General features: G+C 38.7%; 57 protein-coding genes, 1 pseudogene and 1 other annotated feature (2 of these 59 only partly in view). Of the genes and pseudogenes, 19 read left to right on the top strand and 39 right to left on the bottom strand.

Annotated elements, in window-relative coordinates; translation table 11 throughout:
• The 6 genes from ACFQRG_RS04330 to ACFQRG_RS04305 all read right to left on the bottom strand — a co-directional run.
• Positions 1-698: the 5' portion of an amino acid ABC transporter ATP-binding protein gene (locus ACFQRG_RS04330; protein WP_380964047.1), read on the bottom strand. The gene continues 25 nt to the left of window position 1, outside the view; the window shows 698 of its 723 coding nt (coding positions 1-698); it begins with the start codon at positions 696-698; its stop codon lies off the left edge, out of view.
• Complete coding sequence (locus tag ACFQRG_RS04325) at positions 685-1332, bottom strand: amino acid ABC transporter permease (protein ID WP_380964044.1); 648 nt, start codon at positions 1330-1332, stop codon at positions 685-687. Before ACFQRG_RS04325 ends, ACFQRG_RS04330 begins: the two co-directional genes overlap by 14 nt.
• Before the next feature lie 136 nt (positions 1333-1468).
• The gene (locus ACFQRG_RS04320; RefSeq protein WP_380964041.1) at positions 1469-2317 is read right to left on the bottom strand and encodes a basic amino acid ABC transporter substrate-binding protein; all 849 of its coding nucleotides are present in this window, start codon (positions 2315-2317) and stop codon (positions 1469-1471) included.
• A 363-nt stretch (positions 2318-2680) separates the two neighbouring features.
• The gene (locus ACFQRG_RS04315) at positions 2681-3949 is read right to left on the bottom strand and encodes a glycoside hydrolase family 18 protein (protein ID WP_380964038.1); all 1269 of its coding nucleotides are present in this window, start codon (positions 3947-3949) and stop codon (positions 2681-2683) included.
• A gap of 290 nt (positions 3950-4239) precedes the next feature.
• The gene (gene corA, locus ACFQRG_RS04310) at positions 4240-5193 is read right to left on the bottom strand and encodes a magnesium/cobalt transporter CorA (RefSeq protein ID WP_380964035.1); all 954 of its coding nucleotides are present in this window, start codon (positions 5191-5193) and stop codon (positions 4240-4242) included.
• 750 nt (positions 5194-5943) lie between these two features.
• Entirely contained in the window at positions 5944-7038 is a 1095-nt protein-coding gene (locus ACFQRG_RS04305; protein WP_380964032.1) for a C45 family autoproteolytic acyltransferase/hydolase, read from the bottom strand.
• Between the two features lie 184 nt (positions 7039-7222).
• On the opposite strand from ACFQRG_RS04305, the pseudogene ACFQRG_RS04300 reads away from it, so the two are divergent.
• Positions 7223-7417 (top strand): annotated as a pseudogene (locus ACFQRG_RS04300) (SDR family oxidoreductase); the annotation flags it as partial.
• Positions 7418-7458: 41 nt separating this feature from the next.
• Here ACFQRG_RS04300 and ACFQRG_RS04295 read toward each other — a convergent pair.
• Positions 7459-8016 carry a spore coat protein gene (locus tag ACFQRG_RS04295; protein ID WP_380964030.1) on the bottom strand — a complete coding sequence of 186 codons (558 nt, stop codon included), beginning with the start codon at positions 8014-8016 and terminating at the stop codon, positions 7459-7461.
• 143 nt (positions 8017-8159) lie between these two features.
• Between ACFQRG_RS04295 and ACFQRG_RS04290 the strand changes: the two genes are divergently transcribed.
• The 4 genes from ACFQRG_RS04290 to ACFQRG_RS04275 all read left to right on the top strand — a co-directional run bounded on the left by ACFQRG_RS04290 (position 8160) and on the right by ACFQRG_RS04275 (position 12177).
• Entirely contained in the window at positions 8160-8837 is a 678-nt protein-coding gene (locus ACFQRG_RS04290; RefSeq protein WP_380964027.1) for a response regulator transcription factor, read from the top strand.
• Positions 8834-10213, top strand: coding sequence for a HAMP domain-containing sensor histidine kinase (locus ACFQRG_RS04285; protein WP_380964024.1), 1380 nt, complete (start codon positions 8834-8836; stop codon positions 10211-10213). Before ACFQRG_RS04290 ends, ACFQRG_RS04285 begins: the two co-directional genes overlap by 4 nt.
• Positions 10214-10372: 159 nt before the next feature.
• Positions 10373-11473, top strand: a complete 1101-nt coding sequence (locus tag ACFQRG_RS04280; RefSeq protein WP_380964023.1) for an ABC transporter permease — start codon at positions 10373-10375, stop codon at positions 11471-11473.
• Positions 11473-12177: an ABC transporter ATP-binding protein gene (locus ACFQRG_RS04275; RefSeq protein WP_380964020.1), complete on the top strand. Its 705-nt coding sequence runs from the start codon at positions 11473-11475 to the stop codon at positions 12175-12177. The genes ACFQRG_RS04280 and ACFQRG_RS04275 overlap by 1 nt, the downstream gene beginning before the upstream one ends.
• 67 nt (positions 12178-12244) lie before the next feature.
• Here ACFQRG_RS04275 and ACFQRG_RS04270 read toward each other — a convergent pair whose 3' ends face one another.
• Complete coding sequence (locus tag ACFQRG_RS04270) at positions 12245-12898, bottom strand: ribonuclease H family protein (protein ID WP_380964017.1); 654 nt, start codon at positions 12896-12898, stop codon at positions 12245-12247.
• 366 nt (positions 12899-13264) lie between these two features.
• On the opposite strand from ACFQRG_RS04270, the gene ACFQRG_RS04265 reads away from it, so the two are divergent.
• Positions 13265-13546, top strand: coding sequence for an AbrB/MazE/SpoVT family DNA-binding domain-containing protein (locus ACFQRG_RS04265; RefSeq protein WP_380964014.1), 282 nt, complete (start codon positions 13265-13267; stop codon positions 13544-13546).
• Between the two features lie 61 nt (positions 13547-13607).
• On the opposite strand, the gene ACFQRG_RS04260 is transcribed toward ACFQRG_RS04265, so the two are convergent.
• Positions 13608-14090, bottom strand: a complete 483-nt coding sequence (locus ACFQRG_RS04260) for a spore coat protein (RefSeq protein WP_380964011.1) — start codon at positions 14088-14090, stop codon at positions 13608-13610.
• A 190-nt stretch (positions 14091-14280) separates the two neighbouring features.
• Between ACFQRG_RS04260 and ACFQRG_RS04255 the strand changes: the two genes are divergently transcribed.
• Positions 14281-15078 (top strand): MBL fold metallo-hydrolase, encoded by a 798-nt coding sequence (locus tag ACFQRG_RS04255; RefSeq protein WP_380964958.1) that lies wholly within the window; start codon positions 14281-14283, stop codon positions 15076-15078.
• A 513-nt stretch (positions 15079-15591) separates the two neighbouring features.
• On the opposite strand, the gene bacA is transcribed toward ACFQRG_RS04255, so the two are convergent.
• A complete protein-coding gene (gene bacA / locus ACFQRG_RS04250) occupies positions 15592-16389 on the bottom strand; it encodes an undecaprenyl-diphosphate phosphatase (RefSeq protein WP_380964008.1) in 798 nt (265 codons plus the stop codon).
• A gap of 201 nt (positions 16390-16590) precedes the next feature.
• On the bottom strand, positions 16591-16824 hold the full coding sequence (locus tag ACFQRG_RS04245) for a hypothetical protein (protein ID WP_380964005.1): 234 nt from the start codon (positions 16822-16824) through the stop codon (positions 16591-16593).
• A gap of 284 nt (positions 16825-17108) precedes the next feature.
• Here ACFQRG_RS04245 and ACFQRG_RS04240 point away from each other — a divergent pair, with 284 nt between their 5' ends.
• Entirely contained in the window at positions 17109-18314 is a 1206-nt protein-coding gene (locus ACFQRG_RS04240) for an MFS transporter (RefSeq protein WP_380964002.1), read from the top strand.
• 66 nt (positions 18315-18380) lie between these two features.
• Here ACFQRG_RS04240 and ACFQRG_RS04235 read toward each other — a convergent pair whose 3' ends face one another.
• The 9 genes from ACFQRG_RS04235 to ACFQRG_RS04195 form a co-directional block, all read right to left on the bottom strand.
• Complete coding sequence (locus tag ACFQRG_RS04235; RefSeq protein ID WP_380963999.1) at positions 18381-18572, bottom strand: hypothetical protein; 192 nt, start codon at positions 18570-18572, stop codon at positions 18381-18383.
• A 327-nt stretch (positions 18573-18899) separates the two neighbouring features.
• Positions 18900-20240, bottom strand: a complete 1341-nt coding sequence (locus tag ACFQRG_RS04230; RefSeq protein ID WP_380963996.1) for an MFS transporter — start codon at positions 20238-20240, stop codon at positions 18900-18902.
• Positions 20224-21873 (bottom strand): PEP-utilizing enzyme, encoded by a 1650-nt coding sequence (locus ACFQRG_RS04225; RefSeq protein ID WP_380963994.1) that lies wholly within the window; start codon positions 21871-21873, stop codon positions 20224-20226. The genes ACFQRG_RS04230 and ACFQRG_RS04225 overlap by 17 nt, the downstream gene beginning before the upstream one ends.
• A gap of 58 nt (positions 21874-21931) precedes the next feature.
• Positions 21932-22813, bottom strand: a complete 882-nt coding sequence (locus ACFQRG_RS04220) for a PEP/pyruvate-binding domain-containing protein (RefSeq protein ID WP_380963992.1) — start codon at positions 22811-22813, stop codon at positions 21932-21934.
• Positions 22814-22912: 99 nt separating this feature from the next.
• Entirely contained in the window at positions 22913-23482 is a 570-nt protein-coding gene (locus tag ACFQRG_RS04215; RefSeq protein WP_380963989.1) for a TetR/AcrR family transcriptional regulator, read from the bottom strand.
• Positions 23483-23705: 223 nt separating this feature from the next.
• Positions 23706-24143 (bottom strand): four-helix bundle copper-binding protein, encoded by a 438-nt coding sequence (locus ACFQRG_RS04210; RefSeq protein ID WP_380963986.1) that lies wholly within the window; start codon positions 24141-24143, stop codon positions 23706-23708.
• Positions 24144-24424: 281 nt separating this feature from the next.
• Positions 24425-25672, bottom strand: a complete 1248-nt coding sequence (gene tyrS / locus ACFQRG_RS04205) for a tyrosine--tRNA ligase (RefSeq protein ID WP_380963984.1) — start codon at positions 25670-25672, stop codon at positions 24425-24427.
• Between the two features lie 75 nt (positions 25673-25747).
• Positions 25748-25987: a binding site (T-box leader), on the bottom strand.
• A gap of 167 nt (positions 25988-26154) precedes the next feature.
• On the bottom strand, positions 26155-28314 hold the full coding sequence (locus ACFQRG_RS04200) for an ATP-dependent Clp protease ATP-binding subunit (RefSeq protein ID WP_380963982.1): 2160 nt from the start codon (positions 28312-28314) through the stop codon (positions 26155-26157).
• Between the two features lie 360 nt (positions 28315-28674).
• Complete coding sequence (locus ACFQRG_RS04195) at positions 28675-30825, bottom strand: YhgE/Pip family protein (RefSeq protein WP_380963980.1); 2151 nt, start codon at positions 30823-30825, stop codon at positions 28675-28677.
• 192 nt (positions 30826-31017) lie between these two features.
• On the opposite strand from ACFQRG_RS04195, the gene yfkAB reads away from it, so the two are divergent.
• On the top strand, positions 31018-32139 hold the full coding sequence (gene yfkAB, locus ACFQRG_RS04190; RefSeq protein WP_380963978.1) for a radical SAM/CxCxxxxC motif protein YfkAB: 1122 nt from the start codon (positions 31018-31020) through the stop codon (positions 32137-32139).
• 159 nt (positions 32140-32298) lie between these two features.
• On the opposite strand, the gene ACFQRG_RS04185 is transcribed toward yfkAB, so the two are convergent.
• From ACFQRG_RS04185 to ACFQRG_RS04165, 5 genes are all read right to left on the bottom strand, one after another.
• Complete coding sequence (locus ACFQRG_RS04185) at positions 32299-33483, bottom strand: acetyl-CoA C-acetyltransferase (protein WP_380963976.1); 1185 nt, start codon at positions 33481-33483, stop codon at positions 32299-32301.
• Positions 33484-33679: 196 nt separating this feature from the next.
• On the bottom strand, positions 33680-33934 hold the full coding sequence (locus ACFQRG_RS04180) for a biotin/lipoyl attachment domain-containing protein (RefSeq protein ID WP_380963974.1): 255 nt from the start codon (positions 33932-33934) through the stop codon (positions 33680-33682).
• Positions 33935-33994: 60 nt separating this feature from the next.
• A complete protein-coding gene (gene phaC, locus ACFQRG_RS04175; RefSeq protein WP_380963971.1) occupies positions 33995-35083 on the bottom strand; it encodes a class III poly(R)-hydroxyalkanoic acid synthase subunit PhaC in 1089 nt (362 codons plus the stop codon).
• A 64-nt stretch (positions 35084-35147) separates the two neighbouring features.
• Positions 35148-35891 (bottom strand): 3-oxoacyl-ACP reductase, encoded by a 744-nt coding sequence (locus ACFQRG_RS04170; RefSeq protein ID WP_380963969.1) that lies wholly within the window; start codon positions 35889-35891, stop codon positions 35148-35150.
• Between the two features lie 41 nt (positions 35892-35932).
• Positions 35933-36370, bottom strand: coding sequence for a polyhydroxyalkanoic acid synthase subunit PhaR (locus ACFQRG_RS04165; RefSeq protein ID WP_380963966.1), 438 nt, complete (start codon positions 36368-36370; stop codon positions 35933-35935).
• A gap of 269 nt (positions 36371-36639) precedes the next feature.
• On the opposite strand from ACFQRG_RS04165, the gene phaQ reads away from it, so the two are divergent.
• From phaQ to fabG, 3 genes are all read left to right on the top strand, one after another.
• A complete protein-coding gene (phaQ, locus tag ACFQRG_RS04160; protein ID WP_380963964.1) occupies positions 36640-37068 on the top strand; it encodes a poly-beta-hydroxybutyrate-responsive repressor in 429 nt (142 codons plus the stop codon).
• 55 nt (positions 37069-37123) lie between these two features.
• Positions 37124-37675, top strand: a complete 552-nt coding sequence (locus ACFQRG_RS04155) for a hypothetical protein (RefSeq protein WP_380963961.1) — start codon at positions 37124-37126, stop codon at positions 37673-37675.
• Positions 37676-37819: 144 nt separating this feature from the next.
• Complete coding sequence (fabG, locus tag ACFQRG_RS04150; protein ID WP_380963959.1) at positions 37820-38554, top strand: 3-oxoacyl-[acyl-carrier-protein] reductase; 735 nt, start codon at positions 37820-37822, stop codon at positions 38552-38554.
• A gap of 41 nt (positions 38555-38595) precedes the next feature.
• Here fabG and ACFQRG_RS04145 read toward each other — a convergent pair whose 3' ends face one another.
• The 4 genes from ACFQRG_RS04145 to ACFQRG_RS04130 all read right to left on the bottom strand — a co-directional run bounded on the left by ACFQRG_RS04145 (position 38596) and on the right by ACFQRG_RS04130 (position 42810).
• Positions 38596-39009: a universal stress protein gene (locus tag ACFQRG_RS04145; protein WP_380963956.1), complete on the bottom strand. Its 414-nt coding sequence runs from the start codon at positions 39007-39009 to the stop codon at positions 38596-38598.
• Positions 39010-39177: 168 nt separating this feature from the next.
• Complete coding sequence (locus tag ACFQRG_RS04140) at positions 39178-39654, bottom strand: (2Fe-2S)-binding protein (RefSeq protein WP_380963954.1); 477 nt, start codon at positions 39652-39654, stop codon at positions 39178-39180.
• Positions 39647-40489, bottom strand: a complete 843-nt coding sequence (locus tag ACFQRG_RS04135) for an FAD binding domain-containing protein (RefSeq protein ID WP_380963951.1) — start codon at positions 40487-40489, stop codon at positions 39647-39649. Before ACFQRG_RS04135 ends, ACFQRG_RS04140 begins: the two co-directional genes overlap by 8 nt.
• Positions 40489-42810 carry a xanthine dehydrogenase family protein molybdopterin-binding subunit gene (locus ACFQRG_RS04130; RefSeq protein ID WP_380964956.1) on the bottom strand — a complete coding sequence of 774 codons (2322 nt, stop codon included), beginning with the start codon at positions 42808-42810 and terminating at the stop codon, positions 40489-40491. Before ACFQRG_RS04130 ends, ACFQRG_RS04135 begins: the two co-directional genes overlap by 1 nt.
• 215 nt (positions 42811-43025) lie before the next feature.
• Here ACFQRG_RS04130 and ACFQRG_RS04125 point away from each other — a divergent pair, with 215 nt between their 5' ends.
• Complete coding sequence (locus ACFQRG_RS04125; RefSeq protein ID WP_380963949.1) at positions 43026-44657, top strand: FMN-binding glutamate synthase family protein; 1632 nt, start codon at positions 43026-43028, stop codon at positions 44655-44657.
• Between the two features lie 90 nt (positions 44658-44747).
• Entirely contained in the window at positions 44748-44894 is a 147-nt protein-coding gene (locus ACFQRG_RS04120) for a hypothetical protein (protein ID WP_380963946.1), read from the top strand.
• On the opposite strand, the gene ACFQRG_RS04115 is transcribed toward ACFQRG_RS04120, so the two are convergent.
• On the bottom strand, positions 44877-45671 hold the full coding sequence (locus ACFQRG_RS04115; protein WP_380963944.1) for a GNAT family N-acetyltransferase: 795 nt from the start codon (positions 45669-45671) through the stop codon (positions 44877-44879). The two genes, ACFQRG_RS04120 and ACFQRG_RS04115, sit on opposite strands and share 18 nt — an antisense overlap.
• A 176-nt stretch (positions 45672-45847) precedes the next feature.
• Here ACFQRG_RS04115 and ACFQRG_RS04110 point away from each other — a divergent pair, with 176 nt between their 5' ends.
• Positions 45848-46171: a YnfA family protein gene (locus tag ACFQRG_RS04110; RefSeq protein WP_380963941.1), complete on the top strand. Its 324-nt coding sequence runs from the start codon at positions 45848-45850 to the stop codon at positions 46169-46171.
• A gap of 149 nt (positions 46172-46320) precedes the next feature.
• Here the strand turns inward: ACFQRG_RS04110 and ACFQRG_RS04105 are convergent, their stop codons facing one another.
• Positions 46321-46521 carry a cold-shock protein gene (locus tag ACFQRG_RS04105; protein ID WP_380963938.1) on the bottom strand — a complete coding sequence of 67 codons (201 nt, stop codon included), beginning with the start codon at positions 46519-46521 and terminating at the stop codon, positions 46321-46323.
• A gap of 41 nt (positions 46522-46562) precedes the next feature.
• Positions 46563-46697, bottom strand: coding sequence for a hypothetical protein (locus ACFQRG_RS04100; RefSeq protein ID WP_380963935.1), 135 nt, complete (start codon positions 46695-46697; stop codon positions 46563-46565).
• 492 nt (positions 46698-47189) lie between these two features.
• Here ACFQRG_RS04100 and ACFQRG_RS04095 point away from each other — a divergent pair, with 492 nt between their 5' ends.
• Positions 47190-49088 carry a terpene cyclase/mutase family protein gene (locus ACFQRG_RS04095; protein WP_380963932.1) on the top strand — a complete coding sequence of 633 codons (1899 nt, stop codon included), beginning with the start codon at positions 47190-47192 and terminating at the stop codon, positions 49086-49088.
• A gap of 122 nt (positions 49089-49210) precedes the next feature.
• On the opposite strand, the gene ACFQRG_RS04090 is transcribed toward ACFQRG_RS04095, so the two are convergent.
• A complete protein-coding gene (locus ACFQRG_RS04090) occupies positions 49211-49501 on the bottom strand; it encodes a hypothetical protein (protein ID WP_380963930.1) in 291 nt (96 codons plus the stop codon).
• A gap of 248 nt (positions 49502-49749) precedes the next feature.
• A complete protein-coding gene (locus ACFQRG_RS04085) occupies positions 49750-50151 on the bottom strand; it encodes an RDD family protein (protein WP_380963927.1) in 402 nt (133 codons plus the stop codon).
• Positions 50152-50494: 343 nt separating this feature from the next.
• On the opposite strand from ACFQRG_RS04085, the gene ACFQRG_RS04080 reads away from it, so the two are divergent.
• Entirely contained in the window at positions 50495-51442 is a 948-nt protein-coding gene (locus ACFQRG_RS04080) for a nucleoside hydrolase (protein ID WP_380963924.1), read from the top strand.
• Here the strand turns inward: ACFQRG_RS04080 and ACFQRG_RS04075 are convergent.
• Complete coding sequence (locus tag ACFQRG_RS04075; protein ID WP_380963922.1) at positions 51439-52575, bottom strand: bifunctional cystathionine gamma-lyase/homocysteine desulfhydrase; 1137 nt, start codon at positions 52573-52575, stop codon at positions 51439-51441. The two genes, ACFQRG_RS04080 and ACFQRG_RS04075, sit on opposite strands and share 4 nt — an antisense overlap.
• 3 nt (positions 52576-52578) lie before the next feature.
• Positions 52579-53502 (bottom strand): PLP-dependent cysteine synthase family protein, encoded by a 924-nt coding sequence (locus tag ACFQRG_RS04070; protein ID WP_380963920.1) that lies wholly within the window; start codon positions 53500-53502, stop codon positions 52579-52581.
• Positions 53503-54067: 565 nt separating this feature from the next.
• On the opposite strand from ACFQRG_RS04070, the gene ACFQRG_RS04065 reads away from it, so the two are divergent.
• Positions 54068-54580 (top strand): hypothetical protein, encoded by a 513-nt coding sequence (locus ACFQRG_RS04065; protein ID WP_380963917.1) that lies wholly within the window; start codon positions 54068-54070, stop codon positions 54578-54580.
• A 296-nt stretch (positions 54581-54876) separates the two neighbouring features.
• Here ACFQRG_RS04065 and ACFQRG_RS04060 read toward each other — a convergent pair whose 3' ends face one another.
• The 3 genes from ACFQRG_RS04060 to hutG form a co-directional block, all read right to left on the bottom strand.
• Entirely contained in the window at positions 54877-55524 is a 648-nt protein-coding gene (locus ACFQRG_RS04060; protein WP_380963914.1) for a protein kinase family protein, read from the bottom strand.
• Positions 55525-55686: 162 nt separating this feature from the next.
• Complete coding sequence (locus ACFQRG_RS04055; protein WP_380963911.1) at positions 55687-56112, bottom strand: DUF2935 domain-containing protein; 426 nt, start codon at positions 56110-56112, stop codon at positions 55687-55689.
• A gap of 166 nt (positions 56113-56278) precedes the next feature.
• Complete coding sequence (gene hutG, locus ACFQRG_RS04050; RefSeq protein ID WP_380963908.1) at positions 56279-57235, bottom strand: formimidoylglutamase; 957 nt, start codon at positions 57233-57235, stop codon at positions 56279-56281.
• Between the two features lie 143 nt (positions 57236-57378).
• On the opposite strand from hutG, the gene ACFQRG_RS04045 reads away from it, so the two are divergent.
• Positions 57379-57671: the 5' portion of a LysR family transcriptional regulator gene (locus ACFQRG_RS04045; protein ID WP_380963906.1), read on the top strand. It continues 598 nt past the right edge of the window; the window shows 293 of its 891 coding nt (coding positions 1-293); it begins with the start codon at positions 57379-57381; the stop codon falls past the right edge of the window.

Raw genomic sequence — 57671 nt, 5'->3', positions numbered from 1 at the left:
TTAGTTCGTTCTTCTTTGGCACTTGTAAATATTTCTGAAGGTTTTCCTTCTTCGACAATAACGCCATCGTCCATAAAAATAACCCGGTTGCCGACTTCTCGGGCAAATCCCATTTCATGAGTAACGACAACCATTGTCATGCCTTCTTTCGCCAGATTTTTCATAACCTGCAGCACCTCCCCAACCATCTCCGGATCAAGGGCTGAAGTCGGTTCATCAAAGAGCATGACTTGAGGCTTCATCGCTAAAGCCCTGGCAATTGCAACACGCTGCTGCTGGCCCCCTGATAATTCATCGGGGTAGCTTGCTTCTTTATTATACAAACCAACTTTTTTTAATAAATCTCGTGCGATTTCTTCACTCTCTTCTCTTGACCGTCTGAGAACTTTACGGGGCCCGATTGTAATATTATCCATTATTGTCATATGTTTAAAAAGGTTGAATTGCTGGAACACCATACCAACATTTTGCTGTAACTTATGAAGATTCGTTTTCGGATCAGTGAGCGCCATACCGGCAATTTCAATGGTTCCGCTAGTTGCGGTTTCAAGCCCGTTCAGACAACGTAAGAAGGTGCTCTTACCGCTGCCCGAAGGGCCGATGACAACGACAACTTCCTGCTCATCTATGTGATTGCTGATGCCTTTTAGCACTTCGTTGTCTCCGAATGATTTATGCAAGTTTTCAACGTTTATCAAACTGAAGCCTCCTCTCTAAGTAAGAAGCTGTTTTTGACACGGCAAATATGATAATGAAGAAAATAATACCGATAACAGCCCAAATTTGGAACGATGCAAATGTTGTAGATATGATCATTTCCCCTTTATAAACCATTTCAACAACGCCAACCGGCGCCAAAAGTGTTGTATCTTTAATCGTCTGAGCAGCCTGATTGACAAGCGGAGGAATCATCCGTTTAAAAGCCTGCGGTAAAACAATATATCTCATCGTTTGAAATCCTGTCATTCCAATGCTGGCTGCCGCTTCTTTTTGCCCGCGGTCTACTCCAAGAATACCGGCGCGAATGATTTCAGTAACATAAGCCCCTTCGTTCAATCCTAATGTTAATGCAGCTGCGATAATAGGGTAATTTCTTGGTCCAAACCATTCATTCAAAGGCAATATACCTGGCAAACCAAGGACAATGAAAAAAATTTGCACGAGAAGAGGAGTTGACCGGAATATTTCCATATAAACGGTGGCTATCCCGCGAACAACCTTTATTTTTGATAAACGCATTAACGCAGCAATTAATCCAAAAATGATTTCAAGAATAATAGCCACAATGGCAAAGGCGAGTGTTAATAATAGACCGTCTAAAATAATTGGCATACTATCCCAAATGACTTTCAGAACACATCTCTCCCTTCCGTCTAAAAACGGCGTCGCAAAGCTGCTGCGATATGACCGGCCAGCATCTTTGCGACGAGAAACAGTGATCCTTCATTACCTGCTGTTTTAAAATTCTTTAGTCGCTGACTGCAACGTCTTCAGGCTTTTTAACATCGTTGACGATACCGCTCGTGTCTCCGTCAAGATATTTATCAAATAACTTCTTATACTCCCCGTCCTTTTTCATCTTAGCTAATCCATCATTTACTTTTTTAAGTAAATCGGCTTTTTTCTTATTAACAGCAATACCGTAGTACTCTCCTGTTAATAAACCGCCAACAATTTTGACGTTGTCTCTTTTACTTTTGAAATTAATATTAACCGGATTGTCGAACAGTACTGCATCAGCACCGCCATTTTCCAGCGCTTGATAGGCATCATTAATATCTTTAAATTGTTTAATGTCGCTGCCATTAACCCCGTGGCTTGTTAAATAATCAACCGAAGAAGTTCCCTTTTTCGTAGCAACCAAATGACCTTTTAAATCTTTTACATTTTTAATTTTTGAATCTTTTTTTACTAGAATTGATAATCCGGACTTATAGTACGCATTAGAAAAATTAACATTTTTCATACGGTCGGATTTAATCGTCATGCCGGCTACAGCCATATCAAGTGATCCTGCTTGTAATGCCGGAATCAATCCTTCAAAAGGCATTGTTTTAATCTCTACCTTAAAGCCTTCTTTTTTGGCAATAGCTTTAACCATATCGATATCAAAACCGGTTACCTTGCCATTTACTTCAGACTCAAATGGCGGGAATGTTGTATCTGCGCCAACAATAATCGTATTATTATCATTGCTGCCGCCGCTGCTGTTTCCGCTGCCGGAAGAACTGCTGTCCTTACTTTTGCCGCATCCGGCTAATAACATCCCAAGTGCTAATAGTAAAACGAGAGAAATCAGTACACTTTTCTTTTTCAATAGGTCTTCCCCCTTTTTAATGTGAAAACATTTTTTGCCCAAACGATGTTGTTTGATCGATTGGGTTCTTTCTTTTGTCTAATATTATCTATGACAAGCTTGCTAAATTTATGACAAAAGCATTATTTTACAAGTCTCATTTTTATACCCGGCTGATAACTATGACTCTTTTGAACCATTAAAGAAAACTTGCCGATTGGCAAGCCTTAAAAGGCGAAGACAAAGGCCTAGTTGCGCTTATACTTTTAACTTGAAATTTGCCTCTACGTCGAATTCTCCTCTGTGCTGCAAATTTAAACCTAAAGTATAAAGAAAACTTGGCTGGTACCAAGCTTTACAGCGCCGGCAACAGCCAAGTTTTTTTTACTTTCGAATATGAAAATTGTCCTCAAGCAATACCCAATTTTGCGGAAATGGATAACCGAGTACCCAGTAACTGATCCCCCGCAGGTTATATTCCTTAACCAAGTCAAATTTGGCTTGAGCGCTTCGGGCGTCTTCAAACCAAACTTCATGCGAACGCCCCTGTTCATCAGTATATCGGAAGTACGGCGATTGCGATCTCTGGTCATATTGAATGGCCGCATGATGCTGTACGGCTCTGCGCATGGCTTCTTGCATACTAAATGTCTCTGCCTCCTGGCCTTGAACATGCGGTACAAGCCAATCACGGGCGTACAATTGGAAGCCCATCATTATTTTATTTCTGGGGATGGCAGTCACAGCATAATCAAGAACCGCTCTTATTTGGTTAATAGGCGAAACAGCCTGCGGCGGTCCAAACCGGTATCCCCATTCATAAGTCATGAGGACTACAAAATCTAATATTTCACCGTGTGCTGGATAATCATGCGCTTCATAAAGGACCCCTTGTTGTGTTGCGCTCGTTTTTGGAGCTAATGAGGATGACACAAAATAACCTTCAGGATGCAAGCGATTTACCGCCCGTCTAAGGAATTGGTTGTAACTTTCACGATCATTAGGCAAAACATTCTCAAAGTCAATATTTAACCCGCGATATCTTTTGCTTCGCATGGTATTTACAATATTGGTCAATAACCTGTTTTGTAATGTCACATTACTAAGGATGGTGTGCGCAAGTTGCGATCCTGTTTCTGTTGAGGAAAAATTTGTAATGGCCATCATCGGGATGACGTTATTCGATATAGCTGTTTGAATAATCGCATTATCATTAACAGCTTCTAAACTCCCATCATCTTTTATACGATAAGCAAATGGGCTTACATAGGTTAAGTAGCGACTGACTTCCCTTACTTGTTCAGCGCCCTCTTCACCAAATTGGATTACAAAAGCATTGACATCTATTGTTGGTTTCGCCCGTTCCGGTATTCTTAATACTTTGCCAGGATAGATCATTGAAGGATTCGTAATTTGATTTGCCCGCATAAGTTCTTGTACACTGACACCAAATTTACGCGCAATTAACCATAGATTATCGCCGGGCCTGACAGTATATTGACGATAAGCAGTGGGAATAACAAGTGCTTCACCGATCACTAAAGTATTTCGATTTTGTATTTGGTTGGCAGTAACAATTTGATTAATGCTGACACCGTACCTTTGAGCAATTTGCCACAAACTTTCTCCCCTTTGTACCACATGGATTTGCATTTTTGCTCCTCCCCTTTTTGTTTCATTAATATGTTTTATTAGTAAAAAGTATATTTTAGAATGTTTTATTTAAAGGAAAAGCACCTTGAAGAAGGTTTAGGGGAGCTTATTAAACGTAAAATCTTGAATTAATTGAAACAGGCTGTTTAGTTGATTCAACTTTTACATACTATAAAAAGTTATCATTCATCAAATAGAATCCAACAAATAACCCAAAAAAGCATTTTAAATCACTTTTTTGGGTTACCGCCTCATTATTTATGACATTTAATGTCCATATGTAATCAGCTTTATTTAAAAACGTCAAACCATCCTTTGGCTTTAAACCATAAAACCATACCAACGCCTATTACAGTCATGACTCCAAGTACCATAAAGTAACCATAGTGCCAATGAAGCTCAGGCATATTTTTAAAATTCATGCCGTAGACGCCTGCTATAAAAGTTAAGGGGATAAAAACTGACGAAATAATCGTCAAGGTGATCATAATTTTATTCATGCGAAATGAGTTTAATGATAGATAGTTATCACGCATATCAGATGTGATTTCGCGATTTGATTCAATGATTTCTGCCAGCTTTAATAGATGATCATGAATATCAATATAATATGCCCTCTGTTCTTTGACGATATCTAACCGGTCAGAGTTTAGTATCCGATATAAAAGATCGCGCATTGGTATGATCGTCCGGCGAAGTTTTAATAAATCGCTTCTAATATCAAACACTTCATCCATTAAGGAACCTTTATTTGCCTCCTTATCCTCAATCTCATTAAGCTGGTCTTCTATCTGGTAAATTGTTGGAAAATAGTTGTCAACAAGTTTATCAATGATCATATAGCTAATGTAGCTTGAGCCATGATGCCAAATATTTTTATTAGTTAGTACACGCTCCCAGACAGTATCAACTTCATTCAGCTTAGCAAAATGAAAGGTGACGATAAAATTGTGCCCAACAAAAAGATCGACTTCTTCCGATTCTAAAGTTTTTTGATTAAGGGCATGTACAACAAAAAAGTGATAATCATCATAATAATCAAGTTTCGGCCTTTGCAGGAAATGGTAGCAATCCTCCACCGCTAATGGATGAAAATGAAAATGGTGTTCGAGAAGGACCGCTTCTTCTTCGCTCGGGGAATTAAAATCTGCCCAATACCAAGAAATCCCCAGATTTGACAATTCCTCAAGAGGGACATTTTCCTTTAACTCTAATTCATCTGTTAATACTAAAGTTCTAATCACTGCATCTACCCCTTGATGTTTGAAGATCTTTAAGTTAATTAATATTTTCTATTGTGTTCAACTTTTTTATCTTTCACTCTTTTACCAATTATAAAGTACACTGTAAAAACTATGGGTCAGGCTGGGACACGATCGCAATAAGGACAACAATCGACATGACAACGACACCTACGTTCTTGGCTAAGTCCAAGACATCCATTAAAAATCGCTCCTTATCCGGATTGATTAAAACGCCCGCAAACTGTCATTCTTTTGTTTATGATTTGTCCCGCTGCTGTCAAAGGGCTTGAAATCCTTTTATAAAAATTTCTGCTTTGATAAAGTTAATTGCTATATATGTATATTCAACAATTATGTTAAGAAGCCTGCTTTAAGGATGTATTTTTCAGATAGTATGTATGGTGCGTCTTCGCCGATGCTTCCACTCCTCTTCGCAAGGCAGCAAAGCAGCAAATTGTTTATATCATTGGCTGGTTATGGCTGTATGGAGACATGAAATATATTATGTCAACTTCGATCACTCTAAAACACGCATTAATTTAGCGCCGCCTCTGGCCCGAAAAAGAGGACTGATCATACTGCCTTTAGGTCCTGTTATTACAATAATGCCTATTTTATCTATGAAGGAGCATGACTTAACGCGGGCAGCATATATTGTTTATCAGTCGATACTTGCAGTATCTAAAAACATTTGAATCAAATAGTCAGCTGATATTTCCCAAAAGGCACCCAAGAAAGGTGCTTTTTGGCTTATTTCTTTAACTCACCCTTTTTATTCGCCGAAAAGCAATAAGTCTTATACGGGTTTGAACATGGCTGTCCTGCAGATAATTCCATCAATCCTTCAGACAAGTTCATGATAATCGAAAACACTGTACTCCCTACAGTCGGCCGGCCCAAATCCGGCGGAAACAGTTCGCCATGCCGGCAAATGCTGTCGGGATGGCCTATATGATCTGTAAGAATTGTTTTAAAAGTCTCTGAATCGATTTGTCCATTAGCATGCGATAAAAGCTTCGATGCCCGCCCTTGGCGCAAATGTGTATCCGGGAAATTAATACGTGCGGTATCTTTAATATTAATGTGGCGTGGACCTATAAAATGATTCGTATGTATCAACCATCCATTCATACTATATAGAACATCATAATCATCAGGTGTTGCCTCAATATTTAGTGCTTCTCCCTCTCTATGAGCAATTAGATAGTTGGCTGAGGTACCGCGCGTTAACCTGCCAATTTGCCCTGTCGCTTGGGAAAGGGTTCTGCTGTTCAAGATACCCCTAAGTATAATATGGACAGGCACGCCCATGGTCGTTTGATCGTCAGTGCCAAGAAAATTTAAACAAACGCCTAAACCTTCACTGTTCATTCCGATCTTCCCGACTATTCCCGCTTCCGTTGCCATTAAAATAGCCGGCCTTGGCGATTGGTCTATTTCCAATACAATCACACCAGGTTTCACTCCATCATTCCAATCCCAATTTTGACCAAGTAAAGTCTCGTTGTTTCGTGCCGCTTGTGGAACTGCAGCCAGACTTGTACAACCATCAGTATTAATAATTTCACTGCGGACATTTAATGCCACAATATCTATCAGATTCTGTTCTGACCCTTCGCTGATTCCTTTTATTTCATCCATTATCTCTTGATCATACTTTTCAATCCAAGGGATATACTCTTTAGCCCGGGCAGTTGCACTTTCCCAAGATATACCGTATGAATTCATAAAATACCGCTGGTAAAAATCAATATTATGAATGATCTGATTGCGCGCAAGCTCACCTATTTCTCGGCCCCGGTTAATCGCCGTGCCGCTGACGCAAAAAAAGGGAAACGCCTCCATTTAAAAACACCCCTTCTCCCATATTTAATTCATACTGTCTTTTATCATCATAAACTAATTTTTCAATTAATCAAAACAATATGAATTGTATGGTTACCAAGACTAATTATTGTCTATTTCCTCCGCAATGCTTTTGAAATTCCCTTTTCCATCATCGACAGTTAATAAAAAATCTTTGTCCCTTACACCAATGATTGAAAAAGAGCTGGATAAAGAAACCGGCGCTCAAACTAAAGCATGGTTTGAAGCGCAAACACCTTGTCCCCGTTTAGGCAAACCGGAAGATGTCGCATACGGCGTTCTATTCTTGGCATCTGATGAAGCATCTTTTGTTACTGGTGAAGAACTCATTATTGACGGCGGTTGGACTGCTATTTAAAACAATTTAAGGCAACCGGTGTTTCCGGTTGCCTCTTTTCCCTATTGATTTTGCGGTACGACTTGATACATGGATGCTACAGTTTGAATAGAAACATCCGGTGCCGCTTCAAGCGGATAAAATCCTTTTTTCACCATATATTGATACACATCGTAAGCATGGCTTGCCCCCATTAGGAAGGCTTGTTCTAAGAATGAACGCAATTCCGGGTGAGTGACTTCGAAAACGGCATTCCCATATTCACGGCCAGCGCGTTTTAATGTTAATAAATAAGCTGTCGCAATTTCCCGGTCATTTAGCGTCTGGGCATTTGTTCGAGGTGCTGTTGCCGGCGCAGGCGCAGCCGGCGCTTGTGTATAAGACTGCAAAACAGGGTTTAAAGGCGGCGCTTGAAGTTTAGATGTTGGCCCTTCAGCCTTGTTAAGATACTCTACCTTCATATTATAATCTTGAATATGAAGCGGAAAATGAGTTTGTATCAGTGATTTCAATTCCTGGCATTGCACCTGTCCTAAAAATAACCCCATATTAGTAATCGTATTAAAACAACTCATCGTCAGTTCACTTAATTCATTTAATTCATGTGAAGTTAGCTTCATGGCCTTTCCTCCTTTTATTTCGAGCATTCATACTTTATATTGTCCAGCGGTAAATGCGGCTATTCAAACAGCGGCTTTGCAATATCGATGATTTTTAGTATAAATGAGTTAGAGTATAATGTTCTTTAGATTGGAGCTTTCAAATGATTAATATACTTATTGCAGATGATGATTACCATATCCTTGAATTGCTCAGACATTATCTTCAAGCCGAGGGCTTTGGTGTCTTTGAAGCTTCTGACGGCAAAGAAGCTTCTGCTATTCTTTCAAAACAGCAAATTCATTTAGCCGTTGTCGATGTGATGATGCCTAATAAAGACGGTTTTCAGCTGTGTGAAGAAATAAGAAAATATTATGATTTCCCTGTTATCCTTTTAACAGCGAAAGATCAGCTTTTGGATAAGGAAAAAGGGTTCTCCGTCGGAACGGATGATTATATGACCAAACCCTTCGAGCCGAAAGAATTATTATTTCGAATTAAAGCATTGCTCAGGCGTTACCAAATCGTAAACGCCGGGAAAATTCACCTGAATGATACTGTGATTGATCGAAAAAGCTATGAAGTACACTGCAATGGAAAATTGCTGATGCTTCCGATGAAAGAGTTTGAGTTGTTATCACAGCTGGCAAGCTATCCCGACCGGATTTTTACCCGGGAAGAGTTAATTCAGCTTATTTGGGGAGCGGATTTTGACGGAGATGACCGGACTGTTGATGTACATATCAAGCGTTTGCGCGGGCGTTTTTCTGATCGCACCGATGATTTTAGTATTAAAACGGTTCGCGGTGTCGGTTATAAATTGGAGGTCAATAATAAGTGAGGACGCTCTATTTAAGAATTGTTATAACCACTGTCGTTGTTATGATTTTAAGCAGTGTTATTGCTTTTTTAATTTCAAATGCCTATTACCAATACAGTCTTAAGCCTTACAATGATAAAAAACTGACCCGTATGGCCGAACATGTTAAGACATTTTATGAAAATAACCAGAATGTTAACCTTGATCATTATTTGAAGAATATTGGCGATTTAGGTTACCAAATCTATTTAGTTGATAAACAAGGTCATGGCTCATTCTTTGGCGGACCATTTAGAAAAAGAGATTTAGATCCTGACATTATTCAATCCGTTTTAGCAGGCCATGTTTACCACGGTATTTCTAAGTTTCCTTCAAAAGCCTTTATTACAGGATTTTTTGATAATGTACTTATTAATACCATCGGCGTTCCGGTAACAGCCCGCGGTCACCATTATGCACTTTTCTTTCGTCCCAACACAGAGCTTCAATTTGGAGAATTACGGATCTTTTTTGCATTAATTCTTTTTCTTGCTATTCTGTTAAGCATTCTTTTCGTACTGGTCAGCACCCGTTACATTGTTAAACCTATTACTAAACTAACTGAAGCCACAAAAAGAATCGCCAAAGGAAAATATAATATCCAGTTAAATGTCAAACGGCGTGATGAAATCGGTAAATTGGCCAATCATTTTTCGCAAATGGCAAAGAGCCTGGAACAGCTTGAAGCGATGCGCCAGGAATTTGTTTCAAACGTTTCCCATGAAATTCAATCGCCGCTTGCGTCTATACATGGCTTTTCGCAAACATTGCAATCAAAAAGTTTATCTGAAGACCAGCGGCAGCATTATTTATCCATTATTGAAGACGAGAGCCGGCGCATGTCCCAATTAAGTAAGCAATTGCTGACACTTGCTTCCTTAGATAAGGAAGAGGAAATATTAGAAAAAAGCACCTTTGATGTTGCCGCTCAAATAAAACAAGTCCTAATTATGACAGAATGGAACTGGCGTGAAAAGGATATAGCCGTTGATATGGAGCTCCCTTCCGCTTTTATTTATGCAGATCAGCAATTGCTCCATCAGGTTTGGACGAATCTTATTACGAATAGTATTAAATTTACAGATAACGGCGGTTCAATCTCTTTAAAGCTCAGCAAAGAAGATAATGAATATCACATCGAAATCATGGATACTGGCATAGGGATTTCAAAAAACGACCTTCCTTATATATTTAATCGCTTTTATAAAGCTGACAAGGCAAGAGTCCGTAAAGAATCCAGCAGCGGCTTAGGACTTGCCATTACAAAAAAAATTATCGAACTGCATAACGGACAAATTCAAGTTGAAAGCCAATTAGGCAAAGGGACAACTTTTCATATTCGTCTTCCCAAAATGTAATGTAATTTTCTGTTCATATTCCGTTCATATTCCCGTTCTATATTTTAGTCAAGGCAGAAAAAGAATGATTTTACTCGTTCATTATTGGACGTTGTATCATTCTTTTCATATCTTATAAAGCTGTCAAAGGCTAATCTATAGATTGGAGATGAATGAACGATGTTTCTCGCTTTGCGTGAACTTAAACATGCTAAATTACGTTATTTCCTAGTTGCATTAATTATGGTTCTAATAGCTTGGCTCGTTCTCTTTGTTTCGGGCCTTGCCAAAGGATTATCATCTGATAATGCTTCCTCAATTCAAAAGATGAACGCCGACTATCTTGTCATTCAAAAGGAGGCAGATAATCGTCTGAACCGTTCAATATTATCTGAGAATAAGCTGCAGGACATCCAAACGTATTCTAAAAATCAATCGTCAGCACCTTTGGGTATACAAATGACGACATTTACTAAAAAAGGATCGTCTAAGCAGATTGATGCAACGTTTTTTGCTTTAAATGTCAATGGATTCTTGGCTCCTGATGTTGTTGAAGGTCATATGATTAATAACACGACAACAAATGAAGTCGTTGCAGATAACTCGTTAAAAGAGGATGGAGTGAAATTAGGCGATACAATCAAAGATCAAACTTCTGGAAAAACATTTAAAATCATTGGCTTTACAAAACGGCAATCCTTTAGCCATGCACCCGTTATTCACATGAATTTTAAAGAATGGGCAGCTATTCATAAATTGCCCGGCAATAAGCCATTACTTTTCAATGTTGCCGCTTTAAAAACCAGTAAGGATACAGCTCAACAAATTGACAAAAATGTACCAGGCATTGATGTCATCGACAAAAGCCAAGCCTTAAAAGGCATTCCAGGTTACCAAGAAGAACAAGGCTCGCTCATCATGATGATTGCGTTCCTATTTGTGATTGCTGCCTTTGTGCTGGCCGTATTCTTCTACGTTATTACTATACAAAAAATAAATCAATTTGGCGTTTTAAAAGCCATCGGTGCAAAGTCGGGCTATTTAGCGCGTAATATCATTTCACAAGTACTGCTGCTGACTGTAGTAAGCCTTGTGATCAGCATTGCGCTGACATATGGCGTGGCATTCGTTTTGCCAAGCAGCATGCCATTTGACCTTACACCGCAATTAGTTGTTGCCTGTTCATGTCTATTTTTAATCGTTTCGGTGATTGGCTCGCTGCTGTCCTTATATCGTGTCGCAAAAATCGATGCAATTGAAGCTATTGGGAGGGCTTCTTAATGGATAATAAACTTGTTCTTGATAACATAAGTAAAGTATTCGGAGATGGCGATACGTCGGTAAAGGTCCTTGAAGAAGTGTCCTTACAAGTCAAAGCCGGTGAATTTGTAGCTGTTGTCGGTCCGTCCGGTTCAGGAAAAAGCACGTTTCTTTCGATTGCCGGAGCATTGCTTTCGCCGACCAGCGGACGTATTATCCTTGACGATTTGGAAATCAATGGGCTTCCAGAGAAAAAAATGAATCAAATCAGATTAGAAAAAATCGGTTTTGTGTTTCAATCATCCAATCTGATACCCTATTTAACCGTTCGTGATCAACTGCTTCTTATTCCTGAACTCTCCGGTAACCGTAATAAAAAGACTGTAAAAAGAGCAGATGATCTGCTTGAACGCCTTGGGCTGGCACATCGGGAGAACAACTACCCTGAAAGTTTATCAGGCGGTGAGCGTCAGCGCGTTGCAATCGCCAGAGCCTGGATGAATGACCCTGAGATTATTCTGGCGGATGAACCAACAGCAAGCCTTGATTCGGAACGCGGCCGATCTGTTGTTCAAATGCTGGCCGATGAAGTAAAGTTAAGAGAAAAAGCCGCTGTCATGGTTACCCATGATAAACGAATGTTAGATTTATGTGACCGGGTTGTCTATATTGAAGATGGCAGGCTTTCGGAACTGTCAAAAAATGAACCAAAACTTTCATTATAATTTATTAAGCGTCAAATAATCCCGCTGTATTTTAGGCGGGGTTTATTTGACGCTTAAAAACTTTAATCTATATCTCAATCGTGCTCATGATTTCAATGTCTTTTAATGCTTGGGAGGCCAATTGGTCAGCTTCCCGATTGGCCTTTCTTGACACCGATTCATAATCCGGCTTAATACCTAACCTTTCCATTTCACTTTCAATGCGATCCGCCCATCTGCTTAAATTCTCCTCATAGCACGGCCACTCTCCGCTCAGCTGATTAATGACAACCTGAGAATCACCAATAAATTTAACAGGCAAGTGATGGACACCTATACGTTCTAATTCCTTTAATGCAAGATCAAGGGCGGCGTACTCCGCTTCATTGTTCGATTCGAGTTCATCAACCCGAGCATTTTTTCGCACCCGATAGGTTTTGCCGCTTTGTTCATAATAAATAGCACAGCCTAATCCTGATTGCATTGTTTCCCGATTAAAGCCGCCGTCAAAATACACAGATACATGATGCGGCTCGGTTTGAATATCTTTCATATACTTCTTTAATTCCTTCATCGTCCATGAACTTTCGCTGTTATCTGCAAACATTAAACGTTTTGCCCGCCCAGTTTTTTCTATGTCCTCAGCAATGATAAGGGCGTCCTTTGCACTCATTTCATTTGAGCTGAATGTTGTTTCAGCACCTTTTGGCGTTTTATAGGTTAATTCAATTCTAACAATCACTTTAAGACCACCTTAATTAAACTGCCCTGACTGTCAACAAGTCCAAGTCCCTGGTTACGACAGGCAACTCATTCATTTTTATTATAACTTTATTTGTCCCTTTATATGTTGATAGATGATTAATAGATGTCGTAACAATGATGTATATAAAAAGGAAGGAATAAAAATTATTTAAATAAAAACCAAAATTTAAATCCCAAGCTTTTTGAATCATTTTTTTCTTTTTCAGGCAGGGACACACCATTCCATAATAAGATGATAACAACCTGATTACCAACTTTAACCATCCATATATCACTAGACTATTTTTAAAAATGTGATTATGATTAAAATGTAGAATGATCAATTAATAAGGGAGCGGTTATAATGAAATCAACAGGTATTGTCCGTAAAGTTGATGAATTAGGCAGAATTGTGGTACCTATTGAATTAAGACGTAATTTGAATATTGCCGAAAAAGACCCTATAGAAATATTTGTAGATGACGATAAAATTATTTTGAAAAAATATGCACCATATAAAGCATGTCAAATCACAGGCGAAGTATCAGACGAGAATATGGTTCTTGCCGGCGGAAAGCTTGTACTTAGTCCTGAAGGGGCCGAAATTTTGATGGAAGAAATAAAAAAACATATACAAACAGTTTAAAGACTTGCCTCTTATGGCAAGTCTTTTTTTACACTTTCTTCAAAACGGCTATTTATTTTTTCTAAGACCTTAAAGCCTTCTCTGCCATCTCCTGATCATGCCTAAGTAATTTATTTAAGTTGTAAGCCGGATACATCCCTCTTTCATACATATAGTTAAAAACTTTCGTATGACATTCAATCGCTTTATTTAAATGGTTTATTAAAACATTTTTCAGCTGCGGCGTCGCTGTTTCTGTTATGGCTCCTGCATAATTTTTTACCGAGGATTTGGCAAATCCTAATAAGCTTCCGGCGTAATAGCCCTCATCCAGCTCGCGATTATCGCTGCTTCTCGTTCCTTCTTCCTGCCCTTTAGGATAATACTGAAGAAGATCGACAATATTTTGCTCAAGATCTTTGATTGTTTGAAAATACAGTGCCTGCAACATTCGATCTTTTACTTCAGGTGCCGCATGCTTAAACCGCATTAAACTGACTGATTGAAAAGCAACAAGTTCATGGATTTCTAACGTTTCATGAAACGCTAAGCGTGCTTCCCTCATTCTTTATTCCCACCCTTCACGGTCAGGTCAATACATGTTATTCAATTAAGCAAAATGCGGAAGTTGTCTATTGAAATAACTTGCCTTATCGTTTGGAATACAAAATCAAACATTTGAAAATGCTAATTAAGACAAACCAATGCTAAGTAAAAGAGGGATTGTTGTGAGAGAAAATGATGTTCAAAAGATAATGTATCATCCAGGAATGGCTGTTAATCAAGATTCTATAGATGTTATTTGTTTAAGAACATATATCGTTAATGTGTATTTCGTCATCGTTGAACCCCATAAGTGGGTTTTAATTGATACAGGGCTGCTATTTTCGGCCAAAACAATTCTCCAAGCCGCAAATGACCTTTTCGGTGAAAATAATCCCCCTCAAGCGATTATTTTAACTCATGGACATTTTGATCATGTCGGATCGGTTAAACAATTAGCAGAACATTGGAATGTGCCCGTTTATGCACATGAATTAGAAACGCCTTACTTAACAGGCGGTGACTATCCGCCTCCTGATCCGACTGTCGGCGGCGGATTAATGGCGCGTTTAGCTGGTCTTTATCCATATAAGGGAATTAATATCGAAAATCGCCTTGTTAAATTGCCGGACAATGGCCGCATCCCTTCGATGCCGGGTTGGCGATGGATTTATACACCTGGTCATACAATAGGCCACATTTCCCTTTTTCGGGACAGCGATCGTTTCCTTATTGCCGGTGATGCCATTACTACGGTAAAGCAAGAGTCTGCATTAGCTGTTCTGACCCAATACAAAAAATTACATGGGCCGCCATCATATTTTACGATTAATTGGGAGACATCCAGGGATTCAGTCAGATATCTGGCCTCTCTTAAACCGAATGTTGCCGCAACCGGGCATGGTATACCTATGGCCGGTGATATGTTAACACAGCAGTTAGACGATCTGGTTAAGAATTTTAAAAGTATTGCCGTTCCGGAACAGGGTCGTTTTGTGCAGAATCCTTAAAGTAAAACACTTGTCTGCAGATTTAAAACGAGGTAAATCGTGAAAAAAATAATAAATTCGACCAAAAACTCGCAATTGGCGAGTTTTTTTAACATAACTATTTATAATATTATAAAAATTGGTATAATTGACGTATATCCTATAAAAACGAGGTGCTGCTAATATGAAACACAATCCAAAATTCTCCATATTAATTTCCTTAATTGTTTTATTGGGTATACCGCTATGTCTATTATTATTATTAATTATAACTAACGAATGGCGATACTTCTATTGGAGCCTTGAACCATGCTTGACTGTTGCTGTAATTGGCTTATTTGTTTCATTTAATGAATATAGAAAGCTTAGAATTTAAATATTGATTACCTTATACAATAAAGAAAACTTGCCTCTGTCTGAGCCTTTAAAGGCGTTGACAGAGGCTTAGTACTTTCCTAATGTATTATATACATCATAGCAATTATCCACAGTTCACGGGGTCAGACCCCAAAAAGTGATGTTATCCACAGATTTTTAACGTAAGATGAACAGGTAAAACAGGACAGCTATAATGAATCTGTATATTGCAAATGGGGTAAACCTTAATTTGGATATAAGTTTTAAAAAGAAAACAATAGCAAGCATAGCCACAATGAACGCAGTGAGAAAACCGGCTAGAAAAATAGGCAGATCACCGCTTGACAGTATCGAATAGCTCTTTATCATATCCAGTCCGCTTGCTCCGATCATCATCGGGACTGCAATGATAAATGAAAATTCCGCTGCGGTTTTGTAACTAGTTCCCATTAATACACCGCCGGAAATTGTCGCTCCGGAACGCGAAAAACCCGGCCACAGCGCAAGGCATTGAAATAGTCCTATGCCGAAGGCTTGTGCATATGACAAACGATCCAAGCTTGCATGAGTTGTTTGCTGCTTGGTTTTCTTATCAGCAAAAATTAATAAAATTCCCCCTATAACTAAGCCGACAACAACAGTATAAGGAGAAAACAGATACGCTTTAATTATTCCGTGCAATAACGCGCCTAAAATAATCGCGGGTATACAAGCAACGATGACATGAATTAAATTAAGCCCCTTTTGTTCTCCCCTTTCACGATATAAACCAAATAAACTCAAAAATCGTTTCCAAAATAAAACAACAACCGCTAAGATGGAGCCAAGCTGTATAACTACTTCAAAAGTTTTAGCTTTTTCCCCCGTAAATCCAATCAAATGACCTGTTAAGATAAGATGTCCGGTTGAAGAAACTGGCAAAAATTCTGTCAACCCTTCAATAAGTCCCATGATGACAGCTTGTATCGTATCCATGTCAATTCCCCTTTATCACATCCAATATTGGACAATCCTTGTTAAAAGATATGAAATAGAATAAGGTTTATTCAATGAAAATGAAATTTTCCTATATTTTCATAATCTTGACATGTTAATCATTGATTTTAACTGGTATATGGAGGCATTGGAATTGAAATAAAAAGGGGACTCTTCAAGGTCAATTTTTTTTGAAAAAAATTATACAGCACTTCCTTTTGTTGAACCGTTATCAATAAGGTCAGAATCCTGTACATTATTAATCGGTATATTAAGAAAATGCATATCTCCGTTTTCTTCACCAAAGCCTTGATTCCGTTTGTTCGCTTGAAAAATATCGGCCTGCTGAACCGGACCGTAACTAAAGGTTGCTGATCTATCCATAGAATTAATCTTAAATGCCAAAACATTAACAGCCATCGGCGCAAAATTCATATTGGCCTTGCTCCCTTCAAGTGAAGTGGTTAATATTATCACCTTTCCTAACAACATATGCGGCTATTCTTCAACTTATTACGGGATAAGACCCTGTGACAAAATTGTCACAAGGTCCAAGTCTTTTTTATTTTACAAATTGCAAACAATGTTCTATATTAGTTAATGCATAACGCAATAATTTTTATGACAAAATGAATATTCGTATTATTTCCCTTGAATTTTTTAAACGCTGCTCTAAGGCTGATATTGAATCAAATTTTTAAAAAAGAGGCGTATGTTGAATGAATTGGAAGCGAACATTATGGATCTTATGGTCGGCGAACTTTATTGCTGTCGTTGGAACAAGTATGATCATTCCATTTTTGCCCCTGTATATTGAAAACCTTGGGGTACACGACATGGCTAAAGTTGAGCGATGGTCTGGCGCGATTTTTGCTTCACAAATGCTGATGGCTGTCATTTTCCAGCCGTTGTGGGGATCACTTGCAGACAAATACGGACGAAAACCAATGCTCTTAAGAGCCGGAATAGGGATGGGCATTATGACTATTCTGATGGGATTCGTAACTGCCCCTTGGCAGCTGCTTATGCTGCGGTTGATCAACGGGGTCTTTTCCGGTTTTATTTCAATGTCTATTTCTTTACAGGCATCTGTTACACCTGATGAACATTCCGGAAAAGCACTCGGTACCCTGCAAACCGGTCAGATGGCCGGGACATTAATTGGGCCGTTAATCGGCGGATTATTAGGAGAACTATTAGGTTTTCGTGCGGTTTTCATTACAACAGGTGTCTTACTGCTTGCCGCAAGTATTGTGGTCATGATTTTTGTAAAAGAAAATGTCATTGTGAAAAAAGCCGTTAAGGAAAAGAATACAGAATCTGCGGGCTGGCGTGTCTTTGTACCGCTTATTCCAGTTTTTATTGCAACAACTGTCACGCAAATTGCTATGATGTCAATCCAGCCGATTCTTACAATTTATACAAAGACAGTGTACCACGGTGCACATATCGCATTCATTGCCGGATTAGTCATTGCTGCTTCCGGAATTGCAAATTTAATAGGGTCGCCTTTTCTCGGACGTTTCGGAGACAAATTTGGCCAACGCAAAATTCTCATCCTATCATTAATCATGGCGGGACTTTCCTTCTTGCCGCAAGCTTTAACGCATAATATAGTGTTATTAATTATTGGACGTTTCTTGCTCGGATTGTTTGTTGGCGGTATGTTGCCTTCATTAAATGTATTGGTCAAAAAACTTGCCCCTAAAGCCGTTCAGGCAAAGGCATTTGGTTTTAATTCAAGTGCTCAATTTTTAGGCAATTTTGTCGGTCCATTACTAGGAAGTTCCATTGCCGCAACATTTGATATTCGTTATGTTTTCTATATAACGATGTCTATCCTATTTGCCAATGCAATCGTCATTTTTTTAAATCGCAAACTCGATGTTCCAAAAAAACGCAAAATCGTAAATCAGTCAGCTTAAACCGGAATGATAAAAAGCCTGTTCCTTTGAACAGGCTTTTAAATTTGAGCAGATATATGTTTTGTGTCACAAGAATATGGCCAATAATATGGCGATTATTCCGAGAACTATTGAAACCCATGCAGCAGCTTTTCTTACGGCAAATAATCCTATAATTCCCAGTACAACGCCAGCAATCCCTAACCATAATCCCCAAACAAAGAGGCCTACGATAGATGCAACGATACCGATCCAGCTGATCCATTCCAATGCTCGCATGAACAAAACCTCCCTTTCATAAGGACTCTGAGAAGTTTTACAATGATTATTATTATAAATAAAACAAGGAATCTTTGTACTATAAGAAAGCACAAGAGACTTTCTTCAAAGATAATGGCAACCATATCTCCGGCTCTGCTTTAAAGACACACCGTTTGGATGGTTTTCTATATTAATACTTTATGACTAGTGTGAAGAAAGTGTGAAAAATAAAGTAAGACTTCATTGATTGAGAATTAAATCATTCAATTGAAATTCATTAACAGCGATTTTATCAACTGAATAACAACCATTTTTCAAAAAAAGAAGAAGGGGATTCCTTCTTCTCTATTGGCTGCTGGCCATTTTATTTTTTGTGTTATCCTTCTTTTGATCTATACCTCTTGCAAGCACGATACCGCAAGCTGCAACAATTAAGAGCAATATAAAAAGAGCGATTGATCCAGTGAGTATACTAAGAAGCGTTGACGAAATAATGCTCCCAAAATAGCGGAAGGTGGAAAAAATCCCTGAAGCAGTACCGGACATGTCTTTACTTACTGATTCCAATACCGCTGTTTGTAATGGTGAGTTGCCTAATCCTATGCCAATACCTGTGACTATTAAAGCAAAAACTAGATAAAATACTGAATGGATAGGATTTATTCCTAATAACAGCACTGTTCCAATCGTTATAATTGAAAACGTCCAAGTGACCATCTTGCGATTACCATATTTTGATGCAAACTGGCCGCCGAAAAAACCAAATATTGAAGAAGCTAATGAGAATACAGACATAACAGCACCAACTGATTTAGTCGTAAAATGAAACTGAGCTTCTAACAATAGCGGCATTGCCAATAGGATCGTGTACATTATAAAATTACTTGCCAGCATTGAAATATTTGAGCTTGAAAATGAGCGATTTTTAAACAGCGAAAAATCTATTAATGGGGATTTGATGCGTTTTTCACGTAAAATAAATAAAATCGCAAAGATGATAAAAATGAAGCCGCTCATAATACTCATCCATATACTATGCGATTTTGTCAACAAGATTAATAATGTTAAGCTGACTGCTAAATATATAGATCCTAAAACATCAAGTGAAGATTTCTTGCTCCCTTGGACACGGGGAATAACAAAAAGTCCGATAAAAAATCCAAATAATAAGAATGGGACATTCACCCAAAAAATAGATTTCCATCCCCATAAGGTGATCAGGGCAGAGCCAAGCAACGGACCAACAGCAGCTCCCAGCCCCATTCCCATCCCTAGTATACCAAGCACCTTAGGTAACTTTTCCCGGGAAACAGTATATCGCGCAATAGCCATACCGTTTGGTGTGATGAGTGCGCCGCCGACAGCCTGAAGAGACCGGAAAATAATCAGCCATAATAAATTAAATGAAAAAGCGCAGGCAATTGAGGCAATAAAAAAGAAGGCTAACCCCCACATATAAACTGTCCGATAACCATAAATATCACCCAGTTTTCCCGATATTGGCTGTGTTACTGCCATGACAATTAAATATATCGTTACGACCCACGCAATACTTGAAATACTATCATGAAAAAACGAAGAAATTGATGACAGTCCTACTGAAATCATCGTTGAGTTAATGGGGACAAGTGTTGTCCCCATTAAAATCGAAATGATAAGTATCGATTCTTTATTTTTGTTTTTCAATTGTGACCACTCCTTGATTACCATCAACGGTCACAATGTCTCCATCTTTTAATGACGTTGTAGCAACTTTTGTCCCTACCACCGCTGGAATCTTGTATTCTCTTGCGATAATTCCCGAGTGTGAAAGGATGCCGCCTGCATCAGTGACAACAGCACTGGCGACGGAGAATAAGACTGTCCAAGACGGTGTCGTTGTTTTACAAACAAGGACGTCTCCCTTCTCGAGCCTATCAAATTCATCTTGTGAATGGATGACTTTTACCTGACCTGTATATTGGCCTTTGGAAGCTGCAAAACCTTTGAATACATTTTCCTTATCTGATTTTTGTTCTTCAGTTGAACCAAACATTTGCTGAAAGTGTTGCGTTGCTTTTAATTTTTCCGGCGGCGTCCCAAATGTTTTTGGCACTTTTATACTTTGATATTCTTTATATTCTTCTTTACGTATTCTAATTAATGGGGCGGCATTTTCCGGGTTGCGGCATAGCTCTTTTACCTCATCAAGATAGAAAAATAGAATATCCTCCGGGTCATCAATAACTTGATGTTTTACCATCGCAGCACCAACATTTAAAAGGAAGAGGCGTGATTTGGCTGTCAGCATTGCATCAATGTAAAAATGGTGGTCATCACGGATGCTTGCTGCTGGAAGCGCCCATTGATAAATCTTAATAAATTCTTCTTTAAGACTGCTGTCCGGTACACTTTCAAGGAAAGCTTTGTATTGCTGTTCTCTTTTTTGAACCTTTTGACTAAAATCTTTTTCAAAATCATAGTCATCCCTAATATAGGTTTGAATCGTTGATAAAGGATCACGAAGATCTTCAAGCCATGTATGTCCAATAAATTCATGGGTATTTGCTTTCCGATAGCCATATTCTTTCATCAAATCTTTTAACGATGCCAGAAAGACCTTTCCATCATCTATTCGAGATAGATTCTCTTCAAGCTTATCCATTCGGGAGTGATTAAAAATATCTAATAAAGCCGGTCTTTTCTTTGCCCGTTCGGCAAATTTCCATAATTCCCGCTCCGTTTCCAATGACTTATTCATCACCCCAACCAACAACTCATATACCTGAACAGTTTGTTTCGTGTTTTTAAGCTTTCCGTAGAGCTGCTCAAGAATACTATTGAGAGTTGCCGTTGGATAAATGACATCGAAATGAACTTCCCACGCCTTTTTATAAAAATTGTATAATTCACTAACCTTCTCAAGACATTCCTGAAGTGATAAGTTTTTCTTGCTATCTGCCTCTAATTTATTGTAATAAGGCATTAAAGATTCGTTTATAATCTGATGCATTCTTTTATTTAAGTATGGAAAAAGCGGCCGGGCGGCATCTTCCTGTTCTTTTAATCTGTCATTTATGTCTCCTTCAAAAGGCTCCATTGACTGATAGACATACCCGTTCAAACTCTTTAGAACTATTTCCCCTATCGGATACTTGCCCTTTTCTATCATCGCTTTGTTAAAGCCATAATTAAACGCAGGCAGCATATAAGATAAGAACAAAGGCGTTTTATTATCAGGAAAGTTATTGTCATTTTGATACCAGAAGTTATTTTCTTTGTCTTCTTCCCTTAAAAACAATCTTTCTTGGAATTCAGTGACACTTTTTGTATCTAACATATTATTCTGCCTCCTTTTGGGGTCTGACCCTGTGAACTGTGGATAACTTTTTAAAGAATTAGATCGCTGTGATTGGCCTGGCTTGCAAAATATAAATTTGATCACCTTGAATACCGAACTCAATATCAACGGAATGACCATATAACTTTTCAACTTTTATCGCCATTTCTGCTAATTCCTGTACCTGGCTGTCAGTGACAGAAAACCGATTCTGTTCTTCATGTGTTGTTTCCAAAGTCTCAATTCCTTCATCCAGCGGTAAAATTTTTATTTCTTTTAATCCTTTTTCTTTTTGTATTTCCTTTGTATCTTTATTGACAATAAACTGGTCGGGTGTCACGATACCTGATACAATCGCCTCACCCAGGCCGTAACTTGCATTAATCATGACTTCTTTTTGATTTTGAGTGACCGGATTGGCGCTGAACATCACGCCTGATATATCCGAATGAATCAGACCTTGTACAACAACGCCCATTGCCAATTGATCTGGATTTGCTGACATTTTTTCTAAATATTTCATGACTTGTTCAGTAAACATTGAAGCCCAGCAAGCCTTCAATTTTTTAAACAGCTCTGTTACAGTCGTAATGTTTAAGAAAGTCTCATATTGTCCGGCAAACGATGCATCCTCTAAATCTTCGGCTTCAGATGAAGAACGAACCGCTGCCGCATTATAAATTTTTAGCAGCTCCTCAAAATCGTTTTTCACAACATAAGCTACATCATCAGGAATCTTAATGTCATGAAGCTTCTCTTCAAGCCGCTTGTCGTGAATATCTAAATGATTTTCTTCTAAACATCTATTAAAAGCTTTCATTGTAATGACAAAACCACCCGGTACAGAGAGACCATGATTTAACATATATGATAAATTTTTTGCCTTCGATCCGACCAAACCATCATATTGGTGTGCTGATTTAAACGGTATTGTATACAATTCGAGATCCCCTTCCTTTAATGCATGTTATTTTGACATTCGAAAAATGTTAGTAAACACTAACATGACGGTTAAGCCAAGCCTATCGCCAAGAAATACTTATGGCGTTAAGGCCTTAATGAGTAATTGAACAGTCTGATCGATATAATATTCTTCATTCATTGTTGAAATTAATTCATCAATGCCGATAATGCCTTTCAGAAGTATTGATATAAAATTAATTGCCGGAACTTCCGGATCAATGGCCGCCATTTTTTTCATTTCTTGCATTTTAGTAAAATATCTCATTAACATTTTTTTCAACTTCAGCGGATTATTATAAATAATTTTCTCCTTTAATTCCGGAATATTTTTACTTTCCCGAAAGAATAACAAATAGACTTTCCTGTTTTGCTTTAAAACATCTTTATATACCTTGCACAGCATTGATAAATCCTTTTCCAGATCCCAAATAATATTTTCTTCAAATACTTTTTTGATAGGCATAGAAAAAGAAAATTTATCAACTGCACAGTCTAAAATGTTTTTTTTTGATCCAAAACACCGGAAAAGTGTCATTTCGCTAACGCCTGCTGCCTTGGCTATTTCCTTAGTTGTAACAGCTTTATACCCCTTCTCTGACATTAATTCAATTGCCGCAAAAAGGATTTTGTCTTTTGTTGTCACCATCGGCTTTTTTTACAACTCCAATGACTGAGATTTTGTTAGTGATCACTAACGTTACCACTATAATGAACTTTTTTTCCCGTAAATTCAATCAAACCGAAGAACCATTCTTTCTTTATTTTCCCATTTGAATAATAAAAATAATTCACTTGACCTAGATAATTTTGTTGATTTTAGGCAAATAAGGCTGCCGGTAAAATTCGGCAGCCTTAACCATTGAGATGATTTAATTTGCAAATTCGCGGCATTCTTGGGCACAACGCAAGCACATGCGCCCGCACATTTGTGATTCTTGATCCGGAAACTTGCAACATTCATTACCGCAGCATTCACAAATATAAGCACATAAAAGACATAGATGCTTTGTAAACGGACTGCAGCGAGCCATAAATTTAGCAGTAACAGTACATATTTCCGCACAATCATGTAATAATTCAATCTGGCAAACTCTTTGCTCAATGTCACAACTGCACATGAGATGGTGGCACAAAAATTCACATGATGCCGCACAATCGTTTAATGTTTTTATCTGATACGGCAGCACCATTTGCCCCATGTGGTGCCCGGGATGCATCACATTAACATTTGCCGCATTAATATTTGGAGCGTTAATGTTTCCTGCAAAAGTCATCGTTTTATTATTAGTCATAGCATTATTCTCCATCTAACATGGCCTCCTATCCAGACTCTGTGCCATTGTATGCAAGGTACAAGGGTCCTGACACACAGAATAAAACACGAGAATAACCCGGCGGTCATTCTCGTGTTTTTCATTTATACATAAGGAAAGTATAAATTGGTGCTAATGCAGCCAATTCGGCCAATTTTAAGTTCCTAGTAAAAGGGCAAGAAAGTGAGACTGCGTACTCATGAGTCAGCGAGACTCGTGCTCTGGAGACTAAGCAGTTGCCTGCGCTTTAAGGCTTGGTATCGGTAAAGTTTACTTTAATATTTTATTAACATATACTTCTTCTTACCGCGTCTAATAATGACAAACTGATCCTCTATCCGGTCATTGGCTGTTACAATATAATTTAGCTCTGTTTGCCGCTCGCCGTTAATATAAACTGCGCCATTTGTGATATCCTCACGCGCTTGACGCTTAGAAGGCGTTAATCCTGATGCGACAAGCAGGTCTATTAAACCTATATCATCTTTATTTTCAATTGTATAAGACGGAACATCTTTAAAACCTTGTTGAATTTCTTCCGCTGTAAGGTCTTTTAAATTTCCGCTAAATAGAGCTTCAGAAATTTTTATCGCCTGATGAAGTGCTTTTTCACCATGGACCATCTTAACAACTTCTTCAGCCAGCTTTTTTTGTGCAGCACGTTTTTCCGGCGCTGTCTCAACTTCTTTTTCTAATGCTTCAACTTCCTCTTTTGACAAGAACGTAAAGTATTTTAAAAAGCGAATCACATCACGGTCGTCTGTATTAATCCAGAATTGATAAAATTCATATGGCGTTGTTTTCTCAGGGTCTAACCAGATTGCACCGCCTGCTGTTTTACCGAATTTCGTGCCATCGCTTTTCGTAATTAGCGGGAAGGTTAAACCAAATGCAGGCTCCTCATGGCCTTTTCTGCGAATCAGTTCAAGCCCGGCCGTAATATTGCCCCACTGATCACTGCCGCCGATCTGCAAACGGCAATTTTCTTTTTCATACAGATTCAGGTAATCAAAGGATTGCAGCATCATATAAGAGAATTCAGTAAAGGAAAGTCCCGCTTCCAAACGAGTTGAAACAGACTCTTTTGAAAGCATATAGTTAACTGAAAAATGCTTCCCAATATCTCTTAAAAACTCAATCAGAGACAGACCGCCAAGCCAATCAAAGTTATTAGCGAGCGTTGATTGATTTTCAAAATCAAGGAATCTTGACAGTTGATCCTTAATATTTTGCGCATACCCTTCAACAACGTTGTGCTCGTTAAGCGATCGTTCTGTTGAGCGGCCGCTTGGGTCACCGATTAATCCGGTTCCCCCGCCGACAAGCGCAATTGGCAGATGACCAGCTTTTTCAAATCTCATCATTGTCGTAATAATGAGTAAATGACCAACGTGCAAGCTGTCACCTGTTGGGTCAAATCCGCAATAAAATTTAAGCGGCTTTTTTAAAGCTTCTCTTAACCCTTCTTCATCTGTTACTTGATTGATCAAACCACGGTACTCCAAATCCTGTAAAATGTCCATGTCCTTCACTCCTCATTCTATTAAAATACAATTGAAAACCTTTAAAAATAGATAACAAAAAACAGCCCTCCTATAAAAAGGAGCGCTGTTAACGCGCGGTACCATCCTTGTTGAACTTAAAAAAGTTCCACTTGATTAATATAACGGCATAGACCGTCCCCTGCTACTGCAAAAAGTTTTTTGAATCACACTTATAATTTCCCAGGGAATGCTCAAGGATGTAATTCACGCATTATCTATGTACTGATTCGCACCGGCCACCAGCTCTCTTGATCAGGGAGATAACGGTTACTTTTTTCCCTTCATTGCTTTTCAACTTTTATGAAGTTTAATATTATTTTTTTACCATACTTTGTTGAGTTTTGTCAATAGCTGCACTAATTTTGCTAACTGATAATAAAGAGTAACTCCATAATGATATAGTATTATATATGAAAAAAGCACCGGGACATCCCGGTGCTTATATTTTCTTACTGTTATTGTTAAGATTGTTTAACCACAACATCTTCACCGTCAACATCGACAACAACTTTTTTAACATCCTCTTTTTCAAGAAGCAAGTCGGCGATGCCGTCTTCAACTTTTTCTTCCAGTACCCGGCGTAATGGGCGGGCACCGAAAGCAGGATTATAGCCCAGTTCTGCAAGTTTTTGTTTTGCTTGATCAGTTACTGTTAATTGAATGCCTTGCTCTGTTGCTGCTTCTTCAATATCTGTTAACATGAGGTCAACAATTTCAACAAGATGGTCTTTCGTTAAGGCATTGAATTGAACGATGCCGTCAAAACGGTTTAGAAATTCCGGACGGAAGTAACCTGACAGTTGATCAAGAACATTTGATTCTTTTGTTTTTTCGTCCTCTCCGGTAAAACCTACTGTTACCTTTTTATCGCTGGTTCCCGCGTTGCTAGTCATGATAATAACAGTGTCCTTAAAGCTGACTGTTCTGCCTTGGCTGTCCGTTAGACGTCCGTCGTCAAGAATTTGCAAGAACATGTTTTGCACATCTGGGTGTGCTTTTTCAATTTCATCAAGCAAAATAATGCTGTAAGGTTTTCTGCGGACACGTTCGGTTAGTTGTCCGGCTTCGTCATGTCCTACATATCCTGGAGGTGAACCGATAAGTTTAGAGACTGAGTGTTTTTCCATATATTCACTCATGTCAAGCCGGATCATAGCCTCGCGGTCGCCGAACATTTCTTCCGCCAATGATTTGGCCAGTTCTGTTTTACCGACACCTGTTGGTCCAACGAATAGGAATGAACCGATTGGACGAGTCGTCCTTCTTAGTCCCATCCGGTTGCGGCGAATGGCTTTAGCCACTTTTTCAACGGCATCCGTTTGGCCAATGACTTTCGTATTTAGTCTGTCTGCAAGTTGTTTCATTTTGTTTTGTTCATCATCTTGCAGCTTGCTGACAGGGATGCCTGTTTTACCTTCAATAATTTTTTGAATCAAATCAACATCGACAACCGCTTCCGGTTTCGTATCGTTTGCTTTTTCAAGCTGCTTTTCAATTTCGGCTTCTTCATCACGAAGTTTAGCGGCACGTTCATATTGTTCATTTTTAGTAGCTTTAGCTTTTTCTGCCGCAATTTCATTAAGTCTTGCTTGCAGATTATCTTTTTCAGAGTTTGTGTGCAATAAGTTCACTTTAGAACCTGATTCGTCCATTAAGTCGATCGCTTTGTCCGGCAAGAAGCGGTCTTGAATGTAACGATCGCTCAATGTGACGCAAGCTTTTAACGCTTCATCCGTATATTGTACTTCATGGTATTTTTCATAGTTTTTACGCAAGCCTTTTAAGATTTCAATCGCTTCATCAATTGTTGGTTCATTGACCATAATTGGTTGGAAACGCCGTTCAAGTGCGGCATCCTTTTCAATTTGACGGTATTCTTTTAATGTTGTTGCGCCAATGATTTGGATTTCACCGCGGGCGAGCGCCGGTTTTAAAATGTTTCCGGCATCCATTGAACCTTCTGCAGAACCCGCACCAACCAGCAAATGAACTTCGTCAATAAAGACGATGGCATTTTTACGTTTTTCAAGCTCAGCCATAAGCTGTTTCATTCGTTCTTCAAATTGACCGCGAATACCGGTATTGGCAACGAGTGATGATACATCAAGCAAATAAATTTCTTTATTAGCAAGTTTTGATGGTACTTTGCCTTCAACAATACGCAGCGCAAGTCCTTCAGCAATCGCCGTTTTACCAACACCTGGTTCACCGATAAGAACCGGATTGTTTTTATTTCTTCGGTTCAATGTTTCAATGACTCGTTCAACTTCTTTGTCACGGCCGATGACAGGATCAATGACACCCATTTTAGCAGCATTGGTTAAATTACGGCCAAATTGATCGAGCATACCCCCGCGGCTGCCTTGGCCTGTTTGCGTTTGAACGCCTTGGCCTTGTTGCCCGGCAATGCCGTTTTCAGACATGCCGCCAAATGACGGTTGCATAAATCCTTTAAAAATATCATCAAATGGAGATTGTCCTCCAAAGAATGATGGAGTTTTCATTTCTTGTTTAACTTTTTTATAACATGATTCACATAAATGAAGATGTTGTTTGTTTCCGTTCACCTGAATATTCATTTCAATCACAGCAGGATTAACATTACAATTGTCACAACGCATATCAAATGCCTCCTTTTGTATTCGATCATTTTAACATTTTAGTTTTCATTTCAATTTATTTTTTGACTTTGACTATCTTTGACCTTACATCTAAAATTATAAAAGGATTGTTTTTTACTTTCAAATCCTTTGCTCAAGACTTTTATCAGGAAACTTAATCCCTGCTTTATTGATATTTAACTTTGACTATCTTTGACCTTATGTCTATATTATAGTCTGACCTTCTTTGACTTTCAACCCCTTTGATCAATTTTTTTTAATTTTTTTTGCCATTGTTAAAAACCCTGCCAGAATGTCAGGGCTTCCAGTTACTGAGCTTATGTGTCCTTCCTTCTTTAAACACTTATTCGTCTCTATTTTTTAATGTATAAGTCCTCCTTCCTTTACCTTTTTAACAAACTTAACACTCAATTTATTAATTATTTTCTTCAATGCTAAACCAATGATCAATGCTATCGCTGCAAATACGATTAACATCCAAATATCCCTCCGAACAACATGCCAGAGAATGCCTCCCACCGCTTCACGCATCAAACTAATCCCGTAAGTAAATGGCAAATAAGGACTGATCGCTTGAAAAAACGGCGGGGTCGTTTGAATAGGGAACGTACCCCCTGATCCGGAAATTTGCAGCACAAGCAGGACTATAGCCAGGGCTTTCCCAATGTTTCCAAAGACAGAGACAAGTGTATAGACAATTAACATGAATACCGCGCTGATCAGCAGGCTAAATATCACAAACCATAATTTATTAACGACATAAGTATGCAATAAATATAAATCCCCCAGCGTTGCAGCAACAGATTGCAACAACCCGATTGTCATAAAAGTAAAGAGTCGTCCAAAATAAATTTGATAACTTTTATATGGATGTTCCTCCCCGTCTATCTCCACTGTTAATAATGAAACTAACAATAAAGCGCCTACCCAAAGAGACAGCGTTGTAAAAAAAGGCGACATCGCTGAACCGTAATTAGGTATCGGAAATATTTTATTTTCTTTAAGAGCAACCGGATGGGCAAAAAATTCGCTTTCTTTTTTGTAATCCAGTCTTAACAGCTTAATCAGGTCGTCAATATTTGCGCTCGCCTCAAACGAACGAATATTGTCAGCTAAATGATTAATTTTTGCTTGAACAATAGGCAGCTGGCTTTGAATAGCTAATATTTCACTTTTTCCGGTAACCAAACCTTTAGAAGCATCATTTAAAATCCGCCGTACATCAGGAATACTGTTATTAACATTTATCAGTACAGTTTGAGCATTATTGACGGAGGTTTTTGCTTCTTGATAACTTTGTTGTATTTTTGGCGCAATGTCTGTGTCAAAGCGATTTAAAAGTCCATTTAGCAAATTTGCTGTATCTTTGGCTTGCGTATTTAAACGGTTTAAAATGTTTTGGGAAGGACTCCCGCCATTATTTTCAATCCCTTTTATCTCATTTACTATTATTTGCTGCTCCCCGATTCTGTTTTTTATTTGCTGAATGCCGGCTATTTCTGGTGCAAATCGATGATTTCCATTTAGACCATTTAAGCGGTCAAAAAGTTGAAGGGTACCATCCGCTAACGAAAGACCTGTATTTAGCCGTTGTAACGTCTCATCCAGAGCCGTTTGTATGGTTTGAGTGTCTAAGCTGCTGTCTTTTATCATCGATGACATTTGTTCAACGTAGGAAGCGGTTTGCTGTAATGAACCAAGATCTTGCTTCATATATGGAGAAATATTATTTATGACTGTTTCACTTTTATCAAGGAGACCATTTAAGCTTGCAGACAATGCCTGACCGTTTTCAGCAATCTGAGCAACTAATGGCAGGTTATTTTGTGCTTGTTTAACGAGTTTTTGAGATATATCGGCATCTTTGACCGCTGTATTTACCGCATCCTTTAATTGGGGAAAGTCTTTTTGCAATTTAAAAACCAAGTTTCTTACATTTTCTATCGTGGGGCGTTCTTTTTCTAATTCTATTCCCAGCTTGTTAAACATTTGAAAAATTGCCCCATTAGCTGTCTGAACAAAGCTGGAACTAAATTTTTCAACAATGCCCGTAGCTCCCGTCGATGTAATTTTTGGCGCAACTGCATTGATTTTTTCATTAACATTATAAATTATTTCAGGTTTGACTGGATTATCTGTTAATACAGTTGCAATTTTCTTGGAGAAATCTTCAGGAATGATGATGCTGGCATAGTAGGTACCGTATTCCACTCCTTTTGCTGCTTGTTTTTCGCTTACGAAAGTCCAGCCAATTTCCTTATTATTTTTCAACGATCGAACAATCTCATTACCTATATTAATGTTTCTACCGCGTAAGGATGTTCCTTCGTCATTATTTACGACTGCTACAGAAATCCCTCTGGTGTTTCCGTACGGATTCCACGAGGCCTTTATATTAAACCACGCATAAAGAGAAGGTAAAATGATGAGCCCTATAATGATCATTGCTGCTGCCCAATTTGTTATATTTCTCTTAATATCACTTTTATATATAGTAAAAATACTTTTCATAAACAGACCCCACACGCAATTATTGTCTACTTTAATATTTGATGATTATGGTCAAATATACGAAAGATATATTTTTCATCATATAAGTGATTTTCACTTCATATATAAAGGCTATAAATCGTGTACGTTTAAAAGCTAATTCTGTTATACTCGGGTATAGTGAAACTTTAAATGATGCGAGGAGACTGCTTCATGGTGCTTTTAAGTGATAGAAAAATCAGCCCGGACTACGATCCTTGGGAGGCCTATTTGGATGTTGAAGAGTTTGGGGAAATGCGTCTAACAAATATTGAATTTACAACAACGACACTATGCAACATGAGATGTGAGCATTGCGCTGTCGGTTACACATTGCAAAAGAAAGATCCTGACGCCTTGCCTATTGAACTATTAATAAAACGGTTAGATGAAATTCCCGACTTACGCTCTTTCAGTATCACCGGCGGGGAGCCGATGCTGTCCATTAAGTCAGTAAAAGACTATGTGGTGCCATTGTTAAAATACGCTCACGAACGCGGGGTGCGTACACAAATAAACTCTAACTTAACGCTAAACTTAGAACGTTATGAATTGATTATCCCCTACCTTGATGTCTTGCATATATCTCATAATTACGGCAGTGTCGAAGATTTTGCCGAAATCGGGTTCGCCGTTATGGATAAAAAGCCTGCATACGAACAGCGCGTTAAATTTTTTGAAAGAATGGTTGAGAATGCAAAGGCTCTGACTAAACGCGGTGTCCTTGTTTCCGCGGAAACGATGATTAACAAACGTACACTGCCTCATCTTGAGAGCATTCATCAGCAAATCGTTGATATGGGGTGTCAAAGACATGAGGTGCACCCTATGTATCCGAGCGACTTTGCCAGTACGCTTGAAGTGGCTTCGCTTGAAGAGATTCGCGAAGGGATTCATCGATTGTTGGATACGCGTGATCAAAATATATGGATGCTGTTTGGCACCTTACCATTTTACCCTTGCAGCAACAATCCGGAAGATCTAGAGTTATTATCCCGTTTATATAAAGAAAGAAATGTAACACTGCGGAATGATCCTGACGGCCGTTCCCGATTGAATGTTAATATTTTTGATGGCAATATTATTGTGACCGATTTTGGTGATACACCGCCGCTCGGCAATATTAAAAACACAAAATTAACAGATGCCTATCAGCTTTGGAGAGCGACGAAAACATCCAAATCTTTAAATTGTCATTGCCCAAGCGTTTCTTGCTTAGGACCAAATATTTTAGTAAAAGATACATACTACAAGGATATTGATTTCACGAATTTGAAAGCTAATATAAGCCGTTAATATTTTTGTTCGTATATAAAAAGGGGGCTGTCATAGCCCCCTTTTTCACATATTACCAATTATACTTTCACTAGAAAGTTTAACTTCACTAAAGACTCTGGAGTACTAAGCAGTTACCTGCACCTTAAGGCTAGGTACCAGCCAAGTTTCACTTTATTGTTAACGTTCGATAATTGTTGCAACACCTTGTCCGCCGCCGATACATAATGTTGCCAAACCGTATCTTTCATTTCTGCGTTTTAATTCGTGAACCAGCGTTACCAGAATCCGGGTACCGCTTGCCCCAATCGGGTGGCCTAATGCAATCGCTCCGCCATTAACGTTTAAAATTTCTTCATCGAAATTCAATTCTTTTCCGACTGCAACCGATTGTGCTGCAAAGGCTTCATTGGCTTCAATTAGATTAATGTTATCCATTGACAGCCCTGCTTTTTCCAATACTTTTTTCGTTGCCGGAACTGGACCAATGCCCATAATACTCGGGTCAACACCGGCATTTGCATTGGCACGAATGGTTGCAAGCGGCTCAAGCCCTAATTCTTCAGCCTTTTGCTTGCTCATAACAACGACAGCAGCAGCGCCGTCATTAATACCTGAAGCATTACCGGCTGTTACCATACCGTCCTTTTTAAATGCCGGACGCAATTTTGCCAGTTTTTCTGCATTTGTTCCCGCCCTTGGAAACTCATCTTGCTTAAATAAAATTGGATCGCCTTTTCGCTGCGGGATTTCAACAGGAATAATTTCATCTTCAAATCGTCCGGCTTCGATAGCAGCTACGGCTCGTTGCTGGCTGCGTGCCGCAAACTGATCAAGTTCTTCTCTTGTCAATTCATATTTTTCACAAATATTTTCAGCTGTGACGCCCATGTGATAGTCATTAAATGCACACCACAAACCGTCGTGAATCATACTGTCGATGACTTTTTGATCGCCCATTCTGAACCCGGAACGTGCCCCTTCTAATAAATAAGGCGCTTGACTCATATTCTCCATACCGCCTGCCACAATAACATCAGCATCTCCGACTAAAATGGCCTGAGCCGCTAAATGAACGGATTTCAAACCGGAACCGCAAACTTTATTAATGGTCATTGAAGATACCTCTTGAGGTATTCCTGCCTCTATTGCTGCTTGTCTTGCCGGATTTTGGCCTAATCCTGCTTGAAGAACATTCCCCATAATAACTTCATCTACTTGTTCCGGTTTAACACCGGCTTTCTCGATAGCTGACTTAATGACAAGAGCGCCTAATTTTACAGCTGAGATATCTTTTAAACTGCCATTAAAATTTCCTATTGGTGTACGAACTGCACTTACAATAACTGCATCTTGTTGCGACATGTTTTGACTCTCCTTTTTGAATATACACTTTTATGTCATATTTGAAAGCCACCTTTTCATAAATAAGCTGCTGAAAAGATGGCTTTTTCCATTTCTCTTACTTTAAAGCTTTTTATTGCTAGAGAACTAAAGTATAAGAATACGTGGTTTCGCCAACCAATTCAAAGAAATCTATTTTGTCTGAAGAGCAGCAGACTCAGTCAGACCCGGAAACGAATAAGTCTTCCTTTACCTTGGCCATGACAGTGTTTGGAGTTACGTTTTGATTAGGTTTAACCTCCAGGGATGTAATCAAACCGCTCATTCCAACTGCGATTTCCTCAAGCACCCCTTTTTCATTTCTGATTAAAAACAATTTCTCCCATTCATAGACCCGGGATGATTCGTTTACAAAAATATTTTCAACCTTACCATGGCAAGGGCTGTAAATTGGCTGTGCTATCGCGCGCATTTTATCCTCCTTAAAAATTTTCCTTTTTAGTTTTCAGACTGTCTGAAATCAAAAAACAATTTAATTCGATCGTTTCTCCAGCCAGTTACCAACAGTCGGATAGGTAACCTTAACAGCTTTTGGTCCAAAAGTTACTGAGACATGCCCAGTAGGAAGAGAAACATACTCTTTATCTTTACTGGATACAGCATTCATTAATGCTTCCACTTGATGCGGTTGGGCTATATGGTCTCTTTCTGCAGATAAATTAAGAATATTTGCAGTAATATTCTTCAAATCAACTTTACGGCCGCGTATAACAAGTTCACCTTTAATCAGTTTGTTATGTTGATAGAAATCCCTGATCCATTGGCGGTAAGCTTCACCTGGAAATGGAATACCGTCAGCCACCCATTTTTGCAGTAATTTCCAGCTTGTAACAAACTTTTCGTTATCTGCTCGATTAATCAGATTAACATATGGGCCATAAAAATTTGTAATTGGCTTTAACATTTTGTTTCCGAAATCAATCATTTCGGGAGGAATAACACCAAGTGTTTCGACGACATTGTCGATATCGAAATATCTTTCATCAAGAAATGAACCATATAATCCGGTATCTTCAAAGTCAAATGGACTGGTCATAAAAATAAAGTTGCGAATTGGCAATTCAGGATGAAGCGCGGCAAAAATAGATGTCATTGTACCGCCCATGCAATAACCTAAAACCGAGCACTCATCAGCTTTGGATGTTCTCAATACTTTTCGGACAGCGCGCGGAATATAATCTAAAATATAGTCATCAAGCTTCATGTTTTTATCTTCATAACCGGGGGTTCCCCAGTCAAGAAGATACACATCAAAGCCGCGGTTGACTAAATATTCTACTAAACTGTTTCCTTTAGTTAAGTCTAATATATATGGTTTATTGATTAAAGCGTAAACCATTAATAACGGCAATTTATGTTTTTTGGGCTGATCGGAAACATATCGGTAAAGCTTCGCTTTATTTTTTGTCCAGATCACTTCTTTCGGCGTAAGGCCGACTTCCGGTTCCGGGTCAGTTGTCATCACTTCCGTTGCCCTTTTAATACGTGAATAAGTATCTTTGAACTCACTTGGGATTGTTTCATAGAGTTGTTTCCATTCTGTCGGACTGGAGACGCTCATAAGTTCCCACCTTCCGTATTTGCTTATGTGTTAAAGAAATTCCATGCGAACCGGCATGATTCCGTTACATGTACAATCCGCCGTTAATATTCAATTGCTGACCTGTGATATATTCACCATCTTTACAAAGGAAAGCAACACCGCGGGCAATTTCTTCCGCCTGGCCAAATCGGCGCACTGGAATTTTAGAAACGATCTGCTCGCGAACTTTTTCAGGTATTTCCTGAACCATAGCGGTGTCAATAAATCCCGGACAAATCGCATTTACTGTAACACCGCTTTTAGCAAGTTCAAGTGCAAGAGATTTTGTATATCCAATCATACCTGCTTTTGCAGCTGAATAGTTTGTTTGTCCAAAGCCTCCCGCTTGACCAATGATAGAGGAAATATTAATAATCCGTCCTGTATCTGATTCAAGGAGATAAGGCAGGGCTGCCGAAGTTGTATTATAGACGCTGTTCAGATTTACTTCGATAACGTTTTTCCAATCTTCTTCATTAAGTTTTTTGAAGGTGCGATCCCTCGTAATCCCGGCATTATTTACAACAATATCTAATCTGCCAAAACGGTCAATTGTTTCATTTACCAGTTTTTTAGACTCTTCTGCACTTGATACATCTGCCTGCACCGCATAGGCGTCGCCGCCAGCTTCCGCAATATCCATAATCAGCTTTTCCGAAGGACCTTTGCTGCTGTTATAGTTTACGACAACTCTTACACCGTGACTTGCCAATTCCTTTGAAATTGCTGCTCCTATTCCTCTGGCACCGCCTGTTACAATTGCAACTTTGTTTTTTAAATCTGCCATCTATGTGCACTCCTCTTATTTTTCTTATTTTTATTGGTATATTATTTGCTTTGTTTGACTACTTCTTTTTCTTTGCCCGCTGATGCTTTACTTTTTTCATTTAACAGGCTAAGGACCTGGTCCAGCTTATTGTTTAAATCTTTGATTTCATTTTTCAATGCTTTCTCGTTTAATTGATTGGCCTTCATTTCCTCAATAAGATCTTCCATGTTGTCAATTTTTGCATCGACATCAACAACCAGAGAGGCCACGTTTGAAATATCTTTACGTGTCGGTATATTAACCTGCTCCAAATAACCTTCTGTCGTTTGATTCATCATTTTTTTGAAGAGAAGATTTGATTCTAAGACTTTCCCCATCCACTTGGAGAAGTATTTTTCCTTCATATTCTCATCCAACACATTGCTCCAATACGATTCAGACTGGTTATAAGCTTCTTTCCATAATTCAAATGGATCAAAGTTTTTTTGTTGACTCATTGGCTCTCTCCCTTTTCATATTTTACTGTTTAATTATATAAATACTGTTTTTTCAAAACAACCTATACTATTCGGAAAAATTCGACACAACGGAGTTTTTGCTTGAAAAAATCGCAAGAAAAACATCATATAACATTATAGAAAGCGATTACAAGGGTCTTTTTATGTCGATAAATATTTTAGCTGAATTCGTTGAAATCATTTGACAAATCAAGTCCATAGGTGTAAATTACACATAAGGTTTATAAACACATTAGTGGGTGATGTACATGTCAAATAATGAAAATAAGGAGACTAAAATTTCACCGCCGAAAGATGATAAAGTGATGAACAGTACTCAAAAGAATTTAATGGTACCAGTCCTTTTGCTGACTCTGCGCGGGTGGAATTTACACGGTTACAAACTGATTCAGCAATTAGCTCAATTTGGATTCTCAACGGTTGACCAAGGCAATATATACCGGACACTGAGACAATTAGAAAAGGATAATATGGTAAAGTCTGAATGGGATACATCAACCGGAGGTCCGGCTAAGCGGATTTATTCCTTAACCGATGCAGGTGAAGCTTACTTAAAATCATGGGCGGATTCACTTGAACAATACCAGTCCATGCTAAACCGTTTCTTTAAAATGTATACTGACATGTTTATAACTAATCCTTGGTCGTCTGAAAAAGAAAAAGACAAAGAAAAGTGACACTGCAGTCTAACTGCAACCACATAGATTTTTAATTTTTTAGGAGGTTTTATTTATGGCAGCAAATAAAAAGGACTCAAACAGCACACAAAACACTTTTAATTTTGTTGACCCTTTCTGGGATAGTTTAGCAAATGGTTTAAATGCTTTCTTTGCCTCTCAAGAGCGGGTTGAAAATTTAACAATTCAAGCATTGGAATATCAAAAATCAGCCTGGGAAAAAGTAACTGGAAATTTAAACAAAATTGAGGAAGAGCAAAATAAGTTAGTTAAAGAAGTTCGAGAAAATATTAAGCAAAATATTCAAAATGTCAGCAGTGAAGAATCAAGCAAAACCTATGATCAATGGAATGACCGTCTTGATGAAATCGTCTCTCGTATTCAAAAGCTTACAGTAACACCTTATAAAGCAAATTTAAATATATTAAGCCAGTCACAAAAACAATTTGAAGGATTAATAAAGGGTGCCATCAATACGCAAGAAAAAAATCGCGAACAGCTTAAACCGCTGTTTGAAGATTCTATCAATCAGTTAAAAACAACACAAAAAGGGTTATTTGATGTTTTTGAATCAAACGCAAATGCGGCACTAAGTTTAATAAAATAACAAAATATTGTTCTACGGTCACAACGGCAGCACATAGACTAATAAAAGCAGGGAAAATGCCAATTCCAGACTTTTATGTGATTTTTTGGTCATTTTGTTGTTTGTCCCCATTGTTTATTAAATAAAAATAAAGAGGTGGGCTCATTGAAATTTACCAAAAAAGTCGTTTTAATCACCGGTGGCGCGAGAGGAATTGGCAGAAAAACTGCTGAGATGTTTATGCAAGAAGGTGCCTATGTTGTCATTTGTGATCGTGATCAGCCCTCCGATCTGCATTCATTGAAAGAAGCAGGTCAACATTCTCCAAAATTTTTAAAAGTTGATGTGACAAATACTGATCAAGTTAATGAAATGGTCAAATCAACGATAGATACTTATGGGAAAATCGATGTCTTAATTAATAATGCAGGAATTACAATTGACGGGTTTCTTACAAAAATGAATGAGGTTGATTGGGAAAAGGTCATTGCTGTCAATTTAACAGGAGTTTTCAAGTGTACGAAGGCAGTTGTACCATTTATGATGGAACAGGGTTCAGGAGTTATTCTTAATGCATCCTCTGTTGTCGGGTTGTACGGCAATATAGGTCAAACAAATTATGCGGCAACAAAAGCAGGCATACTTGGTCTGACAAAAAGTTGGGCTAAAGAGTTTGGACCAAAGGGAATTCGTGTTAATGCAGTTGCTCCCGGTTTTATCGAAACTGATATGACTTTAAAAGTTCCTGAAAAGGTACTTGACCTGATGAAAGAAAAGACACCTCTCAGAAAAATTGGCAAACCCGAAGATATCGCATCAGCTTATCTGTTCCTTGCCTCAGATGACGCAAATTATATCAACGGAACGATATTGAGCGTCGATGGCGGATTAGTTATATAAATTAAGACCATGACCTGTAATCAAGGTCATGGTCTCTTTAATTACTTAACGATTAAAACAGGGCATTCTGCTCTATGAAGCACAGTATGGCTAACGCTGCCAAGGAAAATTTCACCGATAGAACCGCGGCCTCTGCTTCCCATCACGATCATATCAGTATGATGATCTTTAGCATATTGACAAATTTCATGAGCAGGAACCCCTACTCTAATTATTTCTTCGACTTTTAATCCGCTATTTTTCAGTATTTCTTCACAGGAATCGAATATTTCTTTTCCTTCTTTCTTTCCTTCAAAACTGTTATCAGTATCAATAACCATTTCAGGGTAACTAAAAACCGTATGGATAAGCGTGACGTTGCAGTCAGACTCCCGCCCCTCACAAATACGGAGTGTTTCCTTTACCGCCTTATATGAATGCTCTGAACCATCTACGGGTACGAGTATATTATACATCCTCATCCACATCCTTATGTAATCATGTTCTTACATATATTCTATACCCTTATTAAGTCTTTGCCAAACTGCATTTTTCATATATTGTTCCTGCATTTGCCTATTTGACGGTAAATCCTGTTTCATCCAGTAGTTGGAAATCAATCACTCTTTTTCAAATTAGCTGCTTTACTGTTTATTCTTACCCATGACATCATAAACTGCTGCTTTAATTTCCTGATAAGATGTACAACGGCATATATTAGATTGCAGCCATTCTTCGATGACCGGATCCTCTGCATCAGGATGCTTTTTGATCAATCCCTCAATATTCATAATAAAACCAGGTGTACAATAACCGCACTGAAAGGCATTATTCTCAATAAACGCTCTTTGAACCGGCGATCCCATTAATCCTTCAATTGTCACAACTTCCTTACCTGCCGCCTCCAATCCCAGCATAATACATGATTTCATTGGACAACCATCAATAAGTACTGTGCAAGATCCGCAATCACCATTCAGACATCCCGGTTTCGTTCCTGTTAATCCATATTTGCCGCGTAAAACGTCAAGAAGTGTATCAGCAGCTCGAATATCCGCTTTTTTTATTTGTCCATTTACGTTTAATTTAACGGTAAAGCTTTCATAAGAAACCTTACTCAAGATCATCACCTTCTAACGCTGACAACATTTCCATCAGTGTATTTTTTAAAACAAATATCCGATATTCAGCTGAAGCTATCCAATCATTAAGAACAGGACCGGGTAAACGTTCAACAGCTTGCAAAATTCTCGTGTTTTTTGTCATGGACCGGTCATTTAAAACCGCTTCAATCTCTTTCGAACGAAACGGAAAGTCGCAAAGTCCGCTCACAGCAACACGAATTTCATCATCTTTTCTTAAAGCAGCTAACGTTAACAGCGGATAATCGATGACATCCAGCTTACGCTTTTTTACAGTATAAAAAGGCAAGGACAGCATATTGCGATCAGTGAAAAATTGAACCATCCAATCACCGTTTGCCAGATGCAGTCCCTTGTTAAATAAATCGGTAACAGGCACCATACGGCTGCCGTTCCTTCCTGCAACTAAAACGCGGCTGTCAGTTAATAAAAAAGGCAAAACAGCTTCTTTATATATAATCCTGCCGCAAATATTTCCTCCGATAGTAATTTTATTACGGGCGGTATGATCGGCAACACGACCGGCTGTTTGCCCAAGCAGCGGAAAATCCCGCATATCTGCCAAGTAAGTTAACGAAATTGATGAACCAATGACAAGCTCTTGTTCAGAGTAACCATAGACACAGCAGTCCGGTATACCCTTAATATCAATCACCGACCCGAAAGAAACTTGATTTAACCTTCCCAATGTAATAAGCTCCGTGCCGCCCGCATAATAAACCGGCTGTTTACCCTGTTCCTCAAGAATTTGAAAAAGCTTTACCGCATCCGCAACAGTTTTTGGTTTGAAATATTCAAAATCAAAACCGATCATTATTTACCACCCGTTTTCATTCGCCATATCAGTTCAGGCAATAGAGGCAGTTGATTAAGCGGAACTTCCGCCGCCCGGGAAAGACTATTGGCAAGAGCCGCAGGCATACCAATAACAGCATGCTCGCCAATGCCCCGTAATCCATAAGCCGTCTCCCGGGAAGGTGTTTCAATAAAATCTACAGTGTATTCAGGATTTTCCCCATAGCGGAGAACTTTGTACGTTCGAAATTGTGTGTTAAGAACAATATCATTTTCACTAAAAACAAATCCCTCTCTGCTCGCAAAGCTTAGCCCCATGTGCATACCGCCTCTAACTTGGCCTTTTGCAAGTTCCGGATTAATTATCGTCCCGGCATCAATAACTGTCACCGCTCTTAAAATTTTATATGTGTAATCATAAGCATTCCATTCCACTTCTACCGCTTGTGCCCCGACAGTCCAATCGGGACCGGGAACACCCTTTCCAGTCTCAGGATCTAAAAAAGTCATACCTGTTAAAGTATAATGGCCCCTTCCAATTACCTGACCTCCGACTGCGTTGCCGTTCGGATAAACATAACCATAGGCAAGCTGGCTAAATGCCAGCCTTCGCTTTGGTTCGTTTTTAACAAATACATAGCCTCCCTCGATATCTAAGTCATCCCGGGGGACTCTTAATGCTTGGGAAGCTGTATCTATTAACTGACAAATGGCATCGTCACAGGCTGACAATACCGCCCTTCCCGCCATCCACAATCCCCTGGAAGCGACAGTTTTCCAATGCTCCGGTGTTACAGAAGTGTCAATGTCCATTTTGACAAAAACTTGCTGGACATCTATTTTTAGTCTTTCTGCTGCGATTTGCGCTAAAACAGTCCGGCTGCCAGTGCCAATTTCAACAACGCCGCAACTTAGATTGACTGTCCCGTCCGCATTGAAAGTCAGAATTGCCCCTGAACCAGCATTTGTATCAATATTCGAGTTCTTCCAAAAACAACTGATCCCTTTGGCTCTTATCAGATTTGAAGCAACCTCTATTCTATCCCCTTCTTCCCAATCTATTAATTCAGCTGCTCTTTCAATACATTTGCCTGTATTGCCGATCTTACTTTCATTTAAAACGACTTGAGTCGGCGTTGTTTGCCCGGGGCGAATAGCGTTTTTAAAGCGCAGCTCTACCGGATCCATGGCCAGTTTTTCGGCCAGTGTTTCAAGCGTCCGCTCAATGGCTAAAGTTAATTCCGGATGACTAAAACCTCTGAAGGAAGTCGCGTATGGGTGATTAGTGTACATACAAAGTGAATTGCACCAAACGTTTTTAATATGATAAGGACCTGTACAATTCGTTGCAGCTGCCCGGCTCATATCAACAGCCTTATCGGAATAAGCACCGCCGTCAAACAAAAAGAGAATTTCTGCCGCTTGGAGGAAGCCATTTTGATCAGAGCCAAGTTTAACCCAGGCATCCAAACCAATATGAACCGGAGATGTAATAAAATCTTCTTCTCTGGAATTGGTCAATTGTACTTTTTGCCCGCCTGCTGCCTGAGACGCTAAATAAACAATAAATTCCAGCTGGACAGCAGACTTTCCTCCGTAAGCTCCTCCGACAAGCGGTGTATGCACAGTAATCCGGCCTTGGTCAATTCCAAAAACGTTATTAAATAATTTTTTTATTGTAAACGGCGCCTGTGAAGACGAGTAGATAATGATGTGGCCGTCCGGCATAATTTCCGCGCTGACACTACGTGTTTCCATAGCGCAGTGATCCGAAGGGGGCAGGGACACTTTTGTTTCCGCTGTAACAGAACTTGCTTGCCATCCTTGTTCCATATTACCCTTTCGTATCTTGGTAAGGTTACATATATTAGTGCCAGGTCTGGGAAATACGTCTGGAATTTTTTCATAATTGGCGAGGTTTTCATGAACAAGCGGCGCATTCTGCTGATAAGCCTGCGAGGGAGAGTGAACAACCGGCAGCGGAGAATATGATACTTTTATAAGATGGGCCGCACGTTTTGCGATGGCGAGTGTATCTGCAATAACCACTGCAACAGGTTCACCATTATATCTTACTCTATCAACAGCAATGATCGGACGGTCTTTGATTTGTTCACCTGTTAAAATATTTGCGTCTTTACCCGTCAAAATCGCATGAACGCCTGTTACACGCTCTGCTTCTGAAATGTCTACCTTATTAATCCTCGCATGTGCATAAGGACTGGTGACCATTTTGGCAAATAGGGTATTTACGGTTATCTGATCAGCCGTATACTTTGCTGTTCCAGTTACCTTTTCTACCGCATCCTTTCTAACCACACTGCGACCAATATTATGCATCATGCCATCCCCCTGAATTCAAAGATCAAATTAATCTTATACTCATTTTATTTGTTGCCATTAAATTTATGTTAGAAATAACCATCAAGGGGCGGTTACTTATGATAGGACGAAGCCCTTTCTTCCTTACTGTGTCATCAGCTTTCTATTTTTGTATATATTTACTTTTCGTTGTAAAAGATATCTCTATAAGAAAACAACGGGAGGAAGAAACATTGAACTTTGCAAATTGGTTAACAGTTATAGGATTTGTGATTATAATCCTTTTAATTATTATTGCAGGCATTACTTTCTTGGCAATGTTTTTTAAAGACCGGAAACAAGATGAGCATCCGGTTTTGCGCAATTACCCTGTATTGGGAAGAATGCGTTATTTCCTCGAAAAAGCAGGCCCTGAATTAAGACAATATCTTTACAGCGGTGACACCCAAGGCAAGCCTTTTTCCCGCTATGATTATGAACATATTGTAAAAGGGGCGAAATATAAGCGCGACGTTATCGGTTTTGGTTCACTGCGTGACTTTGACGAAAAAGGACTTTATATCCAAAATGCCTTATTTCCAAAGCAAATGGACGAACTGAAAGTTGATAATGAAACAACTTTTAAAGGTAAAAAATATGTTTTAACAAAAGATACGCTTTTCACCCAACGGAAGGAACATCTCGTACCCGAAGAAGATAAAGCCTGGCTCCTTCACGATGACGATGCAATTGTCATAGGTCCTAATACAAGACAGCCTTTTGTTGTTAAAAGTCCTGTCGGCATGTCAGCCATGAGCTTTGGCGCATTGGGCGATCACGCTATCACCGCCCTGTCACACGGACTAAACATTGCAAAAGGCACATGGATGAACACGGGTGAAGGCGGACTTTCTCCGTATCATTTAAAAGGCGGCGTTGATATTATCATGCAAATCGGTCCTGGTTTATTTGGTGTTAGGGATCGAGAAGGAAAATTTAATTGGGATGCCTTAAAAGAAAAAAATGAAATCCCGCAAATTAAAGCTTTTGAACTAAAACTGGCTCAAGGTGCAAAGGCCCGCGGCGGACACGTCGACGGCGAAAAAATCACACCGGAAATCGCAAAAATTCGATTAGTGGAACCATATAAATCAGTTGACAGCCCAAATCGCTTCCACGAATTTGACAACGTACCTGATATGTTTGATTTTATCGAGAAAATCCGTGATTTTACAGGTAAACCTGTTGGTATGAAAGTGGTTATGGGCAGCAATGCTACTGCGATTGAAATTGCAAAACATATGGCTGAAACTGGAAAAGGACCGGATTTTATTACTGTTGATGGCGGTGAAGGCGGAACAGGCGCAACATTTACAGAACTCGCTGATACAGTTGGTCTGCCAATAAAATCTGCCCTTCCAATACTAGATCTAACGCTTAGAAAGTATGGTGTGCGCGATCGTGTTAAAATCTTTGCTTCAGGCAAACTGTTTTCACCAGACCGGATTGCGATTGCGCTAGCTATGGGGGCCGATCTTGTTAACGTTGCCCGAGGGTTTATGATAACTGTAGGTTGCATTCAGGCGCTTAAATGTCACTCAAATGCTTGTCCAGTTGGTGTAGCTACAACAAACCCTGATTTACAAAAGGCACTTGTCATTGATGAGAAACAATACCGTGTTGCTAACTACCTTGTTACTCTTCGAAAAGGTTTATTCCGCCTAGCCGCTGCGGTTGGCGAGGAGTCGCCGATTCATTTCCATCCAAAACACGTCATGTTCAAGGATATTAAAGGCGAGATTACACCTTTAGAAGAAGTATACGAGCAGGTGGAAGAGAATATCCAACATGCTATCGACCGTCACGAAAAACTAAAAGCGCAATAAAAACCGAGCATAACGCCCGGTTTTTAGACTTGCCGTACATAAAATGAGATTTTAAGGAAATGCTACTCATAAGAAAGGAAGATGATTAATTTGGTTAGGAAAAAAGAAAAAATTGAAATCGATGAATTAAGACTTTATGAGCCGACAAATTATTATGAAATCATGTTAAATGACACTCAAGAAACAGAGACTGATATAACTAACAGTAACCTCGATGATTTAAATAACGAGGGTTAATACACTGATAGTAAAAAGAGACAGGCTTCCCTGTCTCTTTTTTATTAGCCCTTTTTTTTTAGAAAATATCATCACCGGAGCTACTTTTTTAAATCCTAATTTTAAATAAAGCGGATACCCCATCTGACTGGAAGCCAATAATACCATCCGTGCGCCTCTTTGCTTTGCTTCCAGCAGCATTTCCGTACACAGAGCGGTTGCCGCACCTTTTCCTCTATGTTTTGGTGAAGTATATATGTTATCCAAACAAGCTGTTTCATTAATTAATGAAAAACGGCCATGAGCAACCGGACGGCCGAGCATCCTAATATAATAATGGTAAAGGTTATCATCATCAATTTGCGATTCGTTAATAGCCCATCGGCTCAGCCTTTGATTAATATGAACGGCCTGCTTATGATTTTTTACTTTACGTACGTGATATTTTGCACTGGGATTGAATTCAATTGGTTCCAAGTCCAGATACATTAAATGTTCCCAGTGACTAAATGTATAGCCTCTTTCTTCAAAATATCCTAAAATTGAAAAGTTATCAGAAAATATTGTCACAAAATGGTCTAAATGCTGATATTTTTGATCGTTAAAATCAATATCATACAGATTATTATTCATTATAAAAAATTCATCTGTTCTTCCGCCGACATCCTCTCCAAAATCAACGTGTGTATAAGATGGATAATGATAGACTTCCGTCCTCGGCATTTTACGGCAATATATAAGACCATTAATAAAACTCATTAGCAGCTCATTGGTAAATTCAATATTTATTTTCTCCATTGTACACCGTCCCCAGCAGTAAAAAATATAAATGCATCTGAAAACTGACGTTAGTATATATTTACCTATTCACTAATCATGCAGAAAAACCTTCTGAAATGACTTAAAATATCTTTATCTAATGATCACTTATGTTAGTATACAAAATATAAGTTTTTTAAAATTGAGGGTGAAACATGAAAGCAATTATATTATTTATTTTAGCAGGGTTGGCTGAAATCGGAGGAGGATACCTTGTCTGGCTTTGGTTAAGGGAAAATGCCTCTTTTTGGTACGGTATTTTTGGAAGCCTGATATTAATTTTATACGGAATCATCCCAACATTACAGAGTTTTCCTTCATTTGGAAAGGTTTATGCTGCATATGGCGGCATCTTTATTTTATTAAGCATCTTATGGGGATGGGCGATAGATAAAAAAGCCCCGGATTTATTTGATATCATTGGCGCAGGGGTTTGTTTAATTGGTGTAGCTATCATATTATGGGCACCCAGATCTTAAATAACCTCTCCTCAACACTTCCATCTTCTATCGGCTATCTAGATAAAATCCCTGGTTATTAACATATGCCATACAGCGCTTTTTTGATCGGATCTTTTTCAATTTATATAAAAAAGGCTGCCCAATAAGGACAGCCTCTAAAGGAAAAATTATAATTTTACAACGTTAGCAGCTTGAGGACCGCGGTTGCCTTCAGCTACATCAAACTGTACCTTTTGGCCTTCTTCTAAAGTTTTGAAGCCGTCGCCTTCAATAGCGCTGAAGTGTACGAATACATCGTTGCCTTCTTCGATTTCGATAAAACCAAAACCTTTTTCTGCATTAAACCATTTTACTGTACCTGTTTTCAAAATGAAAACCTCCTAATATTATTAAATATGCTAATCGTTTATCATTTAAGAGGTTGTTTAAAAAGTCCGGGAAAAATTGCCGGCGAATTTCTTCGTTGCGTCGCCGCTCCGGTTCTCACGTAGATAATGACTACGATCCGATCCTCGCAGCTTCCGCGCCTCGAACTTCTTGGCACTTTTTGTCCTCCCTTTTAAACACGTATGATAAAAAAAATTCACATATTATAAAAAGTACCAAACTGAAGTGATAACTCTTTATAATACGTGAATTATAACCTTCATTTTGAACTATTCATGATAAGACCTAACACAAACATAGAACATAAGATTAAATATTTATTAAAACTAAAACAACGAAAGCCCTTCCTCTCTTCCATCCTTACGGCTCCGATGACCGCGCCAGTGAGAACTAGTTCTTCAATAAAATATTCTTCATACCATCCCTCTGTTCCTAAATTATTCATAAGACAGTATTTCCCAAAAACACATTTATATTAGGTCAACGATAATAGTGTACTTCATTCACCAATAAATGTCAACAATACTTCAAAAAATATTTTTTAAAATGTAACATGCACCGTATGTTCAAATAAAAATTCTCATGTTATATGTTTATTAATCATACAATGAAACCGGAACTAGTTCATTCTGAAAAGGATGATAAATTTATGGCAGCAGATATTAATCTAATAAAAAAAGCAATTGAGGAGCGTTCTAAAGCAATATTTAATCAGCAGTCATCTGACGGAGCCTGGCGTTATTGCTTTGAAGGTCCGGCTATGACCGATGCCTACATGATTATTTTACTTAAATCCCTTGATCTCCCTTATGAAACATTGATAGAAAAACTTTCGGAACGGTTAGTAAAAAAACAGCATGCCTACGGTTTTTGGAAAACATATCCAAATGAAGATGAGGGTAACCTTTCAGCAACGATTGAAGCTTATACTGCGCTTATTTATTCAGGATATAAAAAAGCCGATGACCCAATGATGAGAAAAGCTGCGGCCTATATTAGAGCCCGCGGCGGGTTAAAACACGCAGGACTTTTAACAAAGATTTTCCTTACCATGAATGGTCAATATAAGTGGCCGCGGCTGCCCTTTGAACCAAGTGCATTTGTGCTGTTACCATCATTTTCTCCTATTAATTTTTATGACTTTTCAAGCTATGCCAGGGCGCACCTTGCTCCCGTCTTATTAGCGTATAAACATCGATTTTACTTAAAAAGCGAGCATACACCGAAGCTTTATGATCTCACTGTCAGAGATTCCATATTGGATGATGGATGGCCGGAATTACAAGTTCTTTTTACAGACGTTCGTTCCATTTTTTCTTCCTTAAAAGACGAATTATTTAAACTTAAACAGCTCCCTCCTTATCTTTTTTCAAAATCTGAAAGGTTCCTTGAACAATATGTATTAAACCATCTTGAAGCAGACGGCACTTTGCTGAGTTATGCCAGTACAACCTTTTTTATGATATACGGATTACTGGCTATTGGTTACCGTAAAGAATCTGCAATTATCCAGCAGGCAGTGCAAGGCCTAATCTCCTTAATTTACTTTAACGATGAGATGATACACGTTCAAAATTCTCCTTCGACCATTTGGGACACTGCATTAATTAGCTATGCCCTAATTGAAGCCGGAAACTCTGTGGAAAATAAGCAAATAAAAAAAGCGGCCCAATTTATTAAAGAGCACCAGCAATCTTCATATGGCGATTGGTCCATACATGCACCTAATATAAAACCAGGCGGCTGGGGCTTTTCAGAATCAGATACGATACATCCGGATATCGATGATACACAAGCGGCTTTAAGATCTATTCAATGTTATGCAATGGAACATCCGCTATACAATGCTTCATTTCACAGAGGCATTAATTGGTTAATGGCGATGCAAAATATTGACGGCGGTTGGGCAGCCTTTGAAAAAGGGACAGATAACTATTTCTTGACGATGATTCCCGTAAAACATATGAAGAGTGCTGCCATTGATCCATCTACATCAGATTTAACCGGAAGAGCTCTGGAGCTCTTGGGATATTCTCTGCATCTCAATGCAAATCATAAAAAAGTAAAATCAGCCATCAAGTGGCTGAAAAGACATCAAGAAACAAATGGTTCATGGTACGGGCGCTGGGGTATTTGTTATATTTACGGCACATGGGCCGCAGTGACAGGCTTATCATCTGTCGGCATAACAAAACAGGAATTAATCATTCAAAAAGCCGTCCGATGGTTAGAAAAAATCCAACATGAAGATGGCGGATGGGGAGAGTCTTGCGAAAGTGACAGAGTAAAAAAATTTGTCGATTTGCCTTTTAGCACTGTCACACAAACAGCTTGGGCAACCGACAGCCTTATTTCTGTTTCCCCTAAACCGACACGATCAATTGAAAAAGGCATCAATTACTTGCTAAATGTTGAAAACCTGCCGGAGATGTCGTTGAATTATCCAGTCGGAGGCGGATTACCGGGCAGTTTTTATATCTTGTATCATAGTTATAAAGAGATATGGCCATTGGTGACACTCTCACATTATTATCGAAAATACAGGTAAAGAAAACTTGCTGATTAAAGAATTATTCCTAAACCATAACATAAAAAAGACCGCAAAGTGTTAAATAACACAGCTTAGCGGTCTTTCTTTCAAATAGATGATTAATAGATTGTACAGTAATTTTACCAGAAGCCGCCGCCGTTAATAAGTCCCCACATTGCTCGTCGATGCGCCGGATTTTGCGGGTCTACACCGCATTCCATTAGCCACTGTGCGGCATTGGCCCTTTGCGCCGGGGTAATAGGACATCCTAAACATCTGGATAATCCATCAACGATACCGTATGCACATGCGGGATTTCTTAAATCAGCACCACGGTAGCCGCGAAGTATCCCGTACGCTTGCCTCATATGATAGGGATTCATCATTTTTGATCGGAAAACGCCCATTAATTGCGGGTCAAGATAAGCCATCTGGACACCTCCTTTTCGTCCGTTAATAACGGAAAAATCCAACTTATAAGGTAAAGGATCAAGTTAATGTTGTTGTCCTATATAATATTTTATGTATAAAAATTTCAGTCGAATCGGCGCTTTCCTCATTGATTAAAATATGGGGTCAGACCCTGTGAACTGTGGATAACTTTTTCCCCAAAAAAAATCGGTCAAAATTGTCCCTTAAGACAACCCTTGTCCGATTTCTTACTATACATCATAAATTATTAAATTCGACTGACATGCGTGCCGGCAATGATATCATGAAGAGAACGCTTATCATACCGAAATATAATCATAATGATGCTTATGATTAAAGCGATGCCAAACGTAGCAACATAAATGGCAAAGCCAATATAGCGTAAAATCATTGTGATGATACTCGGCCGCTTACCAGCCAATCTTTCCATCCGAATACCGAGCAGACGCTTACCAATAGTATAACCATTCCATAATATAGGAAGAAATATAAGATAAATGACTGCCATAATATCAGAATATAAATTACCATGTTTCTTAAAAATACTGTTAATAATCACCGCTAAAACAAATATAATCACCATATCTAAAATAAAAGCAATGACACGGCGCCAAAAACCGGCCGGGTTTCTTGTACTGGAAAAAAACACACCAACACTCCTCGACAAATTATTACAAATAAAATATTCTTAATGACATTATATTATATTGGGGTTTATACCCCAAGAATTTTAAAATCTCATATAGTAAAACTTCCATCAGTGGGGGTTATGTTCATCCCCCATTGATGGTTAGTTAAACTTATCGGGGTGTTACTGTCCGTTATCTCCCGCCTAAACTTCAATGATTTTCAAACGTTTAAGGCGGGAGTTTTACGGAAAGTTGCACCGGGATAAACTTATTGTCCCGCTTATAGATTAATATCAGCTTAATAAAATTACCACGTTCGAATAACTTGCAAATGCTAAAAAACGATTATTGAGGTGTGTTGGTTTGGCTAAAAAACTTTTGTTATTTACAGACCCCGGGATTGATGATTCATTTGCCATTATATATGCTTTACTTCATCCAGATATTGATCTTGCCGGACTAGTCATTGATTACGGCAACGTCAGTCAAAAAGAAGCGTTAGCCAATGCTGCTTACCTTCTTAAATTAGCAAATAAGGAGGATATTCCGCTAATTGAAGGTGCTAAATGTCCAATGACAGGCAACCTGCCGCAATATGCCCATGATATCCATGGAACCGAGGGTATTGGCCCAATTAAAACAAACCATATCCAACCAAAGCGTGTCTACCCTTTTCAAAAAATCTATGAATTAATCTCGGAATACGGCAAGGAACTCTCAATCATTAACACCAGCCCTCTGACTTCACTCGCCTTTACATACCTTTATTCAGCCAGTAACATAAAACAAATAAACGAAACTTTAATTATGGGCGGCGCGTTTCTTTTTCCTGGAAATGTTTCGCTTGTCGCAGAAGCTAATATTTACAGTGACCCGCAAGCAGCTAAGATCGTATCAACATATGGAGACTCACTGACATTTTTACCGCTTAACATTACCTATCATGCGATTATACCAAGGAAAATGATCCATCAGATTGCTAATCAAAATAAAAATCCATTCGCTTCAATAATGAAGCCTGCTATGGATTTTTACAGTGATAAATACAAGCATATAATTCCAGGTATTACCGGGGCCCCTTTACATGATGTTTCCATTCTAAGTTATTTTACTAACCCGGAACTTTTTAAAGGTACGAAACGTCAGGTGTTTATTGTTTCAGATGGCATAGCAAAAGGACAGAGCATCGCCGACTTTCGCCCGGAGCCGAAGGTCAAAAGCGGACACCCTGTCCATCGTATTCTTCTTAAATTTAATTATCAAGGATTTCTCAATAATTTTTACAAAGTTATGTTAAATTCTATGCATTAGCCTTGCAGCGCTTGATTTAGATCATTAACAAGATCATCGCTATCTTCAATGCCGACGGATATACGAATCAGTCCATCGGTAATCCCTAAGGCTTCCCTGCGGTCTTTAGGGATGGAAGCATGCGTCATTTTTGCCGGGAGTGATATAAGGCTTTCTACAGCGCCAAGGCTCTCAGCCAAAGTAAAGTACTTCACACGGCTTAAGACTTGTTCCGCAAGTTCTAAACTTCCAACATCAAAAGAAATCATACCGCCGAACCCGCTTGCCTGGTTTTTAGCGATATCGTGGCCCGGATGTCCGGCAAGTCCCGGATAGTAGACTTTCTTCACCTTTGGATGCTCAGTTAAAAAATTAACTACTTTATCAGCATTTTGTTCATGTGCTTCCATTCTTAAAGCGAGTGTCTTAATACCTCTCATTAATAACCAGGAATCTTGCGGGCCCAATATACCTCCGGTTGAATTTTGGATAAAATGTAATTTTTCTTTGAGTTCATTTGAATTAACAACCACCAAACCGGCAACAACATCACTATGACCGCCGATATACTTTGTTGCACTGTGTACGACAATGTCGGCGCCTAAATCAAGCGGCTGCTGCCAATATGGTGTATTAAATGTATTGTCAACAATAAGTAACAGGTTATGCTCTCTTGCAATTTTTGATATTTTTCTTAAGTCGGTAATTTTTAATAACGGATTAGTTGGTGTTTCAATATATATTGCGCGTGTCTTTTCATTTATCGCTTTTGTAACTTGTTCGGGGTCGCTTGAATCTACATAAGTTGATTCGATGTTAAAACGGTCTAATACATTGGACATCACCCGGTAAGTACCGCCGTATACATCATCTGTCATGATGACATGATCCCCTGAATGAAGCAGCATCATAACGGCGCTAATAGCTGCCATACCTGAACCGAATGCAAAGCCGGCGGCGCCATTCTCCAATTCTTTAATAAGCTCCTCCAGCGCAAATCTTGTAGGATTCCCCGTCCTTGAGTATTCGTATCCGCGATGTTTGCCGACCGCATCTTGTTTATATGTGCTGACTTGATAGATTGGCACACTGACTGCGCCAGTATGTTTATCGGTATTTATTCCTGAATGGATCATCTTTGTTTTTGGTTTCATTGTTTATATGCCTCCTTGGTATATCTTTTTACTTAAATAACGGTCACTGCCATCAGGAAAGATTGTAACAATATGCGTGCCCCTTGATGCTTTCTGTGCTTCAATAAGCGCCGCATAAAAAGCAGCCCCTGAAGAACTGCCGACTAACAGACCTTCTTTTTGTGCTAAATCTTTTACACATTGAAAGGCATGCCGATCACTGACCGTGTATATGTCATCAATCAATTCCTTATTTAAGAAGTCCGGAATAAATTCCATGCCAATCCCCTCAGTCTTATGAGGACCGGGTTTACCCCCATTCAAAATTGATCCTTCCGGTTCCACAATAACTCCTTTGACATGGGGATTTCGATTTTTTAAATAACGGGCAGTCCCCATAAATGTTCCTCCTGATCCCGCACCTGCCACTAAAATGTCAATTTGTCCATCCAGCTGTCCCCAAATTTCCGGTCCAAGTGTTTTATAGTACGTTTCGGGATTAGCATGGTTACTGAATTGTCCGGGACAATACGAATGAGGTATCTTATTAAGCAAGTCCTCTGCTTTCTTAACAGCCCCTGACATCCCTTCTTCAGAAGGTGTATTAATCACCTCTGCTCCTAAAGCGCGCATTAATTCTTGCTTTTCTTCACTAAACTGTTCAGGGACACAAAAAATCACCCGGATATTCCTGCCGATAGCTGCTAACGCTAATCCAATGCCTGTATTCCCTGCCGTCGGCTCAATTAAAGTACCGCCCTCAGACAATTTCCCAGATTGAAAGGCATCATCTAAAAGCGCTTGGCCTAAACGATCCTTAACACTTCCACCAGGGTTCAGATACTCGAGTTTGGCGAAAAGCCGAACACCCTTCGGCATGGAAAATGCTGTTATTTCAACCAATGGCGTTTGTCCGACAAGCTCATGTACATTCTTATAAACTTCCATTTTGAAACTCCTTCAAGGGGTCAGACCCTGTGAAATTGTGGATAATACGGACAATAAAGCGTCCTGAAAAAAGCTATGTCAATAGACGGTTTACTTAATTTCACTTTATTCAAGCTGTTACTTAATTGCCACCATCAGCCAAACAAAATCATTCAGTTACTTAGGTGTTAGCCCAATCGTCCAAGCGGTTAATAAATTTAAATCCCAAAGTTGCTTAAATCGTTTCTTAAATAATATAACATTTCCAAAGCATAATACACAGTATTATACTATGAATAGTCGGTTTAATGTTTACTAAAGGTTAATTACCAAAATTTTATAAAAGGAAGTCTTGAATAGCCTTCCAATTAATTAATTTTATATTGGTTCATCAGAAAAAAATTTTATTTAAACACACCCTCCCCTATACATAGATCCATTGACTTATTTCTTTACTATCTATAATTTTCCATACAAACGACCTATTGATTTTATATAAGATTCAGGTTTAATCTAAAAAAAAATCCACCCTAGTCATTCGACGGCAACCGCAAGTAAATCATCTAAATGATTGGATGTGTTTAACATGAACGAATTCCAAGCCGGTGATTTAATTTTTGTCCGCGGTCATGGTCCGATTTCACGTTTGATTGAATACTTTGACGGTAAGTTTTCACATGTTGCAATCGCCTTATCAAGCCATGTGATCCTGGAATCACAGATGTTTGTTAATGTCCGGGTTGCCCAAATGGATTTTGATGACTATGAAGTTATTAACTTGGGATTAACTGACAGGCAACGTGATATCATTGTTCATAAAGGGATTGATATGGTTGGTAAACATTATGATTACGCCCAAGTGATCTGGCAAGGGGTAATGGATATTTTCCATCTTAGAGGCAGGAATCTTCTAAATAGCCCAAATAAGCTAATTTGTTCCGAAATCCTTATCAACTTATTGTTAGCAATCCACTGGTTTCGGGATCCAAAAGACATCAAAAACATTAAAGATAAGACGCCTAATGAGCTTTACCGTCTTATTAAAAAACAGCTCAAGGAGAGAAAAAAAGATGTTCATTCACACCCCGATATCGTTTAAACTGGGGAGTTTATCAACTGCTAAATAAGCAAAGGATACACTCGTCATAAATGAGACTTGTATATCCTTTGCTTTTATTATTAATTGTTTTTTGCAAAATCCAGTTCCTAAGTAACCCCGTACTTATTGGTTACCTTCGCATGTTTTGAACCGCAAAAGCCATTAATTTATTTTAGAAACAAACAGGCTGCCAAATATTGCTCACCATATGACATTGAATTGTTTCAAAACTGTTAAAGGAACTTTTGAGGATGATATTTTTAATTAAAACGGCTTTCCCTCCTCACTGAGGAGGGTTATTTTTGCAGCAGGTTTATATTTTGATTCTTTCCCAACAAAAATGCTAACCAGCCTTTTTTATAAACGGCACCGATCAAATCAAGTAAAACGGGAGCCCATCTTTTTGGGAAATGCGGTTTTTGATAATAAAAATAAAACGCCTTTTTTAGATCTCTCCACCTCATACAATCCTTTGACTGCCGAAAGCGGGCAACATCGATCAACTTAATCCCGTCTCCCGGTGTAACAATAATATTACGCAAATGAATATCTGAAGGGTTAAGTCCCTTTGACCGGGCTGATTGAATCGCTGTATCAACATCCTGGACCATTCTTTCTGTAATGTTAACTCCCTCGACAAGGCATTGAAACATCGTTTTACCTTCTATAAAATCTTCAACAATATAATTTTTTCCTGATTCATAGCATTTGGGGAAATAAGGAATATCTGCCAAGGCATCATAAATCTCTGCTTCCTGCTTTGCCAGATGGCTGAACTGTGGAAAAAACAGTTTAATAACCTTATTTTCTCCGCTGATTTTAAAGACAAACGCGCTTCTTCCTTTTCCAATAAGCGTCAGGTTGTCCGGGTAATCAACAAGAATCGCTTTATTATTTTTTGTTTTTATTTTAATTTCTGAGGCCATTTTTTTCTTCGAAGTCATGTATACATCCCCTATCATGACCTTCAGTGTTATTATAATGTATGATGTTTTTTTACCCTTTTTTCAGGATTAACAAACATTTCACAGTTATAAATTCAAAGATGCTTTGTCATAGTAAATAGCGCTCTCCCCTTTTAAACAGAGACAGCGCTTATCTTCCCTTTATTTTTGATACAAAATCGTTTGGGCGATACCGATAAAATACTCAGATTCATCAATAATATGGTTCATCACGACTTTTGCTGTCGGGTTGGTTTTAATCGGTTCACTTTCTTCCATCAGCATGCCGCAGAAGGCAATGAAACTTTTACTTTGGTCAAGACAATGGCTGACAAGTGACATTAAGTCTTGGTAAAGATGATAGTTAAAGGGACCCTTTGAACGGTTAACTGTTTCAACAAAACGGACAACTCGGTGGTGTGTTTCAGACAGCGCCCTCTCCCATTTCTCCAGTGCCTCCATATATTTAGATTCTAACCCCTTCACAAGCTCACGAATAACGACGGTGTGCTCTTCCTCTTGCTGCTTCCAAAATTCACATTCATCCAAGACCCGAAGCGGCATTTGGCTCCCATAATAATATTGCACTGTTTTCAGTCCCCCCAGTATTATTTTCTATTAATAACTTATTGATAAGCTTATCTAATCAGAACCTTGTTTAGTATTTTGGGAAACTGTCATTTTTATCTTTTTACATAGCGGGACCTTCTGCCGTTTATGAGCGACAAAAAAACCCGCCCTTTGGCGGATTTTTTTAGTATGCAATGTTATACATGACCTCATAAATTATATACGCTGCCAGTTTAACAGTTTCCCCTGTCTTATCCAGCAACGGATTAATTTCCGCAATATCAAAACTGAACACTTTTTTACTTGATAAAATTTCCTTAATAAGATACCTGACCGTCTTCGGGCTTAAACCGAACGGTGAGGGAGCGCTTACACCCGGAGCATAGCTATTGCCAAATACATCACTGCATAATGTCAGCATAATATGATCATTGGCATCGATAAATTGATGAATTTTGTTAACTTCTTCTTTAATTTCTCCATTTGAAATTTCTTCTTCTAAAATGTAATCACAGCCGTACGACTTTGCGATATCAAACAAATACTGAGTGTTTCCGGCTTTTTGAATGCCTGCACAGAAGTAACCGCAGTTTTCGTTTTGATCGAGAATTTGTCTGAACATCGTACCGGAAGATGTCATTTCATCATAAGGACGCATATCAAAATGGGCGTCAATATTCACAATCCCAATTTTATCCTTGCTTTGTACATGACTTTGAACACCGAGGAAATGCCCGTAAGCAACTTCATGGCCGCCGCCAATAATTAATGGGAAAATATTCAACTTTAAAAGCTTGCTTACGGCTTCCCCGAGTTCTTCTTGAGCCTTTTCCAGTTTCATATCTTCACAACTTACATTACCAAAGTCAAATATATTCATGTGATCAGGGAAACGATACGGCAATGATGCCAGGCTTTTTCTAATTTCATCCGGGGCTTCGTAAGCGCCCGCTCGCCCCTGATTTCTGCGGACACCTTCATCACTTTTAAATCCGATAATGCCAATAGCTAAATCAGATTGTTTTTCATGAAAAGACGTTAAGTTTTTAACCTGAACCACTTGATGCAGCCGGAACATTTCTTTAACAGTTTCACTGTCAATTCGTCCGGACCATATATTTTGATCTGTTAAATGATACATCATAGTCCCCCATTATTTGTAAAGAGATTTATTCAATGTTAAAAATAATTTTCATTTGTAATTATAAATAATTATATTTATAATTTCTAATATGTTTTTACAATAAATTTATAGTTTCAAACTATAGAATGGAGTCATTAAAATTGGAATTCCGCCAACTTAAATATTTCGCTTGTGTCGCGAGAAATAGAAAATATACAACAGCCGCCGAACAATTACATATATCACAACCATCACTTAGCAACGCTATTAAAACACTGGAAAAAGAACTTGATTGTCAATTAATTGAACGAACCACAAGGGAGGTTAAGTTAACTGAAGCTGGTGAGGTCTTTTACAAACATGCTTGTCATATTCTAAATGAAGTGCAGCATGCTCAAATGGAAATGAAGGAAGTTAAAGATATTGGGAAAGGTGAAATAAGTATTGGTGTCAT

Origin of the sequence: Scopulibacillus cellulosilyticus, assembly GCF_042665295.1 — a bacterium.
GTDB lineage: Bacteria > Bacillota > Bacilli > Bacillales > Sporolactobacillaceae > Scopulibacillus_A > Scopulibacillus_A cellulosilyticus.
This window is presented reverse-complemented; position numbering and strand designations above follow the sequence as displayed.

Excerpts from the sequence above, each read along its gene's own strand:
- ACFQRG_RS04135 (WP_380963951.1), bottom strand. The coding sequence starts at position 40,489 with ATGATCGGTTTTGATTTTGAATATTTCAAACCAAAAACTGTTGCGGAT.
- ACFQRG_RS04325 (WP_380964044.1), bottom strand. The coding sequence starts at position 1,332 with ATGCCAATTATTTTAGACGGTCTATTATTAACACTCGCCTTTGCCATT.
- ACFQRG_RS04245 (WP_380964005.1), bottom strand. The coding sequence starts at position 16,824 with ATGAATTTTGCGCCGATGGCTGTTAATGTTTTGGCATTTAAGATTAAT.
- ACFQRG_RS04070 (WP_380963920.1), bottom strand. The coding sequence starts at position 53,502 with ATGGAAGTTTATAAGAATGTACATGAGCTTGTCGGACAAACGCCATTG.
- ACFQRG_RS04145 (WP_380963956.1), bottom strand. The coding sequence starts at position 39,009 with ATGTATAATATACTCGTACCCGTAGATGGTTCAGAGCATTCATATAAG.
- ACFQRG_RS04155 (WP_380963961.1), top strand. The coding sequence starts at position 37,124 with ATGGCAGCAAATAAAAAGGACTCAAACAGCACACAAAACACTTTTAAT.
- ACFQRG_RS04185 (WP_380963976.1), bottom strand. The coding sequence starts at position 33,483 with ATGTCGCAACAAGATGCAGTTATTGTAAGTGCAGTTCGTACACCAATA.
- ACFQRG_RS04240 (WP_380964002.1), top strand. The coding sequence starts at position 17,109 with ATGAATTGGAAGCGAACATTATGGATCTTATGGTCGGCGAACTTTATT.
- ACFQRG_RS04095 (WP_380963932.1), top strand. The coding sequence starts at position 47,190 with ATGGCAGCAGATATTAATCTAATAAAAAAAGCAATTGAGGAGCGTTCT.
- ACFQRG_RS04200 (WP_380963982.1), bottom strand. The coding sequence starts at position 28,314 with ATGCGTTGTGACAATTGTAATGTTAATCCTGCTGTGATTGAAATGAAT.
- phaQ (WP_380963964.1), top strand. The coding sequence starts at position 36,640 with ATGTCAAATAATGAAAATAAGGAGACTAAAATTTCACCGCCGAAAGAT.
- ACFQRG_RS04255 (WP_380964958.1), top strand. The coding sequence starts at position 14,281 with ATGTATCATCCAGGAATGGCTGTTAATCAAGATTCTATAGATGTTATT.
- yfkAB (WP_380963978.1), top strand. The coding sequence starts at position 31,018 with ATGGTGCTTTTAAGTGATAGAAAAATCAGCCCGGACTACGATCCTTGG.
- hutG (WP_380963908.1), bottom strand. The coding sequence starts at position 57,235 with ATGTATCATTTAACAGATCAAAATATATGGTCCGGACGAATTGACAGT.
- ACFQRG_RS04130 (WP_380964956.1), bottom strand. The coding sequence starts at position 42,810 with ATGCATAATATTGGTCGCAGTGTGGTTAGAAAGGATGCGGTAGAAAAG.
- ACFQRG_RS04165 (WP_380963966.1), bottom strand. The coding sequence starts at position 36,370 with ATGAGTCAACAAAAAAACTTTGATCCATTTGAATTATGGAAAGAAGCT.
- ACFQRG_RS04115 (WP_380963944.1), bottom strand. The coding sequence starts at position 45,671 with ATGGAGAAAATAAATATTGAATTTACCAATGAGCTGCTAATGAGTTTT.
- ACFQRG_RS04060 (WP_380963914.1), bottom strand. The coding sequence starts at position 55,524 with ATGACTTCGAAGAAAAAAATGGCCTCAGAAATTAAAATAAAAACAAAA.
- bacA (WP_380964008.1), bottom strand. The coding sequence starts at position 16,389 with ATGGATACGATACAAGCTGTCATCATGGGACTTATTGAAGGGTTGACA.
- ACFQRG_RS04280 (WP_380964023.1), top strand. The coding sequence starts at position 10,373 with ATGTTTCTCGCTTTGCGTGAACTTAAACATGCTAAATTACGTTATTTC.
- ACFQRG_RS04215 (WP_380963989.1), bottom strand. The coding sequence starts at position 23,482 with ATGGTGACAACAAAAGACAAAATCCTTTTTGCGGCAATTGAATTAATG.
- tyrS (WP_380963984.1), bottom strand. The coding sequence starts at position 25,672 with ATGGACATTTTACAGGATTTGGAGTACCGTGGTTTGATCAATCAAGTA.
- ACFQRG_RS04210 (WP_380963986.1), bottom strand. The coding sequence starts at position 24,143 with ATGGAGAATAATGCTATGACTAATAATAAAACGATGACTTTTGCAGGA.
- ACFQRG_RS04065 (WP_380963917.1), top strand. The coding sequence starts at position 54,068 with ATGAACGAATTCCAAGCCGGTGATTTAATTTTTGTCCGCGGTCATGGT.
- ACFQRG_RS04315 (WP_380964038.1), bottom strand. The coding sequence starts at position 3,949 with ATGCAAATCCATGTGGTACAAAGGGGAGAAAGTTTGTGGCAAATTGCT.
- ACFQRG_RS04265 (WP_380964014.1), top strand. The coding sequence starts at position 13,265 with ATGAAATCAACAGGTATTGTCCGTAAAGTTGATGAATTAGGCAGAATT.
- ACFQRG_RS04295 (WP_380964030.1), bottom strand. The coding sequence starts at position 8,016 with ATGAAGCTAACTTCACATGAATTAAATGAATTAAGTGAACTGACGATG.
- ACFQRG_RS04180 (WP_380963974.1), bottom strand. The coding sequence starts at position 33,934 with ATGCGCGCGATAGCACAGCCAATTTACAGCCCTTGCCATGGTAAGGTT.
- ACFQRG_RS04290 (WP_380964027.1), top strand. The coding sequence starts at position 8,160 with ATGATTAATATACTTATTGCAGATGATGATTACCATATCCTTGAATTG.
- ACFQRG_RS04235 (WP_380963999.1), bottom strand. The coding sequence starts at position 18,572 with ATGCGAGCATTGGAATGGATCAGCTGGATCGGTATCGTTGCATCTATC.
- ACFQRG_RS04275 (WP_380964020.1), top strand. The coding sequence starts at position 11,473 with ATGGATAATAAACTTGTTCTTGATAACATAAGTAAAGTATTCGGAGAT.
- ACFQRG_RS04075 (WP_380963922.1), bottom strand. The coding sequence starts at position 52,575 with ATGAAACCAAAAACAAAGATGATCCATTCAGGAATAAATACCGATAAA.
- ACFQRG_RS04110 (WP_380963941.1), top strand. The coding sequence starts at position 45,848 with ATGAAAGCAATTATATTATTTATTTTAGCAGGGTTGGCTGAAATCGGA.
- ACFQRG_RS04090 (WP_380963930.1), bottom strand. The coding sequence starts at position 49,501 with ATGGCTTATCTTGACCCGCAATTAATGGGCGTTTTCCGATCAAAAATG.
- ACFQRG_RS04260 (WP_380964011.1), bottom strand. The coding sequence starts at position 14,090 with ATGAGGGAAGCACGCTTAGCGTTTCATGAAACGTTAGAAATCCATGAA.
- ACFQRG_RS04305 (WP_380964032.1), bottom strand. The coding sequence starts at position 7,038 with ATGGAGGCGTTTCCCTTTTTTTGCGTCAGCGGCACGGCGATTAACCGG.
- ACFQRG_RS04225 (WP_380963994.1), bottom strand. The coding sequence starts at position 21,873 with ATGTTAGATACAAAAAGTGTCACTGAATTCCAAGAAAGATTGTTTTTA.
- ACFQRG_RS04195 (WP_380963980.1), bottom strand. The coding sequence starts at position 30,825 with ATGAAAAGTATTTTTACTATATATAAAAGTGATATTAAGAGAAATATA.
- ACFQRG_RS04170 (WP_380963969.1), bottom strand. The coding sequence starts at position 35,891 with ATGGCAGATTTAAAAAACAAAGTTGCAATTGTAACAGGCGGTGCCAGA.
- phaC (WP_380963971.1), bottom strand. The coding sequence starts at position 35,083 with ATGAGCGTCTCCAGTCCGACAGAATGGAAACAACTCTATGAAACAATC.